Raw genomic sequence first — 57,192 nt, 5'->3', positions numbered from 1 at the left:
GACGAGCGTGCAGACCTGGTACAAAGCGCTTGCGGCCCTGGGCGTCGGTGACTGACGACCACACCGGGGTCTTGCCATCGGGGCCCCAGGCCAGTGCCTTGCAGCCTTCGGGGATCTGGCCGGCATTGATCAAGCCCACGGCGCGACTGGCGCAGGTGCTGGCCGTACCAAAGTTGTGGCCATGGCTGCTCAGCGCGTCGAAGGTCTTCTGTCCGATCGCCGGATTGGTCAGGCAGTCAGCCAGGGCCAGTTGGCCTTTCTCGACCACCAGCTGCTCCACCTCGGCGCAGCGCGCCGGCGACCAGTAGTCACCGACGACCAGCGGATACGGGCTGGTGTAACGGGTGATGCCCTTGCACACGGTCGGCAGGCCACGGGCCAAGCGATCCGCATAGACGACGTTCTCACCCTCGCCTTCCCACTTGCCCAGAAAGGCGAGCAAAGGCGCACTGGCCAGCACCAGGACACCGGTGGCGATCTTGATACGCAGGTTCACGACTTGCCCTTCCAGTCATGCAGCATCTGGCGATACTTGGGAACCAGCAGAAGGATCTGCAGCACCATGTAGAGCGCGGTCAGCATGTAAGCGACCGCCGACCAATCGACGGTTCCCGTTACACCTGTAGCGGCCACACCGATTGCGGGCGACGCCTTGGCCAAAGCAATGGCAGTGTCCTGGGCGACCTGATCCGCGCTCATCGCAGAACCCCTTTCTCAAAAATGGTTTGGCACGGGACGCAACGGGTAATGCCTTCCAACGCTCGGCGCGCTGCAGGTATTTCGTAGTCGCAGTCCATGCAGTCGATCAGGCTGGGTCCCGAAGGGCGTGGTCGGGCGAGCTGGGCCTGAATCGACCGCTCGCGCTCCAACTCCTCGATCTTCTTTGCGTCGTCGAGCCAATCGCCCATCAGCGCAGCCCCTCGATCTCGGCCGCAGCCAGGTACGGCACGCCGTTGACGCGGATGAAGTCCGGGCTGGTGACGTCAAACGGCACCTTGTGCTTGGACTTCTCGCCGCCCTTCGGGTCGACGCTCAGCAGGCTGGAAACCTTCAACTTGCAGCCAAAGGCCTCGATACGCAGCTCTTCATCGCCGGCCTTGGCAAAGAACACCGAGTCGAAGGGCTCCAACTGGCGAAAGCTGCCGGCAGTGCGGGCGGCCTCGATCAGCAGGTTGAAGTTGCTGGTGTCGAATTCGAATTCACCGCTGCACGACACATCGCCGTCGACGTGCCCGTTGGGCACGCCCCGGGATTGCGCCACGGCAGTGTTGTCGGTGATATCCAGGGTGCAGCTTTCGACATGGATCTGCATGTCGCCCAGGTTGATGTCGAAGTTTTTACCGCCAATACGGGACATACGGGATTACTCCGAATCGTCGTTGGAAAGGTCCAGGGCGATGTTCGCCGTGAGGTCTTTCGGGCAATTGAGGGGCTTGATCTTGATGTACACCTCAACCTTGGTTTTGGTGTGCCACACCAGCTGGATGTCGCCGTCTTTCGGGGACTCGATCTCGCCCGGGAACACCTGGCCGGCGAAGGTCGTGGACTTGGCCATCACGCGCAGCGGCTTCATGAAGGCGCTGATTGCGGCCGCCATGCTGTTGGGCGTGTTGTTCAAACGCCGATCGGCAACGCGCAGGATCAAGAGCGGGCGCACCTGGCGAGCAGCCTTGTCGGCCAAACGCAGGTACTCGACCACTTGGAAGTCGCTCGCCGGCGCATCGAGCATGTTGCCGTCGCCCCAGAACACGCCCGGGTAGTCGGGGTAGGTCTGCGAGACCGAGAAACGGGCTTTATCAAGCTCCGCGCGGATGGCCGATGGCAGCGGCACGCCGTCTTTGTCCTTGGGCACGCTGCCCAAGCCCAAAACGGCGCCGCTGGCCACACGCATGGGGCTGTCAGCGATGCTGACCGCAGCATTGGCCAGACGCCCAGCCAACACGCCCAGGTCATTGCCGTGCAGTTGCGGCACGACCAGAACACGCGGCGCAGCCAGGTCCTTGGTGATCGCCTTTTGCTGGGCCAGGTAGTCGGACCAAGTCTGTTCGGCAGCGATGCCGGCGGTGCTGGCCATCACGAACACACGACGGCCGTAGGTGTTGCTGATGGCGATCGCGGCGTCATGCATGGCTGATAATTCAACTGAAGCCTCCACCGGTTTGGTGATCACCACCGCCTCGACGGAAAAGCCCTGTTGCTGCGCCGCTTCCAGGGCGATAGTCCAGTTGCCATCTGCAGCGATCGGAGCCGCCAGGCACGCCCAGCGGTCGCCGCCATTGGCCTTGGCCGCCGCGATCTGGGTTTTCAGATCGCTGACAGGAAGGCCCAGCAGCGCATCCAGGTCGCTGTCGGTGTTGAGGGCGATCAGGCTGCCGACGCTCTTCGCGCCGGCGCCGATGAACAGGAAATAGCGCTCGATCTCGGTCACGGCACCCTGGCCGAGGTTGAGATTGTTAACGCTGACTTTGCCAAGTGCCATGCAGTGCCTCGTTATTTGGGGGAGTTGAGGATTTGTGCCAGCACCTGGTTAACCAGCAGGCTGGTGTCCCGATCGGTACTGACGCCGAGGAACTGGCGCTTTGGCAGGGTTATTTCCCAACTTTGCGCACCGGTGCCTTCGGCTTTTTCGTCGGACAGGATGCGTATCAGCAGGCCCGCCTTGGCGTAGTTCACGTGTTCCTGGATCCAGGCCACGGACGGCCGAGTTAGGCTCTTCTTGCCCTTCTGGCGCACTTTGAAACCGAGTCGACGCAAGCGCTTGGCCTGCTTATCCGTCGCGGCCAGGCCCTCGGGCACCTTGTTCCACCGGCGCATCTGCGCGGCTGTACGGCGCTCGCTCGCGCCGTGGTGTTGCTGCGCGGCGACCCAGCCGGTAAGGCCGTTACGCCATCCCAGCGTTGCGGAATCCGCGCTCACGCTGGTGACCTGGAGCAACTTGCCCAAGCCGGCTTCCATCTTCTTTTTGCCCTTGCCGTCGCCCTTGCGGGCCTCAAAGGCTGAACCGTCCAGATTGCGCTGCTCGCGGATCCGCTTGCGGCTCATGGTGCGCACGCGCTTGGTCACGTTGTTGAGCAACCGCCGGCGCAACTGCGGGGGCAGGCTCAACAGGGCCAGTTGTTCGCGAACGCCCAGGTGGCCCCGTACGTCCAGCTCGAAAGTGCTACGCGCCACCGCCGCGGACCTCGCCATGCTCAGCGGTCCATAGGTCGAACTCGACCAGGCCCCACGTTTTGCCGAAGGCCTCGACCTTGCCGTTGGGGTCTTCGGCCAGGTGCTGCGCCTCGACGAATTCCAGGGTCAGTTCCAGATCCGCTTCGTCCGAGGTGATCTGGTCGACGGCGAACGTCGGCGCCGGCAGATCGTCGTCCCGATCGGGATCGTTGGATTCCAGCCAGCCGCCGAGAAGCGCCATCAATAACGCCGGGTTACCGGCGAATCGCTCGATCACGACTACGGCGCGATAACGCATATCGCCCATGTGCAGACCCTGGGTGGTGTCTTTCCAGATCAGGTCCAGGTTGACCTGCTCGGCCCAGCTGTCGATCTGCTCGGGCAGCACCAGGTCGAGGCCAATCAGGTAGGTGGTAAGGGCACGCAGCTTGTTCATAGCAGCGCCGCCGTGATGCGGCCACGGCCCTGCAGCGAGCGCACGGCCTGTTGGCTGAATGCCAGGAAGGTTTCCGGGCGATCGGGCAGTTCCTTGCCCAGGTTTTCAGCGCTTTCGCGGCGAATGATCGTCGCGAACTGGGTCAGCAAACTGGCCTTGGCGCGGCAATACACGGCGCGCTTGTACGTCGCCGCTTGAAAGGTGCGCTCCGGCAGAATCCTGGTGTCTGCAGACTCAACGTTTGACACGCCAAGCCCCTGCCATCGCGCTTTTAACTTGGCCAGGTCGTTGTTGACCTCGGTCATTGCCGTGGTCAACTCAGCCGTCAGCAGTTCCACCAGGTATTCCGCCGGCAGGCGATAGCCCCGCTGGAACTCGGACACGGAGAAGTCAGGCCAAAAGCCGTCGTTCTCGATCGTCAATTCCACCAGCGTGTTGGGTTTACCTGAAAAGCTCATGCTGACCGCTCAAATAGGGCGGGGAGCCTGTTTTCAGTGGGACGGTCCATAAATGGGCGGCTCACTTCCACAGGTCCCCGCTGGGGGGGTAGTCGGTTATTCGGTGGCCGGGTTAGCGGCCGCTTGTTTTGCTAGGGCCCTGCGGACCTTTTCGATGCGGGTGTCGTTGCCGGCCTGTGCGTACAGCTCCGTTGAGCGCTCCAGGTGCTTGAGTGCGGTTTCCCACTGCTTGGCCTCCATGGCGCGTATGCCGATCAACTTGTGGTACTTGCTCGGGATCTGCTCCGTCAGTTGCCACTCACCGTCAACCAGCGGCAGCAGGTCAGAGAGGTAAGGCTCCGGGCTGCGATTGGCTTTGTATTCGGCGTAGGCCCACTCGCACACGGCGTCAGCGACAAAGGTCTGGATGTCGCGGCGCTTGAAGCGCTCCGGCATCTGCTGGCCCTGCTCGATCAGGACGTCGGCCAGCTCCAGGGCGTCTTCGAACTGGGCGGTGTCGAATAGCCAGACCAGCACCTGCACAGCAACGCGGTTTGGGAAGTTCAGCCCCGACTCGCAGTAGCGCTGTACGTATTCCTGGTACTTGGGCAGCAGCTCTTCGCGCTTGAGGGCCTGGCGTCCGGCCAAGCCGTTAATCGCACTGATGCGCGCCAGGTCCTGGTCCAAAGCGGCTTCCTGCAGCAGCAGATGTTTGCGCGCATTGGCGGGGCTGCTCAGCGCATCGCCCGGGGTGTAGGCCATGCCTGCAGTGGCGGCAATCGCCGCTACTGCAGTGCTGCCCAAGGCCAGGATGCGGCGCTTATGCGCCAGGGCCAGGCTCACGCCAGCAGCTCCACGTTTTCGGTCAGTGCGATCTTTTCCAACTGCTCGATCACATAACCTTCGTTGCGGCTGTTGTAGTCCTCGACGCGGGAGCGCTTCGGGTTCTCGACCGTCTGTTTGCGCCAGCTGGTGTCCTGGTAGTAGATCGACAGGTTGTCCCAACTGGTGACCAGCACCGCGTTAACCGGGAAGTTCGGCACGCTGAACGCCGGCAGACCGCCGTAGGTCGCAATGACCTGGGCGTTTTCGATGCGCTCTTTTTCGGTCGGCGTATCGCCCTGTTTGGTGTACAGCTTGGCCTTGTCAGAGGCGAGCAAGTCGGTGCCGATGATCGCAACCAGATCGCCGTCCTCGCGCAGGATCTCGTCCACCATCTGCTTGGTGTCATGCACCAGAGCGTCCAGGTTGGCGTAGTCACCACCGGTGCCCAACGTAACTTTGCCAGCGGCGGCGCCCTCTTTCAGCACCTGCTGCGGGGCCTGTTCGCGCAGTTGCTGCAGCCAGCCCTTGTTCACGTCTTGCAACTTGGGATTCGCCGCCAGGTCGGTCTGAGGTGCGGCGCGGGTGCCATGGAAGCCGATAACGATCCGGTCCTGGGCAATGCGCTTTTGCACTGCAGCGGAATAACGCTCTTTGAAGTCCGGAAACTTCGCCCAGGCGTCGATCTTGGCGTACGGCAGGCCCACGTCCGATTGGGTATCAGCCAGCTCATAGGTGCTGTTGTCCAACGCCGACGCGTCTTTGGCTTCACGATCGGTGGTCTTGGTGTTGGTGCGGCCGGTGACCGGGCCATTCACGCCGATGAAGACTTTCTCACCCTTGATCTCGCTGACCGGGGTGACGTTGATACGCTCCAGGAAGTCGGCTTTCGCGGTGATAGCGTCGTTTAGCTCCTGAGCAATCGTCGGGTCCACACTGAACATGCGGGTGGAATTTTCGATGCCGTACGCTTCGGCGATCGCTTCCTGCAGCTCGGCATACTGCTTGGCGCCACGGGCGCTTAACGGCTGGGCCATGTCAGAGCACCTTTTTCTTGGTGGTGGCTACAGGGCCAGGGTTGCGCGGCAACTGGCGACCGGCGGAGGTGTTCTGCAGCGCGGAGAATTTCGCCTGCAAATCCGTCAATGCTGCGAGGACAGCCTTGTTCGACGCGCCGCCTTTACGTCGGAATTCGCGCTCTTGCTCGGCGGTGGCCACGATGTCATCCACGGCTGTGCTGACGTCATCGATCAGGTCTTGATCGGGCTCAGGTGCATCGGCGGCGGCAGGCTCAATGACAGCTTGAAGGCCGGCAGCGACAACCAGCAGCTGCGCCACCAGGGCTGTCAAAGCCGTTGCTGTAGCTTCATCCATTGGGGGTTTGCTCTCTGTGTTGGGTGGAGTGGTTTCGGTGGGCAGCGCGTCAGCGGCGAAACGCTTGAAGAAGCTCGTCAGGGCGTTGATCAGTCCGGTTTCGGCGGAGGGTTGGCTGTCGTCCTGCAGGCGACCGAGTTCGACCGAGGCGGCGTAATAGGAGGTGCGGGTGTTCTGATGCGAGAAATACAGTTCCTGGGTGCCGACGCTGGCCGGTTGGTCAGTGACGCCCATGCCTGTCAGGTAGGCTTTACCTTTGCCACGGAAGTCCGGGGTGATCTCAATGCTGGTGAACAGCTTCTGGCCCTGGTCATTCAGGTACAGCAGTCGGTCGTTGGGCTTCAATTGCGCTTCCAACGCCACTTCGCCGGGCTCCAGGTCTTCGGCTTCTTCCACCAGACGCACCGCATAGACGGTGCCGTGGGAGCCTGGCCAGCGTTCGTGGTCGCACCAGATCACCGCCGTGTAGAACGACGGCTTGTAGGTCTCAGCGATATCGCGCAGTTCCTGGGGAAGGATCACGCGCCCATCAACGGTGGCTCCGCTGGTGGCGACACGTTTCCAGAACGATACAAGGGAACGGGGCATGGATTTGACTGCGCTCAATCACTGAATGAGCCGCCAAGATAGGGAGCCGTCAGCCCTCAAACAAACGGTTCAAATGCGCGTTTCTCCTATATTTGAAATATAGGCGGATCACGGAATTTAATCCCGCGTTTCCAGCGTTTTCGCCGCATAGACTGCGGCCCATGTACTACTCGACCGAAGTTAAAGAAGCCGCCAAACGTCTGTTTCTGCGCCGCTGTAAGGCCAAGGAAATTCAGGCGCAGCTCAACCTGCCCAACATCCGGATCGTTTATTACTGGATACGCCAGGGCGGATGGGAGGACATGCTGTCGGACGAAGAGCCGCTGACGGCCGTCGGCCGGCGGATCACCCTGCTCCTGGACAAAGTCGGCAGCCTGTCTAAAGACGACCTCAATGAACTGGACCGCCTGACCGTTGTTCGCGAACGCCTGCTGAAACAAGCGGCCAAGCCGGCACCGGCATCGAACGGCGACGACCTGGGCGAGCCCCAGGAACCGCGCAAGCGCTCGCGTGGCCAACGCTCCAGCCGTGGCGAAGGCGGTGAAAGGAAGAAGGAAAAGAAGGCCAAGAATGACATCAGCGGCCTGACCGAAGTCGACTTCCTGGATAAGTTCATCAGCAAGATGTACCGCTATCAGCAGGAGCTGTTTGCCGCCAAGCAAAACCCGCTGACCAGCCGGATCCGCAATATCCTCAAGAGCCGCCAGGTGGGCCTGACCTACTACTTCGCCGGCGAAGCGTTCATGGATGCGGTGCTGACTGGCGACAACCAGGTGTTCCTGTCGGCCAGCCGCTCGCAGTCGGAGATTTTCCGCAGCTACATCATCCAGTTCGCCAAACAGTGGTTCGACATCGAGCTGACCGGCAACCCGATCACGCTCAGCAACGGAGCCGAGCTGCGCTTCCTGTCGACCAACAGCAGCACCGCCCAGGGCTACCACGGCCATGTGTACGTGGATGAGTATTTCTGGATCCGCGACTTCGAAAAGCTCAGCACCGTGGCCAGCGCCATGGGTACCCACAAGAAGTGGCGCAAAACCTACTTCTCGACGCCCAGCGCTGTGTCGCACCAGGCATACCCGTTCTGGTCGGGAGAGGAGTTCCGCAACAGCAAACGCGGCAAGAAAGCCGGCGGCACCTGGCCCACCGAGGCGTCCTACACCCAGGGCGCGCTGTGCCCCGATGGTCAATGGCGCAAGACCATCACCATCCAGGATGCGATCGATGGCGGGTGCGATCTGTTCGACCTCGAGCAGCTGCAGCTGGAGTACGACGAAGACAAATTCCAGCAGCTGTTCTACTGCAAGTTCATCGATAGCAGCCAGAGCGCGTTCGGTCTCAAGGATCTGGAGCGTTGCTATTCCGACCTGTCGTTGTGGGAGGACTACAACCCGGAACTGGATCGGCCGTTCGGCAACAGTCCTGTCTGGCTGGGCTACGACCCAAGCCGCACCCGCGACGACGCCACCTGCGTGGTGGTCGCCCCACCGCTGGAACCCGGGGCGAAATTCCGCATCCTGGAAAAGCACAGCTGGCGCGGGCATTCGTTCAACTACCAGGCCGCCCAGGTCAAAAAGCTTACCGAACGCTTCAACGTGCAACACATCGGCATCGACATCACCGGTGTGGGCTATGGCGTGTTCGACCTGGTGCGCGACTTCTACCCCAAAGCCACGCCGATCCACTACAGCCTGGAGACCAAGAACCTACTGGTCCTCAAGGCCCAGGACACGATCCAGGGCAGCCGCATCGAGTGGGACGCCGGCTGGACCGACATCGCCCAGGCGTTCCTGACCATCAAGCGCGGCACCACCACCAGCGGCCAAGTCACCTACAGCGCTTCGCGCACCGACGCCACCGGCCACGCCGATATCGCCTGGTCGATCATGCACGCCCTGTTCAATGAACCCCTCAACACCAACAAGCGGCGCCGTAGCCGCTATGTCACGAGCGGAACCCATGCCCAAGCCACGACACAAAAAGCCCCAAACCAACCAACAGGCGCGACAGCCGCAGCCCATGCGGGCGTTCACCTTCGGGGAACCCGAACAGGTGCTGTCCGGCAACATCGGCGAGTACCTGGGGGTGTTTCTCAGCGACGACGGCGAGATCTACAAGCCGCCGGTGTCGCGGGCGGGCCTGGCCAAGCTGCTGCGCGCCAACGCGCACCACGGCGCCATTCCGAAGTTCAAACGCAACCTGCTGCTGCGTGAATTCATCCCGTCCGAGGGCTGCAGCACGCAGACCATGGGCCGGGCCAGTCTCGACTACATGGTGTTTGGAGAGGCGTATTTCTACCGCGACACCAACGCCTTCGGCGAAGTGCTGGAGATGCAGCACTTGCCGGCCATCAACATGCGCGTGAAGGTCGACGGAGGATTCAGGATGTTACTGCCCGACAGCAAGTATATGGACTTCGACCAGGACGAAGTCGAACACGTTCTGGACTACGACGTGGAACAAAACATCTACGGCGTACCCGACTACCTGGGCGGCCTGCAGGCGCTATTGCTCAATGAAGCCGCGACCCTCTTCCGCCGGCGCTACTACAGCAACGGTGCTCACGCGGGTTACATCTTCTACACCAACGACCCGGACCTGACCGAGGAAGACGAAGACAACCTGCGTGCCCAGATCAGCGCCAGCAAGGGCGTGGGCAACTTCCGCTCGATGTTCGTCAACATCCCCAACGGCAAGGAAAACGCGATCCAGATCATTCCCGTGGGCGACTTCCAGGCCAAGGACGAGCTGGAGAAAGTGAAGAACATCACCCGCAACGACGTGATCGCCGCCTGGCGAATGAACCCTGCCCTGGCCGGAATCATCCCGGAAAACAGCGGGGGTTTTGGGGATATCGAGAAGATCGATCGCGTGTACACCAGCAACGAGATCAGGCCGATCTGTCAGTTGTTCAACCAGTTGAACGACACGCTTCGGCGAGACAGGAAAATATCGTGGCAAGAAACCAAAACACCAGTCGATAACACTGGGCAAACGTCTTAAAGCAGCTATTTCCACTACGAAATGTGGCAAAATAGTGGCTATTGGCTGCCCTGGGGAGGGACACAATGAGAGTTGTATGCAAATGCGGGAACAAGGGCCGGATTGCTTCACGCGAAGAACTGTCGCGGGATTTTGCCAAGCTCTATTGCCAGTGCCTGGACGCAACGTGCGGGCACACGTGGGTAGCGAATTTGACGTTTTCGCACACGCTCAGCCCTTCCGCTCAATCCTACGAAAGAATGCTGTTTGATCGTTTAAGGGATATGCCCAGGGCAAAACAGCGGGAGCTATTCGACCAGCTGGGAGCGGCGTGACTCGACTAAAACGCCGACCGATACAGGCCGGCGACTAGGCTACGCCTGAAGGCAGGTGACGATTCAGCAGTAACGAATCAACTCGCTACCGACTCCTCTGGAACGGTGGCCAATGCCACGGTAAGGCGCCTTAGCTGCTGCCGGTCCTCTTCATTCAACTGCCGATACAAACCGATAAAACTACGTTCAATTTTGGAAAGGGCGAGCCATTCAAAATCGTGGGCTTCCACGCAGGCGCGTTCGTTGTTCGTGCGATCCAACATGCTAATTACTCCATGAAATGCATTGCTGAATCGACGTTATCGGGGCAGGGATTCGCTTTAGAACTGGGGAGGCCTGAATGCGATACAAGTTTTGTTACAAGTTAATTCGAGCTTTTTGCCACATCGTCAGCAATGGCTTGGACGAAGCGACGCACAGATTTTTGGTCATCGGACGGCATGCTTCGATATCGCTTTACCAGTACTTCTTCGTCCTCGGTCAGATCCCCTACAGGTTCGGGAGTCCGCACGCCTGTTATGACGTAGAGCACGTCCAGACCCACAGCATGCAAGGCTTTCAAATAGCCGGTATCAGGGCGGCGCTCATCACGCTCATAACTGCCTTGGGTGTTTCGGGTTACGCCGCCAATCTGCGCCATTTCTTCTTGTTTGAGGCCCAAACGACCTCGTTCTTCGCGCAAGCATTCGCCCGCACTTACATCTGGGAATTCTCCCGAGGACAAATTTCTCAAACTTTAGCCCCTTTACAGGACAAATAAACTGGTCATAATCAGCGCCGTACAAACACGAATCCACACGAACGCACACGAGCGAACACTATGCCCGCCACCCTTACACCCGAGCAAGCCCGGGAGGCTCTGGATCGCAAAGGGATGAGCATTGCGGAATTCTGCCGCACTCATTCACTGAATAAGAATTTGGTCAGCGACCTTTTGAACGGTCGTAAAAAAGGTCGCCGGGGGGAGGCACATCGCGCCGCCGTACTGCTCGGTATCAAAGACGGCGTGATCGCACAGTAATGGCCAGTGCACTGAGGGAACAGCAGAAGATGAAAAGTCGTGTTCTAAAGACGCGTAGGGAAGTGGTCAGCGCGATCATTTGCAGCTACTCAGGTGGCCGCGAATGTGCCGCTGCCCGGATCGGCCTGCCGCTCAAAAAGTTTGATAACCACGCTTATGAGAACAACAACTGCCGCCCATTGACCGATGCACAGATCTTCCAGTTGGAGCAGGTCACGGGCACTCAACATTTGCCCAACTATGTCGCAGCAATGTACGGCGGTATGTTCGTCCCAGTGGTCCATCCAGACAGACTGGACAACGTGGAGATGTACGCACGGGCCATGCAGAGTTCAGCCAAACAAGGAACGGTCGACCAAATCATTGCCCAGGCACTTGATGACGGGGTGATCACCGACGTTGAAGCCGAGCTGATCCAGAACGCCCATACCTTGCACATGGCCGCACGCACCGCCGAAGTGTATGCCGCGATCGATCTCTACCGCGCCAAATCGGGGAAAGCCAAATGACAACTCAAACCAATGCCCTGGACTATCAGGAATGCATGCAGAACGCCGCCCTGGCTTTCCTTGAGCGCCATCAAGCCGAACACCTGAGCGATCTGTCGGCACTGCTGAACCGTGCCATCAACCACCTGGTGAACAGCTTCGACGTAGCAGAATCGGTTGCAACCAAACTGGCTTCCCTTGCCCACGTTGAGTTAATGGAAATCGCTTTCCGTCAGCGTCTCATCTTGGACCACAGCACGGAGACCGTTGTGGTTATCCGCGATCCAGTCAAAGGGCACTGCTGGTCTGTGCCTGTCAGCCTGATCTATCAACGCGTCCTGAACACCCCGGACAACGTCCGTCTGCGCTCCGCGCACTCGTAACACCCAATCCAAACCAAACGCCGGCCCCACGTCTTGTGGGTTTGGGTGAACTGCGCCCGAAGTCGAGGTTTCACGATGGTAAACGCCGTAATTGTCACCACTCAACTGCCCCCGGCCGAGGCCGAAGCGTTGCTGGCCGCGCTGCGTGAACAGTACCGCTTGAGCCTCAATGAACATTGGTACGACGACCAATTCCGCTTTGTAGCGGACGGTCTTCGCCACGGCGCAATCCTCGCCCACGTTCCGGTAATGGCAGCACAAAAACGCCTAATGGCCGCGCTCTCTCACAGCTTAAAAGCAGCGAAATAATGTCAATGATGAATGAAGATATCCGCACCCAACTACTGCAGCGGCTGGAAGATGACTTCGGCCTGAAGCTACGTGTAGGCACGAATTACATGCGGGGCGGGGTTTGCCCGGCCTGCAACAAGAAAGAGCTGTATGCCCGCCACGACAAGCCCTGGCAGATCCGCTGCGGCCGGCCGGAGCGCTGCGGCCATATCGAGCACGTCAAAGAAATCTATGAAGACCTGTTTGAGGACTGGAGCAAGCGCGCGCCGGCTACTGACAACGATCCGACCATTACCGCACGCGCTTACTTGGAGTTTGCTCGTGGTTTGAATGCCGGAGCTATGACCGGTTGGTTCACCCAAGAGAACTACGTCAACCACGAGACAAACGAGTCTAGTGCCACGATTCGATTCCCCCTGCCGAACGGTGGTTACTGGGAACGCCTGATCGATCGCCCTTCCCGCTTCGGAAAGATGAAAGCCCGATTCAAGCCCAAATATAGCGCCCAGGGCGAGTTGTGGTGCCCGCCGAGCGTGGACCTGGCCAAGGTCAAAGAGCTGTGGATTGTCGAGGGCATCTTCGACGCCACCGCCCTGGTGCAAAACGACGTCGATGCGGTGTCGGCTATGTCCAGTGTGAACTTCCCATTGGAAGCGTTGAAACATTTGGTCGAGCAGCGCCCGGGCAACCTGCCCACTTTGGTCTGGGCCCTGGACAACGAGCCAACTGCTCGCGGCTACCTGCTGCGCTGGGTCAAACAGGCACGTGAAATGGGCTTCATCTGTAAGGCAGCGCTGATTCCCCAGCGGGATAAGAAAGTCGACTGGAACGACCTGCACCAGCGCTGGCAGTTCGAAGAAGAAGGTAAAGCGCGCAATGACAAGCGCAAGCGTGACCTGGATGCCGCGCGCCATGAGGGTGACTTGCTACTGGCCCCCTCGCCGAAAGAAAAGGCGCTGCTCATGTACACCTGGGAGGAAGGTTTCCCAGAGTTCGCTTTTGACTTCGGCAACCAAACCTACTGGGCCAAGTTCGATTTGTCGAAGCTCGAGGAAGAACAAAAGGCACTGGCAACCAGCGAAGACCATGAGGATCAACAGCTCAACGACAAGGCTGCACGCCGCAAGGTGCTGCAGAACGTCTGCAGCTTGAAGCTCTTGGCCAACTGCCGTTTTGAGGCGCTGTACAAGCAGGTGAACGACGTCACCAACGAGGCGTGGTTTTACTTCCAGGTGTTGGGGATCCACGACGACCATGGCGAGAATTACACGTTCACGCCGAAGCAAATCTCCTCAAGCAGCGAGTTTAAGACCCGCTTGATGTATTCGGGCGCGACCTGGCTGGGCACTCAGAAGCACCTGGACCAGATCATTATCCGTCAAACCGAACGCCTGAAAACCGTCGAGACCATCGACTTCCTGGGCTACAGCCGCGATCACAAGGCGTACATCTTCAACGACATCGCTATCCACGGCGGGTCTATTTACAAGGCCAACGACGAGGACTATTTCGAGTTTGGAAAGCAGCGGGTCAAATGCCTGATGAAGTCGGTAAAAATCAAAATGGCCTTGGACAGTAAGGGCTATCGCGAAGACTGGCTGCCGAACCTATGGACTGTCTTTGGCGAGAATGGGGTTCTCGCCCTCACGTATTGGTTTGGCTCGCTGTTTGCCGAGCAGATCCGGGCCGAACATGAGAGCTTTCCGTTCCTGGAAATGTCGGGTGAGCCCGATTCGGGCAAAACCACGCTGATCAAGTTCATCTGGAAGCTCTTCGGGCGGACCTACGAGGGTTTCGATCCGGCCAAAAGTTCGTTCTCAGGCTTGAGCCGAGCAATGGGCCAGGTGGCCAACCTGCCATTGGTGCTTCTTGAGGCCGACCGAAACACCAACGAGGACAATACCAAGGCCTTCGAGTGGGACCAGTTCAAGGACTTCTATGGCGGCGGCACCCTGCGTACCCGGGGCGTCAAGTCCAACAGCAACGATACCTACGAACCGCCGTTTCGCGCGTCCATCGTAATCGCTCAGAACGCCATCGTTACCGGCCACGAAGCGATCATCAGCCGTATCGTCCGCTTGCCGTTTCTCAAGCCGGTGATCACCGACAAGAGCCGCAAGGCTGCTGATGCAATTGTTCAGACCGAGCTGGAGCACGTCAGCCACTTCATGGTGAAGGCAATGCGCGCCGAGCCGCTGGTGCTCAAGCGCTTCGCGGAACTGTATCCCCAATACCGCGCCGAGCTTTGGGCCAGCCGTAATCTGGCATCCGATCGGGTCATCAAGAACCACAGCATGATGCTGGCCCTGCTGGACTGCCTACAGCTCGTCATCGCAATCCCGGACCACATGGTCCAGGCCTGCCGCAAATACCTTCTGAAAGCAGCCAACGAGCGCCAGGCGGCGATCAGCACCGATCCGAAGGAAGTGAACGAGTTTTGGCAGGTGTTTGATTACCTGGAATCGCTGCCCTCGGCCCCGATGGTCAACCACAGCAAAAAGCCTGGCTTGATCGCCATCAATCTTAACCAGTTCGCCGAGGTCGCCCTGGAGCACCGCCAGCGCATTCCGGACCTGGCAGTGCTGCGCCGACTGCTCAAAGACTGCCGTGCTCACCATTGCTTGGACACTCAGAAACGCGTGGAAAGCGCGATCCGTGCACGTCAGCAGGATATGGCGCCGACTGCTCACATCCCGTCGACCATGCGTTGCTTCATCTTTCGGGAGTGACCGCGATGCACATTCAATTGATTGTTGAGCGGGAACAGAACAACGCGGCCGAGGAGATCCGCCGGGTCAACGCGGTAATGGTTCAACTGGGCTACGAGGGCAAAACCGTATTTGCCGAAGCCTACGGCGCCGACGGCCTCGTCCAGATACTTGAGGTTCGGGCCACCGGTGGGCAGAGCGAGATTTTCGTTATGGACTGCACCCGGGAACAAGTGCAAGCCGTGCTGGAGTGGCAGTCCTGCAACGACGAAGGGGAGTTTGAAGACCTGGTTATTCACCTGGTGCGAAAGGCATGAGCCTAAGAACCGGACCGGACACCGGCTACGCCGGCAAATGAAGGGCACCGAGGAGTTACAGCTCCCCGGTACCAACCACCACTGAGGGCAACACCATGCAAGCACAGCACCAAAGCAGCAGCGATCCGAAGGCTATCACAGTGCCGGCGGAAGGGCTGCAGGCGGCGCGCCATCTGATGGCCATCCGCATCGTCGGTACCGCGCTTTTCGATTACCAGGTCAACAAGACGCCCGACGCCCGGGTCCGCCTCGAGGCAGTCACCACCATGGCCCACCTGCAAGGCGATCTCACTGCAGGTGAACGAGCATTTGTGTCCCAGTTGCTGGCCAACCAATAGCTCCAGCAGTCTGCGTCCCAACTTCTAACAATCATGCCCCGGCTGCAGCGCTAGACTGCCCGGGGTGCTTCAGCTTATAGAGGGCTAGCAATGAACTCCCGATCGGACAACGTCCTGGTATTCACCGACCTGCAGCGCATCACCGGCTACCAACGCCGGTCTGATGTTGAACGCTCGCTGATCGACCAGGGCGTTCGCCTGTTCCGCGGCCGAACTGGGCCATGGACAACACTGGACCTTATCAACCAAGCCGCAGGCATGAAGCCTGTCGCTGCAGAGCGGTACGACGCCGATATCTTATGAGGAAAGCAAGGAAGCGGAAGCACAATCCGCACATTCCCGCTCACATTGACCAGGCCGCTCTCCCAGCGGCCGTTTACTTTGATCAGCGAAACGAAGGGGTTTGGTACTCCCTTCATCGTGACGAGACGGGCACACAGCGCCGGCGCAACATTGCGCCTGCTAGCGTTTCGCTAGCAGAGCTACACCAAATCATGGACGAGGCGACCAACGTCGATCGGGGAACGCTCCGCTACGTCTGCACACAGTTCCACCTGAGCGACCGCTATAAAAAACTCGCTCCTAAAACCCACAACGACTACTGCTACTCACGCGATGTTCTGCTGAGTATTCCCACAAAATTGGGCAAGCCGCTCGGCGATCTGGCCGTGAAGAAATTCACCGCTGCCTTGGTGCAACGCATTGTCGATCGGATCGCCGACGAAGGTACGCCTTCAAAAGCGGCGCATGCTCTGCGTTATTTACGGCGCGTACTGCAGTGGGGACGCAACAGGGGATTCCTTGAGGTGAACCCGGCCTCGGGCGTCGAGGCGCCTATTGAGCGGAAGCAACGCAGATTGCCACGGTTGAACGTTATGGACGTCCTCATTGATCGCGCGACAGCGCGCGGACGCCTGGCGCGCAATGAGCCAGGCGGTTGCCCCGATTACCTGGCAAGCGTGATGGAGTTAGCCTACCTTTGTCGACTGCGCGGCATCGAGGTTGTGACACTCACGGACGCGAACGAATTGCAGGAGGGGATTCTGACCAATCGGCGCAAAGGCAGTCGGGACAATATTGTCCGATGGACGCCCCGACTGCGCAGCGTGTGGGAAGGTGCAAAAGCTCTACGCGCAAGGGTTTGGGAGCGCCGTAAAACGCCTATTCCAATGGCGGCGTCAAAACGATTTATCATCGTAGCCAGCCACGGCGGCCCCCTTCTTAAAACGAGCCTAGACACAGCGTGGCAACGCTTCATAACTTTAGCGATAGCAGACGGGGATATCGATCAGGAAGACCGTTTTGCCTTACACGATCTAAAGCGGCGGGGTATAACAGACACTGTAGGTACGCGGGCAGAAAAACAGGAAGCCAGCGGGCATCGTGATTCTAAAATGATGGATGTATACGACTATAGTCTTCCACTAGTCGCTCCTTCAGGCGATTAGAAAATGGACTATCTTAAGCACGGTCAGACTCCTGAAGTAGTCTGGTGAGTTCTCCTAACTCTTGGAAGCCAAATCACTAGCCTTTTGGAAAGGTTTAAACAACAAGGATATAAAATGAGAATAATTATTCAGCCTCATCAGAGCTCCGATGAAGATTTCGGCCCCGATCTATTTGGCCGCAAACCTTTTGGTGATGCTCTCGCAAACATAGTAAAAAATTCAATTGACCCGCTGGTCATCAGCCTTGATGGTAATTGGGGCGAGGGGAAGTCAACCTTTGTAAAGGCTTGGCAGAAGACCCTCGACAAAGAGGATGTACCTAATATATATATTGACGCTTTCGCATCAGATTACGTAGACGATGCTTTTATGGTCGTTGCAGGAGCCATAACTGAATATGTATCAACACATGCACCTGAAAAAAAATCTAGAGAGTTCGTTGACAAAGCTAAAAATGTTGGCGCACACGTTCTCTCGCTAAGTGCGAAAATTGGAATTCGAGCAATATCGGCCGGTGTAATAAAAGAAAGCGATCTTCAGGAATTTACAAAGATAGGAGATGACATATCTAAAGATATTAGCTCAAGCGCTGAAAAATACATTAAGGACAGATTGATAAATCATAAAGCGGAACGTCAATCCATCGAACACTTTAAATTATTCTTATCAACAATTCCTGCGAGCCTAAAGGTACCATCCGAAAGCCCACTGACCGTCATCATTGACGAACTGGATCGTTGCCGGCCGTCCTTTGCCGTAGAAATGCTGGAGAAAATAAAACACCTTTTCTCTGTTCCGAATGTCAACTTTCTATTAGTTATAAATAAAGCTCAGCTGCAAGAGTCTATAAAATCTACCTATGGCGTAAACATCAACGCCCATACTTATCTTCAAAAATTCATTACAATTGAAGCTACGCTACCGAAGAAGAGAGGTCGAGATGGCGATATAGATAAATATTGCCATTACTTAATAAAACAATATGATCTACCATCTAGTTCATGGTCGGAGTATCTCAGGGCTATTGGCACGCAGTTAAATTGTTCTCTGCGAGAGCTGGAAAGAGTTTTTTCAAACATTGCAATAATGCTAATGACGGAAAAGCCAGAGACGGAAGTACAGGAAGCATTAATTTCGTCAGTTTGCATGATGAAAGTCATGCGACCAGGAGTTTTCGAAAAGCTCGTAGAAGGTAAGGCAACCATTTTAGATGTCCAAGAGGCATTCAAATACTATCCGGACCCTAAAAGTGATAATTACGTAATGGAGCACGTTATAAAATGCTTCCATGCCTGCCTCATTTCTGAAGCAGAACTCGCCCTTCTTGACGACCAAGACGAGATCAAACGAATGGCTCGCTACTGGCGCAATAGATCTAAAGTCGTTGAACTCATGTCGCAAAGACTGAATAGTTTTTCAGCTAGATAAGCATTGATACCTGTCTGCCACTGGTCGAAAAATCTTATATTGACGATCAGTGCAGCTGTCTTCGCGCTGACTTGCAGGGCAGCCTCGAAGTCAAATTTTTTTTTCAAATCGCTGCCAATCCCACGTAACAAACCTCCTCATATGCTTTATTCCTTTGGGTTTCAGGGACATCACACGTAACAAGAAAATTGATAACCCATTGATTCTCATGTTTAAAGCAGCTTCCTTGTAATCAGTAGGTCCCGGGTTCGACTCCTGGTGCCGGCACCACATTAGGCTCCATTGCATTCCACCGAATGCTCTGGAAGCCCCGAAAACCCGCCCTTTGGCGGGTTTTTTCGTTCCAGGACCCTCCGTCGGGATCCAACAAAATCCCCCTTCCCCGAGGGTATGTTAGGGGTACTGCGATTTCCCGGTCAGGAGCGCGTACCCCCTATGCCACGTCTAGCGATCCCCCTCAGCGACCTGCAATGCCGCACGGCCAAAGCCCGCGAACGCGCCTACAAACTGTTCGACGGCCGAGGCATGTACCTTTTCGTCAAACCCAATGGCGTGAAGACCTGGCGCTTGAAGTACACCAAGCCCAGCGGCAAGGAAGGCACGCTCATCATCGGCAATTACCCCATCGTTACCCTTTCCGTCGCACGACGTAAGCGAGACGAAGCCAAGGCGTTGCTGCTCGACAACCTCGACCCAATGGAAGAAAAGAAGAAGGCCAAGATCGTAGCCCAACGGGCGGCACTGCTTTTCGAAACCGTTGCTCTGGAGTGGCACGCCGACATGTCCCGTCGCTGGACCGAAGGACACGCAAAAACCGTGATGAGCCGACTGCGCACCCACGTCTTCCCGCTGATCGGCCAACGCCCCATCGCCGAACTCGATACCCACGACCTGCTAGAGATCACCCAGCGCATCAAGGAACGCGGCACCATGGATGTGGCGTTAAGGGTACAGAACTACTTATCCACCATCATGCGCGGGGCCAAAAGGGCTCGGCAGATCACCATGAATCCTGCCCTCGATCTGGCAGGCTCGATTCACGCGCCGCGCACAGTCCATCGCCCGGCCCTCTCCCTCAACCGCCTACCCGAACTGCTGCACCGTATCGACAACTACAACGGCCGCGAACTGACGCGCCTCGCCGTCCTGTTGACGTTGCATGTATTCGTCCGCTCCAGCGAGCTGCGCTTCGCTCGATGGAGTGAGTTCGACCTCCAACGCGCCATGTGGGAAATCCCCGATACTCGCGCACCGATTGAAGGGGTACGCAACTCCACACGCGGGACCAAGATGAACGGCGACATTCAAATGGTTCCGTTATCGCCGCAGGTCATCGAAATACTGGAGCGCCTGCGCAGCCTCAGTCGCTTTTCAGAGTTGGTGCTACCGGGCGACCACAAGTACTGGAAGCCCATGTCCGAGAACACAGTGAACACCATGCTCCGCAACGTCGGCTATGACACCAGTAAGGACGTGTGCGGCCACGGCTTCAGGACCATGGCCTGTAGCGCCCTGCTTGAGTCCGGGTTATGGACCGACGCAGCCATCGAAAGACAAATGAGCCACAAGGAACGCAACCGCGTGCGCGCCGCGTATATCCACAAGGCCGAATTCCTCGAGCAGCGCAGGCTGATCATGGCGTGGTGGAGCAACTACATCGACGCCAACCGCCATGGGCATGTGACGCCCCACGAATTCGCTCACCCGGTCGGCGACAACATTACCGCCCTACAAAATAGCCGTGGCGCATCCAAACGTGGGTAAGCCAATAAGATCACCGCAGTCCGCCCTTCCACGCGGGTCCATCCAAGCGGGGCTGCAAAGCCGCCCTGCTTGGATGGACCTCATTTAAAAAATCTAAAGCCCACGCAAATTGTCTGTGGAAAACCATAGATTTCCACCGGTGGATAATTTCATCCACAGCCGCAGAGTTCCCGAAAATTCGAGCCTTGACCCAAATTATCCACAGGCGTAGAAAAGATCGGGCAAAGCGCTGTCGTTGACAGCAACCCAGGTAGCCAGAACCTTTAAGGCTACGCCACACCGTGGTGGTTCTCCCAAAGTGCGATTAGCGTCCGGCGGCTCGCACGGTCACAGCGATGTGATGGATGCCTACTTTTACCAGTGTGCCCACTGCGGCAACTTCCCCCTTTCATATCTGCCCTGCAGCAACCTATCCGTTTGGCCATTTCATTGCGCCAACCTGCGCCCGTCTCTTTCTCCCGGAAAGAGACGGGCGCTCCTACCGCCGCTGCAGCCCAACTCGTACAAGGCTTTGCGGCATTCCCCCTCGTGACAATCGGCGTGACAAACACCGAAAAGTCACCAGCAACAGCGATGCAGATGATGGTGCCGCAGCCCACGGAATGGACTGCACCTGACTGACAGTCAGGCACGCCCGGTCATCGCTTCACTGCCTTCACCTGACTCAAGATCTCGCGGCGTCGGTCTCGTCAGCCAATGCAGCCTCCACCCGCCCACCGGTAACGGTGTTCAGGAGGCCAGATCATGAGATGCCCAAGCGCCCGGTCGTAAGGAGCCGCAAGTCCCGCGTTAGTGGACAACCCTCACAGGTCGCAGGGGCCTTGATCCCTGATAACACTCAACATTCTTGGCGGGATGACGTGGGGAAAGTTTTAAAAGTTTTGGCTTCGAGAGGAGTTCGATCATGGCACTGGTGGGCAGGCGAGACGGACGCAATTTTGGCTACGGTCGGCAGTTGAGCTATGCCGGGCCAAAGGCCTTGAAAGATCTGTTTGGCGGCGGGCATTACGGCACGGTCAAAGCACACAGGGATCGCTGGCAGGCGTTTGTGCGCTGGTGTCGGTCGGAAGATGGATCCAGGTTTAACGATGCTCGTCAGATTGTTCGGCAGACTTTGCTGGATTACGCCAGACATCTGCGGCAAGTTGAACAAGGTGAGCTCGCCATCGCCACCGCGCAAAACCGATTGTCCAGCGTGAACCGAACCATGGCGGCCCTTCGAGGTGATCAATATGTGAAAGTGACGAGCCCGAGCAAGGCATTGAGGATGCAACGAACCGGTATTCGCCGCTCGGCACCTCAAGGCCAAGACCGCGAACTTGTGAAGCGGTTAGTCGACGCTCTCTGCGAGCACCAGATGCCACGTGCTGCTGCCATCGCTCAATTGGCTCGCGCCATTGGCATACGCTTGCATGAGGCCATCTTGGCTGACCTTCCACGGCTATGCCGGGAGGCTAAAGACCTCGGCAAGATCAGCATTCAGGACGGTACCAAAGGCGGCCGTGCCGGTATTTCAGCGTCTCGCTGGATTGCGGTAGATCAGCATGTTCGCGATGCGCTTGGATTTGCGGCGCAGGTTTCGCCAGTGGGTAGCCGAAACCTGATTGCACCAAATGAACGCTTTCTGAACGTTCTGCAGGACATCGTCCGCCCCTCGAGGGACATTCTCCATGCACACAACCTCAAAGGTTTTCATGAACTGCGAGCTGCTTACGCATGTGAGCGCTATGAGCGGATTACCCAGCACCGAGCGCCTATCAATGGCGGTCGATGCTGCGAGATAGATAGGTACCTTGATCGTAATGCCCGAAAGAAAATCAGCTATGAGCTGGGGCACGGTCGGATCGATGTGGTCGCTGCCTATATCGGTGGGTAGCATGAGTAAGCCATTCGATATGGAGCTGTTCCTGGCTGGCGTGCTGACCGGCTCGCACGCGACCTGGCAACGCCATTTGCACCAGGCGAAAATCATTCAGGCTGAAATCGCAGCACGCTGGCAGCGAGAAACACCTTGGGGTTGGCAGAGAAAGCATGTGGCTTGGTTTCTAGAACACCGACTGAGCCAACGGAGTGAGGCAACGCGGTATTACTACATGCTGACGATTCGACTGCTCGCTCGACGTCTAAAAACGTCATGGGTTTTCAATCTCTGAGTGGAGCCTGATCCAAATGGTCACGACCGATAACTATACGCGGCGGTCTTTGCTTCATCTGCACACTCCTCCTGCCTATACAGGAATTACGATGTTGCCGTTGACCAATTGAATCCGCCGCCAACTTCAGCCGTTTGGTAATAGGCGGAAACCAGCCAGAAACGGACATTGGTCAGCAATGCTAAGGCGGTCGTGGACCACTTCTAGCTGCCATGAGGCTATCTCAGAGGTTTAAAAGGCAAAAGGCAAGGATCGCTACTATGCTGATGTATCAGGCGGCAGCAAGTCTGAGCGCAGCTGGTAATCTCATGGCCATCGTCAGAAGCACTGGGCTGTCGCGCCCAGTGTTTCATTCGAGAAAAACGGTCTGCCTTGGGCAAATGGCTAGCCAACGGCTAGCATCGCCAACTCCAAGCTGTCCGGATGCCCTCAATCGACGCCGCCATCGGTTTCCAAGGTATCCCACAGCGTTCGCGCAGTGCGGCCGACATCGGAATATGTGTCGGTCATTAGTGCTTTGAGCTTCGCCGTCAGCAGGTCGTTGGGCATTCGATGAGGCTTAATCAGTCGCAACGCAGCCAGCCGATAGTCAGGATCGGCATCGGAAAACAGATCGCACAGTTGCGATATCTCTGCCTCGTCGAAGGCAATCTCCGAATCAAGCAATCTTGCAACCGACTCTGCATTGGGGAGTTTTCCCCTCATGGATGTGACCAGCTTCGATCGTGATATTGGAGACCGAGTGGCACGCTGGATCAGCCAGGACAGAGCTAAATCCTTCATATCGCGACGCATATCATTGAGTAGCTCGACCGCCCGCTCATCTGAAACCGGCCGAAGGTAGTTCATCGCCTCCAAAAGCGTCTCCCTCGGACTGTCTGGAACGGTGCCCGAGGACACGGGATAGGGCTCTTCATGGGCCAACCAATACTGGTACGCCGCTTCCAACATCGATTCAGGCACCGCGCCCCCACCTTTGACGTGCTTGAGCGTCAAACTCGCCGCCGCCACCGCGACGCGTGCATTGGACGCATGCATCGCCTTACCCACACCGTCAGCCACCTGCGGCCAGGTCGTGCTGGTTTTTGCGAGTGCTCCTATAAGATGTTCGAATCCGGAGGTGATCGGACCATCCAGACGATCAAGCAGGAGCTTTAAGCCGATCTCGCCTTGCTGGCGTGCGAGGTGGCAGGCAGTAAATACTCCCAGGCCAGTTGCCTTGGCGAGCAGATCGGCGAGCCGATCCGGGTCCGGAGGCTCGAGACTTTCAAGTAGTCTGGTCGCCGATATCGCTAACCATTGAGGCCGTTGCAGGGCGGCATGCTCAAGCTTGGCGCGGTCGAGCCCCAAGGAACCTGCCCGACTCCAGTCCAGTTCCGGGACATCGACTTCGACGGTGTGGGGAATAAACCAAGCTTCTGGATCTGCGTGTTCGTCTTTAATTTGTGCACGCACAGCCGCTGCCTCGAGCTGGAGCTGTCCAGGGTGAATTACCGAAAGTGCGATTATCCCACGCAGGACCTCACGCATCGGCTCACGGTCGACGGGCTTCATCGCCCACCAGATATCCGACGCGGGCGATTCGTTCCATCCAGTGATCTCGAACAGCGCGCTCAGTTGCAGCGTTGGGTCTAGTGCTGTCCCATTGCCAATGGATTCATTCTGAGTGGCCAGGGTGCTGAGAAATGCATCCATGGCTGTGGTATGCGCTTGCCTGTATTCGACGGCGGGGAACATCGCTGCGAGAGCGTCACCGCTCAGGTTATGCCGGACATGTGGCAGCTCCATACCCGCCTGATTTGCAAGCTTACTCAGCTTAATGCTGAAGCCGACGGTATCGAAGGCTTGGTCAGTAAACAGCTTAAGCAAGGCAGTAAGCTGATCGACCGAACGGTCTGCTAACCTGCGTCGCACTAAGGCTAGCGCCATGCTCTCGTGGAGCTCGTTTTCCGGGTTCCGCCTGAGCGACAAGCTACTGATTGACATCATTGAATTTATCGACGTCGATGGAGAGCTGCTTGCCAAAAACTCGTGCAGCTTGTTTTGGGCTGTATCGATATCGAACTCGGCCATCTCGACTTCACATGCCCACGCCACCCTTTGTGTCCAGGGTTGGGTTGAATGCAACCGTGCCCTAGATAGTGCGCCAATCACTGGCTCAAATCGCGTGACAAGTCGTGCCAAAAGCAATCCGAAACGGTAAGCCACCACCGTGTTATCGGCGTCAACTTGCGCAAATGACAACTGCACAAGACGCTGGACGGTATCGTCCAACACGCCGGCAGGGGTTGCTACCAACAATCCCAAGGCCCGCTCGAGTGCATGGCGATCCCCCTGCGCCACCCGCACCAGCAAAGCCTGCAGGACTTCCTCGCACATCTTGGCGCTGGCAAAGACCACCACCTCGCTCCAACGTTCGTAGTCATCCAGGCACGAAGATAACCAGCGCGCACGTTCGGTCGCCTCGTGGTTTGTCCATACGAACCTTGCTGCAGCGAACTCAGCAAAAGTTTTGTGAACGAACGTGATCAAGGTCGTCGCTCCGTGGCGCACTTGCTCTATCAGGCCTACCTGCTGCCAGTACTTCAAAGCGGCGTTGACGATGGACTTGGCCTTGAGCGGCATCACGCCCAGATCCGCGCGAAGATGAATGGCAGTTCGAGTCAGTAGATCAGAAGTCTTGGCGAGTGGGTCAGCAATCAGTTCCCAGCCAACGATGTCAAAGACCCGGGCCAACACGGCTGAATCAGGTTGATCATCCAGCGCTTTGCGGGTGTTTGGCTCAGCATCGATGACCTCGAAGAGGTTTTGATATAGCTCAGTCTTGGACGTGCCCAAGGTGCCACCGCGTGCTAGCAAGGACGCGGCCATGCCTAACAGTTGTGGACTTTGCGAAATCACGGCCTTCGCCGCGTTACCTTCCAATTGCTCGGTCGCCAAAGCAAAGGCCCAGTCAGAATCCTCCGCCGCGCGCTTGGGGGAGGCGGCCTGTAACAACTTGGCTAAGTTCTCCGCTCCTCGCTCGGCATCTGGAGCGATCAGTTCGTAGTGTCTCCACTCCGATAGTTCCCCAGTCTGGTACCCAATTGGGCGAGTCGTTACGATAATTCGGACGCGCGGATTACCTGCGCTAAACTGTCGGATGCGTGTTGCCACCAGCTCTTGGTGTGCATCGCATTCGTCTAGCCCATCGCATAGCAAAACCCAGTCGGCAAGCGAACTGTCGCGAACCTGTTGGAACGGGACTCCTGATCCATCCAAGCCCAACTGCAAAACGCTTTCATCGAAGCTGTTGCCCGCGGCGAGTCGAGCAGCAATATCCCGCAAGCGAACCTTGAGGACCGGTAGTCCATCGCGCGCATATAGACAAGCGAGCCGAGTCATGAGCGTGCTCTTGCCCATGCCCGGTCCTCCGATCACGACGGCGCGTGTGTAGAACCGACCGACCCATTCGGCTTCTAGAGTCTTTTGTTTGTTCCACCTCGAACGCGAGGCGCCGGAAGCAGCATGATAGTGTGCCAAGGCCGCGACTGGATCAGTGGGCTCTGGCTCGCCCGGATCCGCCACACCGGCTTTGAGAGGCAACCAAGCCTTGTCCATCGAAAGCGAGTTTTTAACACCGAGCAAAGAAAAGTGCTGGTTAGAATCAGCGACCCAGCAACTGACCCGGGGGGCGACACTTGCCGGTGTTGCGGCTGCACTCGCTTGCACCCCCATCCCCATCAGCATTTGAGCCAAGCCAGCTTGTTCCCAGCGGCCGCGTCGTTCTGTGATTACATGCGCGTCTTGTAACAGTCGGAACCAAATGCTATCTGCATCGGAGGCGCTGGCGAAGCTGCTTGCCAGGCGGGCCCGAGCCATCATCACCGAGACATGATCTGCATCCGATGCATGCACAACGTGAATACGGAGGCAGGCACACACCTCGTTCACAGGCAGCGCGGCATCGGTTAGTCGTCTGAGCCATTCCAGACCGATATCGCTTAGGTTGTCGGTGCGCCCTTCACCAAGACGTCGGTTATCTCTGGCCAAGTCCGTCCAGATGGTCTTACTCGTGTCGGGCGAAACGATGAGGACGCCGTACTGGATCGTGCCTGCGTCAAGACCAACCGCCAGTGCTCGCATGGCCTCCCACAAATTCTCGCCACGACTCAAACCGCGCTTGACCTGCGCTTCGAGAACTTCGCCGTTTCTCAACTCAATCCGGATATCGTCACCCGGACCGCCAGTCTCGGCCCAGATCGCGGTTGGGATATCCTCAATCAAGCCGTCAAGCCACCCGAGCGATGCGCCAAGCAACAAGTGACTCCCAGCGATCGCCGTGACAGCAGCCTGAAAGTTCATCCCGGACGCCGTCGCAGCGCCGCCGGCATTGCGACGTGTCCGATTCTTGGAGTTTTTTTTCTTTGGCTTGGTCGCCATGTATTTTCCTGTCGAGGATCTTCGGGGGCGCACGACGTACTCAAGCCATGATGCATCATGGAAGAACACGTTGGTGCGCGTCATTCGTAGCACGTAAAAACCGCCGATACGCTGGGTGTGCGCAGGCGCTGGTATATGTCCGTGATCGGGGGGCGTGAGTTTCCTTCGAATGGCTCTTTCCGCAACTCTAGCTGGGCACTGGCCTCTGGTAGCCGCTAATCTTTGGGGAGGCGAACATCTGCATCCTAGCCCCCCTCTTCCAGAAGCTCGTCGTCCGGATGCATCTGGCCGCTTGGCAGAAGATTTAGTTTAGCCATCTCGGCTAGGCAGACGGCGATGTAGGCTAGCTCCTGAGTCAGCTCATCTGCCCGCCTGCGCAGGAGTCTCAGGCGCGCCTCAGCGTCCTTTTTCACGTCCTCTGGAGCCTGAGCGAGCTTGGCAAGCTTCGCCACCCACTGATCGATCTTATTGTTCACTTCAACCAGAAACACCTTACAAGCAATGTTCTTCTTGAGAGGGAAAAGCTGGCATTCAAGTAAGCGAATCGCATCGTAGACTCTGACCACTTCCTTACTGGTTTTTGAATGAACGAAATTCAGGCTCCCCTCATCAAATGCGTGGTGTTCCTGGTTCTGACCCGCCCAGTTCACCAGATCATTTTTGATCAGGTTGAAGTGGACAGGATCGTAAGCGAGCAGCGGCTCGATAAGTGAGAAAGTTCTCTCCAGACTGACCTGCAGATATACGTTCTTTTTTAACTGAGACTTGCCGAACTGAGCTGTGATCGCCACGGCATTATCCAGACAGTACTCGATCACGATCGACTCGAACCAGATCCGGCAATAAATCAATGCCTGCCTCACGTCATAGACGCGCAACGCCTCATGCACCTTGCCTTGAAATCCACCTGAGTGATCGACCGCCACGATGCCTCTGTTCGTGTAGCTCAAGACGCAACTTGTGTGCTGATCAGCCTGAGGGTGCCGATCAGCGATGATGCAGAAGCGCTCCCAGAACAGACGGTCATGTGTTGTCACGACCATCTGAGTACGCCGAAGGTAAGGGTCAGAGAAAAACAGGTCGATGATGTTCGAGCGATGGTCGCTGTCGATCGCGTTCACGACGTCGTCGAACACAATCAGCGGGAGCATATTTTTCTCTGCCATTGCCAGCAGAAGCGAAAGGCCGAGCACGCGAAGGTGCCCTTCGCTCAATACCGAGAAAGCGTCCTGCACTGTGCCGTTCGCAGCGTTGATCTTGATTCGATAGCTGTCGTTGATCTTCTCGAAGCGGATAGCATCAATACGCTCATGCTCATCGTCATGATCGTTGATGGCTTTGTAGTACTCAGCCGCCTTCGTCTCGATCCCGGTGATACGTGTCTTCTCAAGGTGAAGTTTGTACTCCAGCAGATCTTGATAGAGGTTGCCGTACTCATCCTGCAATTGACGAATGAGGGTATTGAATCGAGCCGTATCGGCGTCATCACGTTTTAAAATATTTCGTCGATCAATGAGTCGCGCGATCTTTTCGCCTGCAGTCTCAATCAGTTTTTTGCAGGTTTTTTTGGCACCAAATAGATCTTTGATTGCATCTTGCGTCTGTTGTAGTACCTCGACCGCTCTGCCCAGACGGGAGACAGCCTCCGAAGTTTGCGCGAACACTTCGCTCTTCAGTGTACAAGCCTGCAGGTAGGTCTCGATTTCGGCGGTCTCTTCTCTAACAAGCGAGACGAAGTGACTTAGCACGGACACCGCACGCGCTCCTCGGTCGGTGGACGCCTGGAAGTTGGCCAGTTCGCTTTTGAGGTCGTTTAGGTGAAGACGGCAAGGGACATCCAACCGGGTGTTCTTTTCGATTCCCGCAAGCCCGTTGGCAATTTCTCTGACGATTTGAAGAATCCTCTCGTCATTACGCTGGTTAGCGGCCCTTAAACGCTCCAGTCGGCCTAAGGTATGAAGCTCTCGCTTTGCCTTTTCAAAGGGGTTCTCCACAACGCGTTGCAACGGAGTAGAACATGCTGGACAGGTGTCACTGCCTTCCACTTGACCCAGGTCTTGGATGGCCAAGTAAATGGCTTCGTAGTTCACGTCCTTGGCACTTTTTAAAAACAAGGCTTCGATCATCGACTTTCGGGCAAGGAGGTAGCGGGCGGCACGCGCCGCACGCTTAATTCGTTCGAAAGAATCAACGACCGGAGCTTCTGCAAGCTTGAGTTGCTCTGACTTACGGATCTTGTGCTCGATCTCGCTCTTCAGCCGCAAAAATCTAATCCGAACAGCAGATTGCTGATCCGACTGCAAACCGAGCGTCTCGCATACTTGGTCATTGATCTCAGTTATGCGGTTGAAATGATCCTGGCGCTCGGCAAGGAGGCCTTTCCGGTCTAATTCAACTTCGGTCAACGCTTCGGCCTGGTCTGGCTTCAAGTACAGGGTGAGATTGAAGCTCTCCGGTTTCACGAACCGTCCAATGATCTCTTGGAACTCTTCGAGGCCGAAGAGGCTGGCCACTACGTCGCTTTCAGCGCTCCCCGTATCCTTAGAGCCAAGCAACGAGAACTCTTGCAGACGGTTGCGATCAATGAAGCAAGCTGACCAAGCTAGGCTCTTAGTCACGGCTTTTCTGTCCCGGCCCACCAACGACAGCGTCGGTTTTGCACTATCCCTAGCAATATAGGCCTTTACCTTCGTTTTCCGGCGATCTGCCTCTTTGATATGCCCGGTCGTGCCATACTCAATCGCCTCACAAAGCGAAGACTTCCCCCCTCCATTAGGTGCGTAGAAGATGTTCTTCATTTTGCTAAAACGCAGAAAGCTTCCCCTGTCATCCGCAGACAACTCGCCAAAGCCTCTGAAATTTTTGACCTGCAAATCCAGTAAAGGACTGAGGCCTGAGGGTGCCACCCAGTCCAGTTCTGGCCTAGACTCCAGCCCCCTTTTGAACAATGCACCGATACGCTGAAAATTAGTGTTCAGCAGTTGGTCAGCGTTCGACGCGAGATAGGACTTGATGTGATCAGAATAGCGTCCGCGATCCTGGCTCGCCTTGGCCATGCACCAGAGAAGGGCCAGATAGCCATCCGATTTGCCATCCAAGTGGCTTTTGGCAAAGCTCAATAGATACTGACTCATGCGCCTTCCCTCCCTGAAGTTTTTTTTCATCCTAACCGGAGTGCAGGGCATTTCGCCATCTGACAGACACCTGCAGTAGCGCAGCTCAGCCGCTCCACTGGCTAATTTTGGCCGTTTCCTGTCTTTTGTCCGTTGAAATACAGCTCAAATTTCATACTTGGGGAGTAATCCGAATACGGTTAGGCATAGCTGAAAAACAGGTGCACAAAATATATTCGACCACTGCCGGGATCAAGGGTATTCAAAGGGGTAATCCGATTTGAATAGCTAAATAAAATTCATATAAATCATATGTATATAAGATATATTCGACTCTTGGTGCCGCACCATACGCAACATCAAAAAAGGCTCACCGAAAGGTGGGCCTTTTTTGTGCGCGCTGCCCAGCTCCCGCGGACGATCACCTCGGCCTGGCGCGTTTTTTTCGGTATAACCCTGTTCATCTCTGCGTGGTGAACGGCCCCCCATGAACGCCCTGAAATTAGTTGCTCTGCTGGTGATTTTCCCGCTGGTGCTCGCTGCCCTGGGTGGTTGGGAGCGTCAGCGGGCTGACGAAACCACCACCGCGATGATCGATTACCACATCAATGTGGATATCGCTAAGCAGCAACTTCAAGCCCTGGCGGCAAAGGACCCGGCGGCCAAGGTCAAGCTGGTAGACGAAACAATCGGTGTGCAACTGGCACTCTCCCGCCTGGCAAAAATCGAAACCGAACTGCCCATTGCTCATCGCGTGAACCGTGTGATGCGTGGGCTGGCGCCGTGGGTGATGGGCCTGGGGCTGTTGGCGGCAGGGGTTGGCGTGGCCGCTTTGGCGGGTACGTATTGGGCGGGGCGGCGGGCACGGCGGTCGCGGCAGAGGTTGTTGCAGGTGTTCTCTCTGGGCAGCCGCTTGTTGCCCTATGTGCTGGTGAGCCATGGGGTGGCGATGGCGGCGGCGGTCGCGTTGGTGCTGAGTTTTGAAGGCTTGGCGATGTGGCATATCGGTCGGCTGGGCAGCGGCGAAGTCAAGCTGATGGCGGTGCTGGGGGTGGTCGCGGCGTTCTGTCTGTATTCGATCTGGCAGTTGCTTAAACAGCTGCGCCACATGCTGGGGATGTTCACGCCCGAGCCGCTGGAGATGTACGGCCAGGTGGTCAGCCCCGAGCAGGCGCCGGGGTTGTGGCGGCATGTAAACGAGTTGGCAGGTTCACTGGGCGCGCTGCCGCCGGACCATATTGTGGTGAGCCTGGCCCAGGGTTTTTACGTGACCTCCAGCGACGCCGTTGTGCAACCGGCGGACATTGCGCTGCAGGGGCGCACCTTGCATGTGCCGCTGCTGTACCTGGGCCTGTTGAGCCGTGAGGAAATCGGCGCGGTGATCGGCCACGAGCTGGCGCACTTTGCGGGGCAAGACACGGCGTACAGCCTGCGCTTTTTGCCGATCTACGATGGGGTCAATCGCAGCCTCGAAGCGCTGTGGAACGCGTTGCTGGCCAGCGACTTTATCCAGGGACGGTTGATGCGGCCGTCGTTCATGTTCGGCGTGTTTTTCATGCAGCGCTTTGACCAGGCGGTGAACCACTGGAGCCGTGAGCGCGAATTACTCGCGGATGCCGCCGGCGCGCGGTTGGTGGGCAATGCCGCGGCCGCCTCGGCGTTGTTGCGGGTGGCGGTGTTGCAGCCGCACATTGAGGACTCACTGCTGGCGTTGTGCGACGCGGCGTCAGCGACGGACCTGCCCGATGCGGTTTTCGGCGCCTTGCGCGGGTGTGAGCTGCAACTGCCGCCCGAAACCCTGGAGATTCAGCAAGCGCACCCGACCGATTCCCACCCGTCCAATGGCGAACGCCTACAGGCATTGGGTGTGTCATTGGACGATGCAGTGCGCAGCGCCACGCGCGAGGTGGACCGTGACGCGGCGAATGCGCAAATCGACGCCTGTTTCAGCGCACCAAGGGCATTACGCGAACAACTGTCCGGCGACTTGATTGAGGTGGCGGTGGTGGAGAACGCCGAGCACACCCATCTGCTGGAAACCATGGTCGCATCGGCCCAGGGCGAGCATGCGTTGCACGAGGGCGGGCGCCGAGGCGCTGTGCTGATGGCGGTGCTGTCGATCCCGTTCGTGCTGCTCGGGCTGTGGGTCATGGCCCAGCCTTGGCTTGCGCCGGAGCGCATGAAGGGCACGCCGTTGTCCGCCCTCGGCGCCGGTGCGGCCATCGGTAGCATCGCGCTGATCTTTCTATGGCTGGGCGTGCGTCGGTTCAAACGCGCCCCGCAAATTGCGTTGCGCCTGACGCCGGAACATTTTGTGTTTGCCAACCTGGCGCAGCCGTTGCCCATCGAGCACATCGACAGCGTCACGTTGCAATTTATGCAAGGCATCTGGGTGACGGTGGATCTGACGCCGGAAGCGCCATTGCCCGAGTTGCGCAAAACCGCGTTCGGCGTGCCTGGTGCACGGGTCAACAAGAAGAAGCGCCAGGTGCTTTTGCAGATGGCACAGCTGTGCATCGACAACAAAAAGATCGAGCCTTACGACGGCCTGGTGCTGATGACTGACTACGTCAACGCGTCGCTGGCGCGCAAGATTTTGCAGCACCGCGAGGACTGATCGGCGCCCATAAAAAAACCCCGAACCAGTCGGGGTTTTTTATCGCCTGGCATCAGGCACGACGTGCGATCACTTAGAAAACGTTGATCGGGTAGTCGGCGAACAGACGCAGTTCATTACCGCCAACGTTGTAGTTGCTGGCGTTGTTGGACACGCGCAACCACGAGGCACGGGCGCGCAGGCTCAGGTCTTTGGCCGGGCCGCTCTGGACCACGTATTTGAACTGGTTCCAGATTTCACGCTCGGTGCCATCGCCACGGCCAGAGCCATCGTCGATGTTGGTACCGCGCACGTAAGCGACGTTGTAGGTCAGGCCCGGCACGCCGAAGGTGGTGAAGTCGATGCCGTAGCCCGCTTGCCACGAACGCTCGTCCTTGCCGTTGAAGTCGGACCAGTACGAGTTGGCCAGCAGGATGGTGTTGCCGCCATCGCCGATGCCGGTGTCGCGGGTATTGTCGCGGTAGCCGCCATACAGGTAGCCGGTGTCGCCGGTGCTGCGCTGGTGGGCCAGAGTGAAGCTGTGTGCGCCCACTGCCCAGGTGGCACCCAGGCTCCAGATCTTGTTGTCGCGCGCGTCGGCATCGCCGCGCTGCTCGGCGAAGCTCTTGTCCAGCTTGGTTTTGTAGCCGTTGAAGTCAAAGGTCAGCGACTGTTTTTCCGGCAGGGCCAGTACGTAGTTGACGTTGACGTATTGCTTCTTCAGCACGTCTTCCATGTCGGAAGCGTACAGCGCAGCGGACAGGCTTTCGGTGAACTTGTAGCTGCCGCCCAGGTAGCTGATGTTTTTCAGGTTGCCGCTGTCGGTGCCTTCGGCGGCTTTTTGGGCTTCCTTGGTGAAGCGACCAGCGTCCAGCTGCAGGCCTTCGATCTCTTTGGAAACGATCGAGGTACCGGTGTAGGTTTCCGACAACAGGCGCGAGTTGTCGTACTGCAGCACAGGGACGGCCGGCATTTGATCGCCGTACTTGAGCACGGTGTTGGACACACGGAACTTCACTGCCGCGCCGCCCTTGGCCAGGTCGTCGGCTGCCGCGCCGCTGTCACCTTGCTTGAAGAAGTTGATACCGCCCGCACCGCTGCGACCTTTACCACCATCCAGGCGGATAGCGTATTGGCCGATCACGTCCACACCTACACCGACGGTGCCTTGGGTGAAGCCGGACTCGAATTTGCCGATGAAGCCCTGGCCCCATTCGGCTTTGTCTTGCTTGCCGTTTTTATAGTCGCGGCTGATATAGGCGTTACGTGCGGCGATGTTCAGGTGGCTGTCTTCAACGAAACCCTTGGATTGCTCCTGGTCGTTTGCCATGGCTGCCGATGCGCTCAAAATCCCCAGAGCGATCAGACTCATCCGTTGCTTCAACATTTTTTTGTATTCCTTATTTCTGGTTGAGTACGCGCTGTGACACCAGGGCTCCGTGTCGCTTTTCTGGTGTCGACTTTATCCGGAAAAAAGAAGGCCCGCGGACGACTGAACATGCCGCGGGCCTTTTCTTATTGGATGAGTCATGGCTGTTAGCCACAGGCGTTGGGCGCAATCCTAGTCGCGCGTTGAACTATGTGTCAATTTCGTGAATCGTCTGTATTTAGGCGATTTAATTCTAAGCAATGGCTGAGAGCCTTTCTGGCCTTGAGCGACATTGGCCTACAGGATGCCAAGCTCGAAAAGGATTGCTCGGGTTCCGTCAGAAGGGCTGGGATGTGCGGGCGGCGCTGAGGTACTTACAGTTTCTAAAAAGCGACACACCCGTCAAATATGTGGGAGGGGGCTTGCTCCCGATTGCGGTGGATCAGCTACTGAAAACTTGGCTGACAGACCGCAATCGGAGCCCCTCCCACAGGTGTTAGCTGCGTTGCCTAGTTTTTCAACACGTCACACAACGCATGCAGTTCATCCTCGCTGAACAACCCCACCGGGTAGCGTTCACTCATCACGCTGCGTAAATCGGGCTGCTGCCTGATCTGCCGCGAGCCGTGTTCCTTCAACCAGAGCCCCAGCGCCTGGATCGCGTCGCCGTCGACCCGCAAAGGGTGGAACGTACGGGTATTCATCAGGTTGATATCGGCGTTCATTTCAGCGCTCTCTCCTACTGCTTGAGCGGCTAACTTACTCAAGGTTTATGACAGAACCGCGCAGTCATGCCCCTGAACCACTGTGAGCATCACCGATACAAGAGCTATGCCAATGTCCCGTATTCGCAGGCATACAGCCGCAAAAAAGCCCGCGACCGTGCTGGGCCGCGGGCTTGCTTTAGGCGCTGAAACCGAGTAGCGCCCGGTTACACGAAAGGCGCTGTTACAACTGCACTCAGTTTCTGTGCGGGGCCGGCTGTTGTTGGGTCAGGCAGTGGATATTGCCGCCACCCAGTAACAATTCACGCCCCGGCACCATCACCACTTCATGCTGTGGGAACAGCCTCTGCAGGATGGCCTTGGCCTCGCTGTCCAACGGGTCGTCGAAACTTGGCGCGATGATGCCGCCATTGGCGATCAGGAAGTTCACATAGGAACCCGCCAGGCGCACGCTCGGGTTGCGCTCTTGGGAGCCGTCCACCGGGTCGACGCCGGCACACTCTTGCTCAGTGGCATACAGCGGCCCAGGGATCGGCATTTTATGCACAGTGAATGGGCGGCCCTGTGCATCGGTGCTGCTTTGCAGGACATCCATGGCCGCATGGCAACGTGCGTAGTTCGGGTCCTGCGGGTCGTCAGTCCAGGCCAGCAGCACTTCGCCGGGACGCACGTAGCAGCAGAAGTTATCCACATGACCGTCGGTTTCGTCATTGAACAGGCCATCGGGCAGCCAGATGATCTTGTCCACCGCCAGGTTGTCGCTCAACACCGCTTCGATGCTGGCACGATCCAGATGCGGGTTGCGATTGCGGTTTAGCAGGCATTCTTCGGTGGTGATCAGGGTGCCTTCGCCGTCGACGTGAATCGAGCCGCCCTCCAGCACAAAGCCTTCGGTGCGGTAGCGCGGCGCGCGTTCGATTTCGAGGATCTTGCCGCCCACCTGCGAGTCACGGTTCCACGGCGCGTACAGGCCGCCATCAAACCCGCCCCAGGCATTGAAATCCCAGTTCACGCCGCGCACTTCGCCGCTGTTGTTGATCACGAAGGTCGGGCCGGTGTCACGCACCCAGGCGTCATCGCTGGACATTTCCACCACCCGGATATTCGGCACGTCCAAGCGCGCACGGGCGTTCTCGTATTGGCCGGCGGAAACCGCCACGGTCACCGGCTCGAAGCGCGCAATGGCCTTGGCCACGGCCACATGGGCCGCCTGCGCCGGCTTGCCGCCCAGGCGCCAGTTGTCCGGGCGCTCGGGCCAGATCATCCAGGTTTGCGTTTGTGGCGCCCATTCGGCAGGCATATAAAAGCCATCGGCGCGGGGGGTGCTGTGCAGGGTGGTCATGGCGATCAAGACTCCGAATGGGGTAAAGGCCGACTTTATAACGGATAAAAATCGGCTTTAAAAGCGATCAACGAGCATGATCGATAAATATGACAAGCAATAACCGATAACAATCGATTAATTACAGTTGTTCATCCAGCACCTTCGACAGCATGTCGACAAAGAAGTCCACGCTGCGTTTAGAGGTAACCATCGGCGGCTTGATCTTGAGGATGTTCAGATAATCGCCGGTGGGCTGCATGAAGATTCCCAACTCACGCAGGCGCTCGCACAGCAGCGTGGTCTCTTCGGTGGCCGGTTCCAGGATTTGCCGGTCGCGTACCAGCTCCAGGCCCAGATAGAAGCCGGACCCGTGCACCGCGCCCACCAGCGGGTGACGCTCGATCAGTGCTTGCAACCGAGCCTTGAAATGCCCGCCAACCACTTGGGCGTTTTCCCACAGCTTTTCTTCTTCCATGACATCCAGCACCGCCATGCCGATCCGGCAACTGACCGGGCTGCCCCCCGATGACGAGAAGAAATACCCCTCGGCCTCCAAGGCTTCGGCGATTTCACGCCGGGTAATCACCGCACCCAACGGCTGGCCGTTGCCCATGCCCTTGGCCATGGTAATGATGTCGGGCACTACGCCTTGTTCTTCAAAACCCCAGAAGAAGTGCCCCATGCGGCCATACCCCACCTGCACTTCATCGGCGATACACACACCGCCCTGGGCGCGGACCCGTTCATACACCTGATGCAAATAGCCTGGCGGCAGGGAGATCCCCCCCGCGTTGCCATACACCGGCTCACAGATGAACCCCGCCAATTGGCGCTTGCTCGCAGCCACTTTCGCCAGGTTGTGTTCCACGCTTCGTACGTAGTCCGGTGCACTGTCCGGCCCCCGAAACTCGCCGCGATAGGTATTCGGCGCGGTCACCGGATGCACCCAGTCCGGGCGACTGCTCAGCGCCTGGGGGTTGTCGGCAATCGAGGTGGACACCGCATCCGCCGCCACCGACCAACCGTGGTATGCCTCCAGCACGCTGAGCATGTCGCGCCCGCCGCTGTAGGCCCAGGCCAGGCGGATGGCCAGGTCATTGGCCTCGGTGCCGCTGTTGACCAGAAACACGCGGTCCATGCCCTTGGGTGCCAGCGCCAGCAAGCGCTCGGAGAACTCGGCAATCGCGGCATAGTGAAACCGCGAGTTAGTGTTCAGCAGCGACCACTGCCGCGCCGCCACCGCGGCCATGCGCGGGTGGCCATGGCCCAGCACCGCCACGTTGTTGAGCATGTCCAGGTAGGAACGGCCCTGCATGTCGATCAGGTGATTGCGCCAGCCGCGCTCGATGCGCGGTGGGTCGACGTAATAGTGCTTCTGTGACCGGGCGAAGCTGGCGTCGCGGCGCGCGAGCAGGACGTCGGCGTCCAGCTCCGGCTCTGCGTCACAGGCCAGGCCGAGCAATGCCGAAGGTGATGGGCACAGTGCCTGCCAGGCCTGCGCCCGGGAAGGCGTGCAAAACAGCGGCGGTTCCAGGTCTGCACGGCACAGTTGCACGGTCAGCGGTGCCTGGACCTCACCCAGGGCTTGCCCTTTTACCAGCAGCGAACCGGGCTTCAATACCGTCTTCACGCCGCGCAAACGCACGCTCAACTCAACGCCTTGCACGCACACAAGGCCATCGGCGTCCTGGCGCAACGTGCCGGCGAAGGGCGCTTCCAAGGTCGTCCCATGGGGCACATGCAACTCGACGTGAAGAGGGAAACTTTCCGGCTCGGCGGCGCTGTCCGGGCAGGTGCGCGACAGCCGGTATTGGCCATAACGACTGGCCGCCAGCCCATGCACTGCCGCCGCCTCGTCCAATAACCGATGGTCGATACCGGGCGTCTCCCAATTGCCCGCTTCGAAATGCGGGCTGAGCACCCCCAGGTCGATCAGCGCGAATTCTCGCCCCACCAGCCCCGGCAACAAGGGCACGAAGCCTTCATCGGCAATCGGCGCGAGTGCCTCGCCCACGCAGCGCAAAATCGCCGCCTCCATCAGCTCGAACGGCACCGATGTCGCCACATGGAAAATTTCCCACTCATGGTCGGCGTTTTTCAACAGATAGGCATTGTCCGGGTCCAGACGTTGCTGTTGTTCGCTGCTCAGCACCAGCACCGCTGCGCGGGCGACAATCAGCGGCCACAGCACCTGCAACTCTTCGCGTTGCAAGGGGGTAATGGCGTGGCACGCCTGAATCGCCGGCAAGATGGCAAAGGGGTCACCTTCGGCATGGTGCAGCAGGGCCGCACAGGTCACCGACAGGTCGGCAATGCGCCACGTGCGCACCAGGTCGCCAAAATCGATAACGCCCTGCCACTGCCACCGCCGCTGAGCATCGCGCTGCCACACCACGTTGTCGTCGGTGATGTCCATGTGCACCGCTTGCCACGGCAGGCGATCCGCCAAAGGGCCTACGCGCGCCTCAACCTGCTCGGCCACCTGCTCCAGCGCAGCGCGGTGGGGCAGGTTTTGCAGGGTGGCCAATAAGTGGGTGATCAGTTCCGGGGCGTGGCGCGGGTCCCATTGCAGGGTGCGGTCCAGGCCAGGGTGTTCAAAATCGGCCAATGCCTGGCTCATACGGCCGCAGAGGTCGCCGAACGCAGCGATCACATCACGCCCCAGATGAGGCAGATGAGTCAGTGGCTGACCGTCGATATAGTCCAACAACCGCAGGTGCAGGGTTTGGCCGCCGACGCTCAGTGTCAGTAGCTCCTCACCGCTCAGGGCCTTGATGACCTTGGGCACGCGCACGCCGTGCACCGCATTGAGCGCCGCGTGCTGGGCCTGCAACTCTGCAGCGGCATAATCGCCACGGCAGATTTTCAGAACAAAGCGGCCTTGAATGCTGTCAAGTTTGTAATTGAGATCTTGCTGGCTGCCCAATGACTGCAAAGTGCCACTAAGGCCGTAGTGCCGCGCAAGCAGTTGAGCGGCCTGATCGGGGCCTAGCTGAGGGCTGGGTAGGCTTGCACGGTGGATCAGCGTGGCGAGCAGCATTGTGACGACCTCGGTTTTTTTAGACGTCTATATCGCCATTGTTCAGGGGCGTTAGGCAACCCCCACTTACATGGTTCTTGCAGAGCTGGGCTCCACGACTCAAGCTATGCCCCATTCGCTTCAAGTACGTCTAAGGAAAAGGCCCTCCGACATGCGCATTCTCATCACCGGTGGCGCCGGTTTTATTGGCTCTGCCCTAATCCGCCACCTGATCCAACATACCGAGCACGAAGTGCTTAACCTGGACAAACTCACCTACGCCGGCAACCTGGAGTCGCTGGTCAGCGTCGCCGCCGATAGCCGTTATGAGTTCGTCAAGGCCGATATCATCGATCAGGCGGCCGTCAGCGCGGTGCTTGCGCGCTTTGAGCCACAGGCCATCATGCACTTGGCCGCCGAGTCCCACGTCGACCGTTCGATTGACGGCCCGTCGGACTTTATCCAGACCAATATTGTCGGCACCTACAGCCTGCTTGAGGCCACGCGCGCTTATTGGCTTACGTTGGCAGAGCCGGCCAAGAGCGCCTTCCGCTTCCATCACATCTCCACCGACGAGGTGTATGGCGACCTGCACGGCGTGGATGATCTGTTCACCGAAACCACGCCCTACGCCCCCAGCTCACCCTATTCGGCGAGCAAGGCCGCGTCCGACCACCTGGTGCGTGCCTGGCAACGCACCTATGGCCTGCCGGTGCTGCTGACCAACTGCTCGAACAACTACGGGCCGTTCCACTTCCCCGAAAAACTGATCCCGCTGGTGATCCTCAACGCCCTCGCGGGCAAGCCATTGCCGGTCTACGGTGATGGTTTGCAGGTACGTGACTGGCTGTTCGTCGAGGACCACGCCCGCGCGCTGCTTAAAGTGGTCACCGAAGGTGTCGTCGGCGAAACCTACAACATCGGCGGCCACAACGAGCAAAAGAACATCGACGTAGTACGTAGCATCTGCGGCCTGCTGGAAGAGCTGGCGCCGCAGCGGCCGGCCGGTGTCGAAAAATTCAGCGACCTGATCACCTTCGTCAAGGATCGTCCCGGCCACGATCAGCGTTATGCGATCGATGCCAGCAAGATCGAACGTGAATTGGGCTGGGTCCCGCAAGAGACCTTCGAAACCGGCCTGCGCAAGACCGTGCAGTGGTATCTGGATAACCTGGAATGGTGCCGCAGGGTCCAGGACGGCAGTTATCAGGGCGAACGTTTGGGCAACACCGATATGAAGGATTTGATTGCATGATGAAGGGAATCGTATTGGCGGGCGGCTCCGGCACCCGTTTGCACCCCATTACCCTGGGTGTGTCCAAGCAACTGCTGCCGGTGTATGACAAGCCGATGATCTATTACCCGATTTCGGTGCTGATGCTCGCCGGAATCAAGGACATCCTGGTGATCTCCACGCCGCTGGACCTGCCGCAATATCGCAACCTGCTGGGTGATGGCAGCCAGTTTGGCGTGCGTTTCAGCTATGCCGAACAGCCGACGCCGGATGGTCTGGCGCAGGCGTTTATCATTGGCGAAGAATTTATCGGTGATGATCCGGTGTGCCTGATCCTGGGCGATAACATCTTCCACGGTCAGCATTTTGGCGAGCAGTTGTTGGGCGCGGCCAAGCGGCCTTCGGGGGCTACGGTTTTCGGCTATTGGGTCAAGGACCCGGAGCGCTTCGGTGTGATCGACTTCGACAGCGAAGGCCGCGCCCTGTCGATTGAAGAAAAACCGGCCCAGCCCAAGTCCAGCTATGCCGTGACCGGCCTGTATTTCTACGACAACGACGTGATCCAGATCGCCAAGGCGGTCAAGCCCTCACCTCGTGGCGAGCTGGAAATCACCGATATCAACAATGCTTATCTCAAGCGCGGCGACCTGCATGTAGAACGCTTCGGCCGTGGCTTTGCCTGGCTCGATACCGGCACCCACGACAGCCTGCTGGAAGCTTCGCAGTACGTGCAGACCATCGAGCATCGCCAGGGCCTGAAAGTCGCCTGCCTCGAAGAAATCGCCTATGAAAATAGCTGGATCGACCGCGACCACCTGCTGGAACGTGCCAAATACTTCGGCAAAACCGGTTATGGCCAATACCTGTACGCGCTGGCTGGAGACAAACAGTGAACGTCGTTGAAACCTCACTGCCCGGCGTGCTGATCCTGGAACCCAAAGTGTTCGGGGATGAGCGTGGGTTTTTCTACGAGAGCTTCAACGCCCGTGCATTTGAAGCCGCGACCGGGCTCAAACGCGACTTCGTGCAGGACAACCATTCGCGCTCGCAAAAAGGCGTACTGCGCGGGCTGCATTACCAACTGGAACACACCCAGGGCAAATTGGTGCGGGTCATCGCCGGGGAAGTGCTGGACGTGGCTGTGGACATACGCCGCCGTTCACCTCACTTCGGCCAGTGGGTAGGCGTGCGCCTGTCGGCGCAGAACAACCGCCAGCTCTGGGTGCCGGAAGGCTTCGCGCATGGGTTTGTGGTGCTGAGCGACGCCGCCGAGTTCCTGTACAAAACCACCGACTACTATCAGCCGAGCGCCGAGCGCTGCATCCTTTGGAATGACCCGGCGCTGGCCATCGACTGGCAGCTCACCGAGACACCGCAACTGTCGGCGAAAGACCAAGCCGGCAAATTGCTGAAGGAAGCCGACCTTTTCCCATGACGCCCCCTTTGAAGATCCTCATCACCGGCCGGCACGGCCAAGTCTCCCGGGCGCTGCAACAGCAGCTCCAAGGCGTGGGCGAGTTGATCGTGCTGGGTAGCGACCAACTCGACCTGGCCGACGCCGACCAGATCCGCCGGCAGATACGCACCCACCGCCCCGACCTGATCATCAACGCTGCCGCGCACACGGCGGTCGACCAAGCCGAAAGCGAACCAGACGCCGCTTTCGCCATCAACGCCATCGCCCCTGGTGTATTGGCTGAAGAGGCCAAGGCCCTGGGCATCCCGCTGATCCATTACTCCACCGACTACGTGTTCGACGGCAGCAAACCCGCGCCCTACACCGAAGCCGACACACCCAACCCCTTGGGGGTCTATGGGCAAAGCAAACTGGCGGGTGAGCAGGCGATTGCGGCGGTGGGGGGCGAATATCTGATTCTGCGCACCAGTTGGGTCTATTCCAACCACGGTAAAAACTTCCTGCTGACCATGCAGCGCCTGCTGCAGGAAAAACCGCAAATGCGCATCGTCGCCGACCAGATCGGCGCGCCGACCTGGGCCGGGACCATTGCCGCCAGCACCCGTGCGTTGATCGAACGTTGGCGGGCCGGCGAGGCCGGCGAATGGGGCGTTTATCACCTGAGCGCCCAGGGTGAAACCTCATGGTTCGGTTTCGCCCAGGCGATTGGCGAGCATTTACGCACCGAGGGCAAGGCCTGCGCCGAACTGCAAGCGATCCCCTCCAGCGCTTACCCAACGCCGGCCCGGCGCCCACTGAACTCACGCCTCGATTGCAGCCGCCTGCAACAGCAATGGCACGTCAGCCAGCCGCAGTGGCAAGACGCATTGCGCGAGTGTCTTACACAACAGCACTAGGCATAATGCGCCTGTACCCCCAGGCGCACGACTCCCATGACTCCATCCCTTGCGCGAAGACCCCGCTGGCGCAGCCTTGCTCTGTTGGCGCTGTGCCTGGCACCGCTGTTGTGGCCGCTGGAGCATTTGGCCGAGCGCTACTACCGCAGCGAACTGGCCGGGCAAAACCGCCAGACTCTCGACCTGTACGTGGCCAACCTGCTGGGCACACTGCATCGCTATGAAGTGCTGCCGCAGATCCTCGGTGACTTGCCCGCCCTGCGCACCGCCCTGGATGCGCCGCACGTCAGCACCCACCTGGCCAACGCCAACCAGTTGCTCAAGGACGTTGCCGCCCAGGCCGGGGTAGAAGTGATGTACCTGATGGACACCACCGGCAAGACCCTCGCCGCCTCCAACTGGGATAAACAGGACAGCTTCGTCGGGCGCAACTTCTCGTTCCGCCCGTACTTCAGCGAAGCCATGGCCGGGCGCCTGGGGCGGTTTTTCGGCCTGGGCACCACGTCGGCCAAACGCGGCTACTTCTTCGCCGCCGCCGTGCGCGAGGGTGACACGATCATCGGCGTGCTGGTGGTCAAGGTCGACCTGGACCACACCGAAAGCCTGTGGGGCAATACCCCGGAACAACTGCTGGTCACCGACCACAACGGCGTAGTGATCCTCACCTCGCGCCCACAATGGCGCTTTCGCGCCACCCGGCCGCTGACCGCCGAAGAGCGCCAGGCCATCATTGCGATCCAGCCCTACCCAACCCGCGACCCGCAGCCGCTGAACCTGAGCGGCACCGCCTGGCTGCGCCAATCCACCGCCATCGCCGAGACCGGCTGGAACGTGGAGATCCTGGCGCCGCAATCCTTGATCAGCCGCCCCGTGCGCACCGTGGTTGCCGTGGGCGGCGCGACACTGTTGGTGTTGATGTTGCTGCTGGGCCTGCTGATGCAGCGCCGTCGCCACTACCTGGAACGCATCGCCTTCGAAGCCAAGGCCCGGCGCGAGTTGGAAATGCGCGTGGCCGAGCGAACCAGCGACCTCGAAGGCCTGAACCGGCGGCTCAAACAGGAAGTGCTGGAGCGCGAACACGCCCAGCAAGAATTGGTGCGCGCCCAGGATGACCTGGTACAGGCCGGCAAACTGTCGGCGCTGGGCACCATGTCGGCGAGCATCAGCCACGAACTCAACCAGCCCCTGGCGGCGATTCGCAGTTATGCGGAAAACGCCGAGATCCTGCTCGACCATGAACGCACCGCCGATGCGCGGGGCAATCTCAAGCTGATCAGCGAATTGACCGGGCGCATGGCCTCGATCATCGCTCACCTGCGTGCCTTTGCCCGTCGCGACCGGCACGCACCGGAGAGTGTGGCGCTGCAACCAGCGCTGGACGATGCGCTGGCGTTGCTGGCCAAGCGCCGGCGGTCGATGGAAGTGGAACTGATCCGCGATCTGCCGGAGGCGACCTTATGGGTGCAAGCCGGCGAAACCCGCTTGCGCCAGGTGCTGGGCAACCTGCTGGCCAACGCCCTCGATGCGCTCACCGAAAAAGGCCCGCCACGCAAACTGTGGCTGAGTGCCGAAACCACCGCACAGGGCGTCAACCTGTACATTCGCGACAACGGCCCAGGCTTTTGCATGGAAGCGCTGGGCCGCGCCAGCGAGCCGTTCTACACCACCAAGACGCGCACCCAGGGCCTGGGGCTGGGCCTGGCGATCTGTGAAACGCTGATGCGTGCGTTTGGCGGTGAATTGCTGTTCGCCAACCACAAGGAAGGCGGTGCGCTATTAACGTTGAAATTGCGTGCCGGCTCGCCGGGCGTGAGTCTGCAACCGTCCGAGGACCGCAGTGTATGAGTATCGATAACCAGATTCAGGTGGTATTGATCGACGACGATCCGCACCTGCGTCAGGCGTTGTGCCAAACCCTGGACCTGGCCGGGCTGAAAGTCCTGCCTCTGGGTGAAGCCAGCGGCCTTACCGCACGCCTGACGCGGGATTGGCCGGGCGTCGTGGTCAGCGATATCCGCATGCCCGGCATGGACGGCCTGGAGTTGCTCGCCGAACTGCACGGCCAGGACCCGGACCTGCCGGTGCTGCTGATCACCGGCCACGGCGACGTGCCGCTGGCGGTGCAGGCCATGCGCGCGGGCGCTTATGACTTTCTCGAAAAACCCTTTGCCAGCGACGCGCTGCTCGACAGCGTGCGCCGCGCACTGGCCCTGCGCCGCCTGGTGCTGGACAACCGCAGTCTGCGCCTGGCCTTGAGCGACCGTCAGCAACTGAGCACGCGCCTGGTGGGGCACTCGCCGCAAATGCTGCGCCTGCGCGAACAGATCGGTGCGTTGGCGGCGACCAAGGCCGATGTGTTGATCCTGGGTGAGACCGGCGCCGGCAAAGAAGTGGTGGCCCGTGCGCTGCATGACCTGTCGAGCCGCCGCAGCGGGCCGTTTGTGGCGATCAACGCTGGGGCCTTGGCCGAGTCGGTGGTGGAAAGCGAACTGTTCGGTCATGAGCCCGGCGCGTTTACCGGTGCGCAGAAACGCCGCATCGGCAAATTCGAATTCGCCAACGGCGGCACGCTGTTCCTGGATGAAATCGAAAGCATGAGCCTGGACGTGCAGGTCAAGCTGCTACGCCTGTTGCAGGAGCGCGTGGTGGAGCGATTGGGCGGCAATCAGCTGATTGCGCTGGATATCCGCATCATCGCCGCCACCAAGGAAGACCTGCGCCAGGCGGCGGACCAGGGCCGTTTCCGTGCCGACCTGTATTACCGCCTCAACGTCGCCCCGCTGCGCATCCCTCCCCTGCGCGAGCGTGGCGAAGACGCGTTGATGCTATTCCAGCACTTCGCCGACGAAGCCAGCAGCCGTCACGGCCTGCCGCTGCACGAGTTGCAGCCAGGCCAGCGCGCCTTGTTGTTGCGCCATAGCTGGCCGGGCAACGTGCGCGAACTGCAAAACGCCGCCGAGCGCTTCGCCCTGGGCCTGGAACTGGCATTGGACAGCACGCCGGACAACCCCGCCAGCGGCGCGCTCACGTCCACCCCGGGCGGCTTGAGCGAACAGGTCGAGCAGTTCGAAAAAAGCCTGATCGCCGCCGAGCTGACCCGCCCCCACAGCTCCATGCGCAGCCTCGCCGAAGCCCTCGGCGTGCCGCGTAAAACCTTGCACGACAAACTGCGCAAGCACGGCCTCAACTTCGCCAACCAAAGCGCTGACGACGAATGACCCCGCCCACCCACCACGAGGCCGCCATGAGCCGCGACAGCCGTTACCTGGAATCCATCCTCCACCACGACATCCCCCTCACCCGGGAAATGGGCTTGAAGGTGCTCGACTGGCAACACGGGCAACTGCAACTGCACTTGCCCCTTGAGGCCAATATCAACCACAAGAGCACCATGTTCGGCGGCAGCCTGTACTGCGGCGCCGTGCTGGCGGGCTGGGGCTGGCTGCACCTGCAACTGCGCGAGGAAGGGATTGAAGACGGGCATATCGTGATTCAAGAGGGGCAGATCAGTTACCCGCTGCCGGTGACGCAGGACGCTACGGCTATTTGCGCCGCGCCGGAAGAGAAGGTGTGGAAGCGTTTCTTGGCGACCTACAAGCGCTATGGCCGGGCGCGGTTGACGTTGGACACGTGGATCGTGAATGAGGGCAGTGACCAAAGAGCGGTAGCCTTCACGGGCCAATACGTCCTGCACCGCTAGCAGCCAAACACAAAACAAATGTGGGAGGGAGCAAGCCCCCTCCCACATTTTGATCTGCGCAGGTCTTAAGAACGGGCCAGGGTCAACAACCGCTCACGCCATGCCGCCTTGGCCGGCAACGCCAGAAAGAACGGGTTCAACAGCGACGCCCGCGCCGGGTAGCTGAACGGCTCGCCGCTCAGCTCCAGCACCTCGCCGCCAGCACCTTCCAGCACACCCTGGGCCGCGGCGGTGTCCCATTGCGACGTCGGCGCCAGCCGTGGGTAGCAATCGGCGCTGCCCTCGGCCAGCAGGCAGAACTTCAATGAACTGCCGATATTCGTCAACTTCAACTCACCCAACCCCGCACTCAACCCACTCAACAGGTTTTCTTGCTCAGGGCTGGTGTGTCGGCGGCTGGCAACCACGGTAAACGCCTCACCGGCCGCCGGTGCCTCGCGCACCTGGATCTGCCGAGGCGCTTCGTTCACATCGGAGCGCCATGCGCCCAACCCCGCGCCACCGAAATAGCAACGGCCATTGGTAGGCATCGACACCACACCGAACACCACACGCCCGTTTTCGATCAGGGCGATATTGACGGTGAACTCTTCACTGCCGCTGATGAACTCCTTGGTACCGTCCAAAGGGTCCACCAGCCACCAGCGCGTCCAACCGGCGCGCACGCTCTGGTCGATATCGGCGTCTTCTTCAGACAGTACCGGGATGCTCGGGTCCAGCGCGGTCAGGCCCGCGAGAATCAGGTGGTGAGCCGCCAGGTCTGCGGCCGTCACCGGCGAATCGTCAGCCTTGGAGGTCACGGCCACATCAGCGCGCCAGTACGGCAGGATGGCTTCACCGGCCTGGCGCGCCAACTCGATCACGGGGGCGATAAACGGGTGGCCTAAAAACAGTTCGCTCATGCGCCAAACACTCCACGCTGGGTCAACAGGTCTCGTACCAGATACAGCGCCGCCAGGGCGCGGCCTTCACTGAATTGCTCGTTTTGCGCCAACTGCGACAGCTCGCGCAGGTTGACCCTGTCCACGCGCATCGGCTCAGGCTCATCGCCCTCCAAGCGCTCCTCATAGAGATCGGTGGCCAATACCACCTGGATTTTCTGGCTCATGTAACCGGGCGACAGCGACAGTTCGGTAATGTGCTCCAACTGCCGCGCGCCATAGCCGGCCTCTTCCTTGAGTTCGCGGTCTGCCGCCGCCAGCACATCCTCGCCGGGTTCGATCAACCCCTTGGGCAACGACAACTCATATTCGTCGGTACCGCCGCAGTATTCTTCCACCAGCAACGCATGGTCTGCGTCAATCATCGCCACGATCATCACCGCGCCGTAACCGGCACCGCGACCCACCAGGCGCTCGTAGGTGCGTTCAACGCCGTTGGAAAAGCGCAATTGCACTTCCTCCACGCGGAACAAACGGCTACTGGCGACTATTTCGCGGGCGAGGACGGTGGGTTTCTGGCGCATAAGCGGCTCCTTGGCGTGATCGGGGTACTATACCGTGGCTTTTCCGATTGTCTGTGTCGGATATCTTTACTTATATGAGAACGCCCCATGCCCTCTTTGCCCTGGCAAACCATCGACACCGTCCTGCTGGACATGGACGGCACCTTGCTCGACCTGCACTACGACAACCACTTCTGGATGGAACACCTGCCCCAGCGTTATGCCGAACTGCACGGTGTGAGCCGGGCCATGGCCGAGATGGAGCTGCTGCCACTGTTCGAGCGTAACGCCGGACAGTTGCAATGGTATTGCCTGGATTTCTGGAGTGCCGAGCTGAAGATCCCGGTGCGCGAGCTCAAGCTGGAAACCGCTCACTTGATCGCCCTGCGCCCGGATGCCGATACCTTCCTGGCGGCGATCAAACAGGCCGGCAAGCGCGTGATCATGATCACCAACGCCCACCGCGATTCGTTGTCGCTCAAGCTTGAGCGCATCGAACTGGCGCCGTATTTCGAGCGGCTGATCAGCTCCCATGACTACGGTTTTGCCAAGGAAAACCCACAATTCTGGGATGCGCTGCAAGCCGACACCGGCTTCAACCCCTCGCGCAGTCTGTTTATCGACGACACGTTGCCGATTTTGCGCAGTGCGCGGGATTTTGGCGTGGGGCATTTGCTGGCGGTGAAAGAGCCGGACAGCAAAAAGGGGCCGAAGGACACGGCGGAGTTTGCGGCGGTCGATGATTACCGGGACCTGATTGCCGGGCTCTGAACCTATGTGGAAGGGAGCTTGCTCCCTCCCACATTTTGCCCTGCGTTGTTACTCAGGAATGCGCAGCGTCTGCCCTGGGTAGATTTTGTCCGGATGCGACAACAGCGGCTTGTTGGCCTCGAAGATTTTGTTGTACTGGTTGGCGTTGCCATACACCGTCAGGGAAATCGCGCTCAGGGTGTCGCCCTTTTTCACCACGACGAAACGGGCAGCGGCAACGGCCGGGCCGGTTACGGTGATCTGGTCATCCACACTGGCCACACCGGCAATATTGCCCAGCGCCAGCAGAATCTTCTCTTTCTCTTCCTGGCTGGCGACTTTACCGGTCACGGTCACCTTGTCGCCCTCCACCGTGGTCTGTACATCCGGATTACCCAGACCCACTTTGGCTACGTGCTCCTTCAACTGCTCACTGGCATTCGCATTGCCCGGCGTCAACAGGTCGATCAACTTCTCGCCGGCTTCCTTAACAAAACTAAAAAGACTCATGGTGCACTCTCCTTGGTATTTAAGTTCCAGATGCCCAAGACTAGACCAGCCTTACACAATTGGGTTCCAGACCGACCAAAGACCCAAACGCGCTAGAATCCCCCCGCCATTGGAATAAGCCCTGGAGCGAAGATGGACATCAAACAGCTGAAATTCCTCATCGCCCTCGACGAAACCCGTCACTTTGGCCAGGCGGCGGCGCGTTGCCATATCACTCAGCCGACCCTGTCGATGCGCCTGCGCAGCCTTGAAGAAGAGCTGGACTTGCCGTTGGTCAATCGCGGCCAGCGTTTTGAAGGCTTTACCGCCCCCGGCGAACGCGTGCTGGCCTGGGCACGCACCGTGCTGGCGGCGTATGACGGTTTGCAAGCCGAAGCGGCGGCCTGCCGGGGCAATCTGGTGGGTACGTTGCGCCTGGGCGTGGTGCCGCTGTCGAGCTTTGATCCGTTGGCGTTGATGCAACAGTTGCATAAAGAGCACCCGAGCCTGCGCTTCGAGCTGTCGGCCTTAAGCTCGGAACAGATCCTTGAGCAATTGGCGAGCAATCGCCTGGACCTGGGCGTGTCATACCTGGAGCGCCTGGATAACGAGCGCTTCGACTCGCTGGCCCTGGGCGAAACGCGCATGGGCCTGCTCTACGATCAACGTTTTTTCAGCTTCGGCGACAAGCCGTTGAGCTGGGAAGCACTGATCGAACTGCCCCTGGGCATGCTCACCAGCGGCATGCATTTTCGCCAGTCCATCGACCACAACTTCCACAGCCGAGGGCTCAACCCCCAACCGCTGCTGCAAACCGATGCCGTCCATCAGTTGTTACAAGCCGTACACGGTGGACTGTGCTGCGCCGTGATGCCGCTGGACGGAGGCCTGGAAGCGCTCACCGAGCACCTGCGCCTGCAACCCATCGAAGACGCCCACACCCTCGCCCGGCTGGGGCTGATCATGCGGCGCGGCGCGCCACGTTCGGCGTTGGCCGAGGCCTGTTTCGCGCTGTATCAGAAATCGCAGATCGAGCCTTGATCGACGTCATCTATCGGTAGATCAGTACTGGCAATTAGACGCGACGCTTTGTCGCGCCTAGTCTAAACACTGATCAATCCGCCGGTGGTATTGCCTCATGAACGCCAAGCGCCCAGTCTGCGCGGCGCCCGCTCTCGAAACGCCCGCGCCCGCCGCCAGCCAGAGCTACCAGTACTGCACACTCGAACACACAGACGTCGCCAGCACTGCGTTGGCGGAAGAAGTGGCGTTGGCGATTGCCTACAACGACATCAGCCAGGCGGTCATGTTGGTAACACCGACCGATCTGGAAGACTTTATCGTTGGTTTCAGTATCGGCAGCGGCATTATCGCCGACGTTAGCGAGATTTATGACCTGAAACTCAGCGGTTCGGGCTCTGCCCAGTACGCCCATGTACAGATTTCCAGCCGCGCATTCTGGAACCTCAAACAGCAACGTCGCCAGTTGGCCGGCACCAGCGGCTGCGGCCTGTGCGGCGTCGAAGCCGTAGAGCAGGCTCTGCCGGATTTGAAGGTCTTGCCCGGTGCACCGTTACCGCCTGCGGCATGGCTTGATGGCCTGCGCCAGCGCATCAGCGCCTTCCAGCCCTTGGGCCAGTACAGCGGCGCGGTACATGCGGCGGTGTTTATGGACAGCCAGGGCCAGTTGCTGCTGGGCCGCGAAGACATCGGTCGGCATAACGCGCTGGATAAGTTGATCGGCGCGCTGATCCGCCAACAGATCCCGACCGAAGGCGGCCTGGCGATCGTCACCAGCCGTTGCAGCCTCGAGCTGATCCAGAAAGTCCTGCGCGCGGGCATCCAGACCCTGGTCAGCCTGTCGTCGCCCACCGGCCTGGCCCTGCAATGGGCTCGCCGACACAACCTCAATCTCATCCACCTGCCGCAAAAAAGTGCGCCGCGGGTCTACAGCCCTGCGATGGAGAACCAGCCGTGAGCAATCATCATCAAGCCGACCAAACCCCGACCCCGCGCTACAAGCCTTACAAAGGCCCGGCCGGCGGCTGGGGTGCCCTGATCAGCGTGGCACAGGCCTGGCTGACCAGCGATAACGCACTGAAAAACCTGCGCATGATGCTCAAGACCAACCAGAACGGCGGCTTTGACTGCCCCGGTTGTGCCTGGGGCGATTCGCCGGAAAGCGGCATGGTCAAGTTCTGCGAAAACGGCGCCAAGGCGGTCAACTGGGAAGCCACCAAGCGCCGTGTGGACGCCGCGTTTTTCGCCAAGCACAGCGTGACCGCGCTGCTGGAGCAGAGCGATTACTGGCTCGAATACCAGGGCCGCCTGACCGAGCCGATGCGCTACGACGCCCAAACCGATCACTACACGCCCATCAGCTGGGAAGCGGCGTTCGCCCTGATCGGTCAACACCTCAATGCGTTGCCAAGCCCGGACATGGCCGAGTTCTATACCTCGGGCCGCGCCAGCAACGAGGCGGCCTACTTGTATCAGTTGTTCGTGCGCGCCTATGGCACCAACAACTTCCCGGATTGCTCGAACATGTGCCACGAAGCCAGCGGCGTGGCCCTGGCCCAGAGCGTGGGGGTGGGCAAAGGCACCGTGACCTTTGATGACTTCGAACATGCCGACGCGATCTTCGTCTGGGGCCAGAACCCCGGCACCAACCACCCGCGCATGCTCGAACCGCTGCGCGAAGCGGTCAAGCGCGGCGCCCAGGTGGTGTGCATCAACCCACTCAAAGAGCGTGGCCTGGAACGCTTCCAGCACCCGCAACACCCGCTGGAAATGCTCACCAACGGCGACAGGCCGACCAACACCGCCTATTTTCGTCCGGCGTTGGGCGGCGATATGGCCATCCTGCGCGGCATGGCCAAGTTCCTGCTGCTGTGGGAACGCCAGGCCCAGGCCGAAGGCAAGGAAGCCGTGTTCGACCACAACTTCCTCAACGAACACACCGCCAACGTGCTGGATTACCTGGCCAAGATCGACGACACCTCGTGGGATGAAATCGTTGAGCAATCCGGCCTGCCGCTGGTGGAGATCGAGCAGGCGGCGCGCATGTACGCCAAGGGCAAGAACGTGATCATGTGCTGGGCGATGGGTATCACCCAGCATCGCCACTCGGTACCGACCATCCAGGAAATCGCCAACCTGATGCTGTTGCGCGGCAACATCGGCCGCCCAGGCGCCGGCCTGTGCCCGGTGCGCGGCCACAGTAACGTGCAGGGCGACCGCACGATGGGCATCAACGAACGTCCGCCGGTGGCGTTCCTCGACGCTCTGGAGCGTCGTTTCCAGTTCCAGGTACCGCGCAGCAACGGGCACAACGTGGTGGAAGCCATCCACGCCATGCTGGAAGGGCGTTCCAAAGTGTTTATCGGCCTGGGCGGCAACTTTGCCCAAGCCACGCCGGACAGCACCCGCACCTTCGAAGCACTGCGCAATTGCGACCTGACCGTGCAAATAAGCACCAAGCTCAACCGCAGCCACCTGACCCACGGTAAAGACGCACTGATTCTGCCGTGCCTGGGCCGCACCGATATCGACATCCAGGCCGACGGCGCGCAAGCGGTCACAGTGGAGGACTCGTTCAGCATGGTTCACGGCTCCAATGGCCAACTGCAACCGCTGTCCAAGCTGATGAAGTCCGAGCCCGCCATCCTCGCCGGCATCGCCGCCGCCACCCTGGGCAGCAAACCGGTGGACTGGAACTGGCTGGTGGCCGACTACGGGCGCATCCGCGATCTGATCGCCGATACCATCCCAGGCTTCAAGGACTTCAACGAAAAAATCAAACATCCGGGCGGGTTCTATCTGGGCAACTCCGCCGGCGCACGCCGTTGGAACACGCCCTCGGGCCGCGCCAACTTCCGCCCGAACATCCTGCCCAAGGACCTGATCCACGAGCGCACCCACGCCACAGGGCGCGTGCCGGACCTGATCATGCAGTCGATGCGCTCCCACGATCAGTACAACACCACCATTTATGGCCTGGACGACCGTTACCGTGGGGTCAAAGGCCAGCGCGATGTGTTGTTCGTCAACGAAGCCGACATTATCCGCCTGGGCTTCAAGCCTGGGCAGAAGGCCGACATCGTGTCGCTGTGGGAGGATGGCCGCGAGCGCCGCGTCAAGGGCTTTACCTTGCTGGCATTTGATATTCCGGCGGGGCAGGCAGCGGCGTATTACCCGGAAGTGAACCCACTGGTGCCGCTCGAAAGCACAGGCGATGGCAGCCATACGCCAACCTCAAAATTTGTGGCGATACGCCTGGAAGCGGCGAGCGAGAGCGGTTTGATCCTGTCGCGTTCGGCCTGACCGATCAATTCGGACACAAAAAAAGGCCGCTTTTGTAAAAAAGCGGCCGTTCCGAAGTAGCTAATGACTCGCAAAAATCACTTAAGTTCCGTAGTTAAAACAGTAACTTAGAGAATTGTGTACAACTCGTGCTACTGGTCGGATTTCTATTGTCACAATGTCAATACAGCCTCAGGATCGCGCCGTCATCCCCTTGAGGTTTCCCTGAATGAAGTTCTCCTCGATTCTCTTGTTGTCCCTTGGCCTGGTCAGTGGCGCAGCCATGGCCGGTGGCACCACCGAAGCCGGTGTAGGCGGCGCATTGGGCGGGGTTCTAGGTTCTGTGGTCGGCCAGCAGTTGGGCGGCAACACCGGTTCGACGATCGGCGCAGCCATCGGCGGCGCGGGCGGTAGCGCGGTCGGCGCCGACAAACGCAGCCGTGGCGAAGCAGCCATTGGCGGCGCATTGGGCGCAGCCGGCGGCAACGTCGTGGGCCGCAGTGTCGGCGGCAGCACCGGTGCACTGATCGGCTCCGCAGCTGGTGGTGGCGCGGGTGGTGCGCTGGGCAACTATATGGGTAACAAGAGCGATGACGACGACCGCCGTTATCGTGGGCGCGACGACCGTCGCTACTACCGCGATGGCCACCCAGGCCGTGGCCATGCCTATGGGCATCGCAAGAACAAGCATCGTTATCGCGACTGATAAACACGCGGCCTGACGAATCACTGAAGAACTAAATGTGGGAGGGGGCTTGCTCCCGATAGGGGCGGATCAGTCATAGCATCCTTGACTGACCGACCTATATCGGGAGCAAGCCCCCTTCCACATTGTGCTTGCCGCGTTTGGGGGATCGGCTACACCGCCAACCGCTGCAACGCCTCGCGCAACGTCCCCGCTATCGTCACTGGCTGGTTAGTCTGGCGCTCCACAAACACGTGCACAAAACGCCCCGCCGCACAGGCTTGCTCTTCGCCTGCCTTGAACACCGCCAATTCATACTGCACTGAGCTGTTGCCCAACTTGCCCACCCGCAGGCCGATTTCAATGCGCTCGGGAAAGGCGATTGACGCAAAGTAATCGCACGCCGAACTCACCACAAACCCCACCACCTCACCGTCATGAATATCCAGCCCGCCCTGCTCGATCAGGTAGGTATTCACCGCCGTGTCAAAAAAACTGTAATAGGTGACGTTGTTTACATGGCCGTACACGTCGTTGTCGTGCCAACGCGTAATGACCGGCTGGAAGTGAAGGTAATCGGCACGTTGCGGCACGGAGTCAGGCATGGGCACCTCTGGTCAAAGGGAAGTTACAGGTCATTCAAATGGGCCTCGGCCCACTCGCGCACCTCGGCGTAGGGGTAGTCCTCCAGCGCAGCAAAACCCGAAATGCCTCGCGCCTTTAACCGGGTGAACAGCGGCACACTGATACCACCCAGAAAACGCGTCAACCGTTCAGCGCCGGGCAGTTGGCCGGTGTGTGCATGATGCCTGTGGATAAAATCACCGCACAGCCCCATGAAATTTTTATCCACAAGCGGCGGCAGGCTCGGCGGCGCCGGTAGATGCGCGACGTGCCCCCGGCATACCGAGCAATGCCCGCAGCGCTGCGGTGCGTTTTCATCGCCGAAATACCGCGCCAGCCGCTGCCCCAGGCAGTGTTGAGTGGCAAACAGCTCGAGCATGGCGTGAATTCGCGCCACCTCCGTCACCTCGTGCTGCTTGAAGCCTGTGTATAACTCGGCGCTCAATAACTGGGGGTCAAAGTCGGTATTCAGCAGGCTGTAGACCTCGGTCATCTGCTTGCTTTCCAGCTCGATCAGGCCCTGCTCCTGGAAGTAATCCAGCGCCTTCACCACGCGGCTGCGCTCGGCGTTGTGTTGCTGGTACAGCGCATCGAAATCCACCGTCGCCCAGGTTTTCGCACGCTTGCACACTTGGATAATCGCTGCGACAAACTGCTGCCGCTCACCGGAAAATCGTGCCAGCAACGCCTCGGGTTCGATCAGGTACTTGAAGCGATATTCAGCATAAAACGCATAGCGCGGCGCGATCACGCCCTTGAGCTCCAGTTGCACCAGCAGCGTCTTGAGTGGCAGCTCGCGGATATTGCTGTGATCCGACAGCGAGCGCAGCAGGAACTCCCACTGCCCCTCGCCGCGCGCCGCCTGCAAGTCTTCGAGCACGCGCCGGATGCCCTCCTGCTCTGGCGTATCGCCATAGACGAAGTTCTCCAGCACATTGAGGCTGTCGCGGTTGGCCAGCACCAGGCAGTCCGAAGGCTGCCCATCGCGCCCGGCGCGGCCGATTTCCTGGCTGTAGTTCTCAATGGATTTGGGCAGGTCGAAGTGCACCACATTGCGGATGTCACTCTTGTCGATGCCCATGCCAAACGCGATGGTGGCAACGATGCAATTGCAGCGCCCGCCCATGAAGCGCTGCTGGATACTCTCTCGTTTGTCGTGGAGCAAACCTGCGTGATAGGCCTCGGCCTGGATACCGTTGCGGTTCAGGTGCTCGGCGATCTGCTCGGCGGTTTTTTGCAGGGTGACGTAGACAATGCTCGGCTGGTTGGCCCGCTCACTCATCCATTGCACCAAGCGTCGGCGTTTGTCCGCACCGCTGACCGGCTCGACCAATAGATTCAGGTTCGGCCGATAGAACCCTGTGGTTACCACATCGTGCGGCGCGATGGCGAACTTGGCCTGCATATCGGCGATCACCTTGGGCGTGGCTGTAGCCGTCAGCAGCAGCGCTTGTGGGATCTTGAACTGACGTTGGTAGTCCGGCAGTTTCAGGTAGTCCGGACGGAAGTTGTGGCCCCATTCGGAAATACAGTGCGCCTCATCCACCACCAACAACGAAATCCGCACGCTTTGCAGGAAGTTACGAAAGCGCTCGTTTTTCAGGCGCTCCACTGAAATCATCAGGATTTTCAACTCGCCCGAACGTGCACGCGCCATGACGTCGTTGGCCTGCCCGCGGCTCTGGGCCGAATCGATACTGCCCGCCGAGATACCGTGGCGCTGCAAAAAACCCAACTGGTCCTGCATCAGTGCCAACAGCGGCGACACCACCAACGTCAGGTGCGGCAGCAGGACCGCCGATAGCTGGTAACAAAGGGACTTGCCTGAGCCGGTAGGAAATATCGCGGCCGCCGAACGACCGGCCAGCACGGCGCTGACCGTTTCTTGCTGGCCCAAACGAAACTGTGGATAACCAAAGACCTGCTGGAGGGTGTCGTGCATAGGCTGTCACTCCATTGACCGGTGAACGTGGCTTGAAAACGTAGCCCAGTCAGCTCAGCGGATCGAGAAAGGTCGCATGGAAAAAAGAGACAGGATGATACACAGGATGTAGCTAGGAACACCGCAAACCAAATGTGGGAGGGGGCTTACCCCCTCCCACACTTTCAGAACTGCGCCATGGCTGAATCAGCGGTTCCGCACCCGCTCAATCGCCGTGTCATACACCGGATTGGCCTTCTGCTCTTTGGCCAATTGGTAATGACGCAACGCATCCGCAAACTGCCCCGCCGCTTCGTAGATGCGCGCGATGTTGTAGTAGGCGCCGGCACGTACGGTGGCCGCATTGGCACCCGTCGCCAGGGCGATGGCCTTGCGGTTGGCCCAGATCGACTCAGCAGTGTTACCGGCCTTCTGATAGGCCAGGCCGAGGTTGCCGTAGGCCTTGCCAAAACCATTGTCCAGATCGATAGCCTGACGGAACAGGTCAATCGCCTGGTCCAGGTTACCCGCTTGGTAGGCCGCTTCACCCTGCACATTCAGACGCTTCGCATCAGCTTGTGCGGACGAGCTGACAGCTACTGCGGTGACCGCAACGCTGTCATCCAGCAATGGTTTTACTTCGTTCAGTACGTCCTTGGCATCGACCTTCACACCGCT

At 59.0% G+C, this 57,192-nt stretch carries 54 protein-coding genes (2 of these 54 running past the window's edge); 29 read left to right on the top strand and 25 right to left on the bottom strand.

The window, feature by feature from the left end:
- From KSS96_RS02355 to KSS96_RS02305, 11 genes are all read right to left on the bottom strand, one after another.
- A protein-coding gene (locus tag KSS96_RS02355) for a lysozyme (RefSeq protein WP_217855667.1) crosses the window boundary here: on the bottom strand, window positions 1-496 show its 5' portion. It extends 38 nt beyond the left edge of the window; only the first 496 of its 534 coding nucleotides appear in the window; its start codon is at window positions 494-496; the stop codon falls past the left edge of the window.
- A complete protein-coding gene (locus KSS96_RS02350) occupies window positions 493-699 on the bottom strand; it encodes a hypothetical protein (protein ID WP_217855665.1) in 207 nt (68 codons plus the stop codon). The genes KSS96_RS02355 and KSS96_RS02350 overlap by 4 nt, the downstream gene beginning before the upstream one ends.
- Window positions 696-908, bottom strand: a complete 213-nt coding sequence (locus KSS96_RS02345) for a TraR/DksA C4-type zinc finger protein (protein WP_217855663.1) — start codon at window positions 906-908, stop codon at window positions 696-698. The genes KSS96_RS02350 and KSS96_RS02345 overlap by 4 nt, the downstream gene beginning before the upstream one ends.
- A complete protein-coding gene (locus KSS96_RS02340) occupies window positions 908-1,357 on the bottom strand; it encodes a phage protein (RefSeq protein ID WP_217855661.1) in 450 nt (149 codons plus the stop codon). Before KSS96_RS02340 ends, KSS96_RS02345 begins: the two co-directional genes overlap by 1 nt.
- A gap of 6 nt (window positions 1,358-1,363) precedes the next feature.
- Window positions 1,364-2,479, bottom strand: coding sequence for a DUF2586 domain-containing protein (locus KSS96_RS02335; RefSeq protein ID WP_217855659.1), 1,116 nt, complete (start codon window positions 2,477-2,479; stop codon window positions 1,364-1,366).
- Window positions 2,480-2,490: 11 nt separating this feature from the next.
- Window positions 2,491-3,189 (bottom strand): phage virion morphogenesis protein, encoded by a 699-nt coding sequence (locus tag KSS96_RS02330; RefSeq protein ID WP_439653344.1) that lies wholly within the window; start codon window positions 3,187-3,189, stop codon window positions 2,491-2,493.
- Entirely contained in the window at window positions 3,161-3,607 is a 447-nt protein-coding gene (locus KSS96_RS02325; RefSeq protein WP_217855657.1) for a phage tail protein, read from the bottom strand. Before KSS96_RS02325 ends, KSS96_RS02330 begins: the two co-directional genes overlap by 29 nt.
- Window positions 3,604-4,065, bottom strand: a complete 462-nt coding sequence (locus KSS96_RS02320; protein WP_217855655.1) for a head completion/stabilization protein — start codon at window positions 4,063-4,065, stop codon at window positions 3,604-3,606. Before KSS96_RS02320 ends, KSS96_RS02325 begins: the two co-directional genes overlap by 4 nt.
- 96 nt (window positions 4,066-4,161) lie before the next feature.
- The gene (gene gpM, locus KSS96_RS02315; RefSeq protein ID WP_217855653.1) at window positions 4,162-4,887 is read right to left on the bottom strand and encodes a phage terminase small subunit; all 726 of its coding nucleotides are present in this window, start codon (window positions 4,885-4,887) and stop codon (window positions 4,162-4,164) included.
- Window positions 4,884-5,903 (bottom strand): phage major capsid protein, P2 family, encoded by a 1,020-nt coding sequence (locus KSS96_RS02310; RefSeq protein WP_217855651.1) that lies wholly within the window; start codon window positions 5,901-5,903, stop codon window positions 4,884-4,886. Before KSS96_RS02310 ends, gpM begins: the two co-directional genes overlap by 4 nt.
- Window position 5,904: 1 nt before the next feature.
- On the bottom strand, window positions 5,905-6,828 hold the full coding sequence (locus KSS96_RS02305; RefSeq protein ID WP_217855649.1) for a GPO family capsid scaffolding protein: 924 nt from the start codon (window positions 6,826-6,828) through the stop codon (window positions 5,905-5,907).
- A gap of 161 nt (window positions 6,829-6,989) precedes the next feature.
- Here KSS96_RS02305 and KSS96_RS02300 point away from each other — a divergent pair, with 161 nt between their 5' ends.
- The 3 genes from KSS96_RS02300 (at window position 6,990) to KSS96_RS02290 (ending at window position 10,145) form a co-directional block, all read left to right on the top strand.
- The gene (locus KSS96_RS02300; RefSeq protein WP_217855647.1) at window positions 6,990-9,041 is read left to right on the top strand and encodes a terminase large subunit domain-containing protein; all 2,052 of its coding nucleotides are present in this window, start codon (window positions 6,990-6,992) and stop codon (window positions 9,039-9,041) included.
- Window positions 8,953-9,831, top strand: coding sequence for a phage portal protein (locus tag KSS96_RS02295; protein ID WP_217856437.1), 879 nt, complete (start codon window positions 8,953-8,955; stop codon window positions 9,829-9,831). The genes KSS96_RS02300 and KSS96_RS02295 overlap by 89 nt, the downstream gene beginning before the upstream one ends.
- Window positions 9,832-9,896: 65 nt before the next feature.
- A complete protein-coding gene (locus tag KSS96_RS02290; RefSeq protein ID WP_071483122.1) occupies window positions 9,897-10,145 on the top strand; it encodes an ogr/Delta-like zinc finger family protein in 249 nt (82 codons plus the stop codon).
- Between the two features lie 77 nt (window positions 10,146-10,222).
- Here KSS96_RS02290 and KSS96_RS02285 read toward each other — a convergent pair whose 3' ends face one another.
- The gene (locus KSS96_RS02285; protein ID WP_217855645.1) at window positions 10,223-10,408 is read right to left on the bottom strand and encodes a hypothetical protein; all 186 of its coding nucleotides are present in this window, start codon (window positions 10,406-10,408) and stop codon (window positions 10,223-10,225) included.
- A 101-nt stretch (window positions 10,409-10,509) separates the two neighbouring features.
- Window positions 10,510-10,806 carry a helix-turn-helix domain-containing protein gene (locus KSS96_RS02280; RefSeq protein ID WP_439653343.1) on the bottom strand — a complete coding sequence of 99 codons (297 nt, stop codon included), beginning with the start codon at window positions 10,804-10,806 and terminating at the stop codon, window positions 10,510-10,512.
- A gap of 159 nt (window positions 10,807-10,965) precedes the next feature.
- On the opposite strand from KSS96_RS02280, the gene KSS96_RS02275 reads away from it, so the two are divergent.
- The 13 genes from KSS96_RS02275 (at window position 10,966) to KSS96_RS02220 (ending at window position 22,484) form a co-directional block, all read left to right on the top strand.
- Complete coding sequence (locus KSS96_RS02275; RefSeq protein ID WP_112192977.1) at window positions 10,966-11,166, top strand: DNA-binding protein; 201 nt, start codon at window positions 10,966-10,968, stop codon at window positions 11,164-11,166.
- 29 nt (window positions 11,167-11,195) lie between these two features.
- Entirely contained in the window at window positions 11,196-11,675 is a 480-nt protein-coding gene (locus KSS96_RS02270; protein ID WP_304650867.1) for a YmfL family putative regulatory protein, read from the top strand.
- Window positions 11,672-12,037 carry a hypothetical protein gene (locus tag KSS96_RS02265; protein ID WP_095014317.1) on the top strand — a complete coding sequence of 122 codons (366 nt, stop codon included), beginning with the start codon at window positions 11,672-11,674 and terminating at the stop codon, window positions 12,035-12,037. Before KSS96_RS02270 ends, KSS96_RS02265 begins: the two co-directional genes overlap by 4 nt.
- 75 nt (window positions 12,038-12,112) lie before the next feature.
- Window positions 12,113-12,346, top strand: a complete 234-nt coding sequence (locus tag KSS96_RS27915; protein ID WP_095014316.1) for a hypothetical protein — start codon at window positions 12,113-12,115, stop codon at window positions 12,344-12,346.
- Between the two features lie 8 nt (window positions 12,347-12,354).
- Entirely contained in the window at window positions 12,355-15,057 is a 2,703-nt protein-coding gene (locus KSS96_RS02260; protein ID WP_439653350.1) for a toprim domain-containing protein, read from the top strand.
- A 5-nt stretch (window positions 15,058-15,062) separates the two neighbouring features.
- A complete protein-coding gene (locus KSS96_RS02255) occupies window positions 15,063-15,353 on the top strand; it encodes a hypothetical protein (RefSeq protein ID WP_217855639.1) in 291 nt (96 codons plus the stop codon).
- Window positions 15,354-15,448: 95 nt separating this feature from the next.
- Window positions 15,449-15,691 carry a hypothetical protein gene (locus KSS96_RS02250; RefSeq protein ID WP_217855637.1) on the top strand — a complete coding sequence of 81 codons (243 nt, stop codon included), beginning with the start codon at window positions 15,449-15,451 and terminating at the stop codon, window positions 15,689-15,691.
- A gap of 90 nt (window positions 15,692-15,781) precedes the next feature.
- Window positions 15,782-15,994 (top strand): hypothetical protein, encoded by a 213-nt coding sequence (locus tag KSS96_RS02245; protein WP_217855635.1) that lies wholly within the window; start codon window positions 15,782-15,784, stop codon window positions 15,992-15,994.
- A complete protein-coding gene (locus KSS96_RS02240) occupies window positions 15,991-17,139 on the top strand; it encodes a site-specific integrase (RefSeq protein WP_217855633.1) in 1,149 nt (382 codons plus the stop codon). Before KSS96_RS02245 ends, KSS96_RS02240 begins: the two co-directional genes overlap by 4 nt.
- Window positions 17,140-17,253: 114 nt before the next feature.
- Window positions 17,254-18,567, top strand: coding sequence for a KAP family P-loop NTPase fold protein (locus KSS96_RS02235; RefSeq protein WP_217855631.1), 1,314 nt, complete (start codon window positions 17,254-17,256; stop codon window positions 18,565-18,567).
- Window positions 18,568-19,002: 435 nt separating this feature from the next.
- Complete coding sequence (locus KSS96_RS02230; protein ID WP_217855630.1) at window positions 19,003-20,331, top strand: tyrosine-type recombinase/integrase; 1,329 nt, start codon at window positions 19,003-19,005, stop codon at window positions 20,329-20,331.
- A gap of 904 nt (window positions 20,332-21,235) precedes the next feature.
- Window positions 21,236-22,207 carry an integrase domain-containing protein gene (locus KSS96_RS02225; RefSeq protein ID WP_217855628.1) on the top strand — a complete coding sequence of 324 codons (972 nt, stop codon included), beginning with the start codon at window positions 21,236-21,238 and terminating at the stop codon, window positions 22,205-22,207.
- Window position 22,208: 1 nt separating this feature from the next.
- Window positions 22,209-22,484 (top strand): hypothetical protein, encoded by a 276-nt coding sequence (locus KSS96_RS02220; RefSeq protein ID WP_217855626.1) that lies wholly within the window; start codon window positions 22,209-22,211, stop codon window positions 22,482-22,484.
- Between the two features lie 429 nt (window positions 22,485-22,913).
- On the opposite strand, the gene KSS96_RS02215 is transcribed toward KSS96_RS02220, so the two are convergent.
- Entirely contained in the window at window positions 22,914-26,990 is a 4,077-nt protein-coding gene (locus tag KSS96_RS02215; RefSeq protein WP_217855624.1) for an NACHT domain-containing protein, read from the bottom strand.
- Window positions 26,991-27,151: 161 nt separating this feature from the next.
- A complete protein-coding gene (locus tag KSS96_RS02210) occupies window positions 27,152-30,040 on the bottom strand; it encodes an AAA family ATPase (RefSeq protein ID WP_217855622.1) in 2,889 nt (962 codons plus the stop codon).
- Between the two features lie 466 nt (window positions 30,041-30,506).
- Here KSS96_RS02210 and KSS96_RS02205 point away from each other — a divergent pair, with 466 nt between their 5' ends.
- Window positions 30,507-32,636, top strand: a complete 2,130-nt coding sequence (locus tag KSS96_RS02205; protein ID WP_137220364.1) for a M48 family metallopeptidase — start codon at window positions 30,507-30,509, stop codon at window positions 32,634-32,636.
- 73 nt (window positions 32,637-32,709) lie between these two features.
- Here the strand turns inward: KSS96_RS02205 and KSS96_RS02200 are convergent, their stop codons facing one another.
- The 4 genes from KSS96_RS02200 to KSS96_RS02185 all read right to left on the bottom strand — a co-directional run bounded on the left by KSS96_RS02200 (window position 32,710) and on the right by KSS96_RS02185 (window position 39,073).
- Window positions 32,710-34,002 carry an OprD family porin gene (locus KSS96_RS02200; RefSeq protein WP_017526018.1) on the bottom strand — a complete coding sequence of 431 codons (1,293 nt, stop codon included), beginning with the start codon at window positions 34,000-34,002 and terminating at the stop codon, window positions 32,710-32,712.
- Between the two features lie 491 nt (window positions 34,003-34,493).
- Complete coding sequence (locus KSS96_RS02195; protein ID WP_017526019.1) at window positions 34,494-34,709, bottom strand: hypothetical protein; 216 nt, start codon at window positions 34,707-34,709, stop codon at window positions 34,494-34,496.
- A 235-nt stretch (window positions 34,710-34,944) separates the two neighbouring features.
- A complete protein-coding gene (gene aguA, locus KSS96_RS02190; protein WP_068936915.1) occupies window positions 34,945-36,051 on the bottom strand; it encodes an agmatine deiminase in 1,107 nt (368 codons plus the stop codon).
- Between the two features lie 121 nt (window positions 36,052-36,172).
- Window positions 36,173-39,073 (bottom strand): aminotransferase, encoded by a 2,901-nt coding sequence (locus tag KSS96_RS02185; protein ID WP_065876646.1) that lies wholly within the window; start codon window positions 39,071-39,073, stop codon window positions 36,173-36,175.
- Between the two features lie 151 nt (window positions 39,074-39,224).
- Here KSS96_RS02185 and rfbB point away from each other — a divergent pair, with 151 nt between their 5' ends.
- From rfbB to KSS96_RS02150, 7 genes are read left to right on the top strand one after another with little or no spacing between them, the layout of a single operon-like run.
- Window positions 39,225-40,307, top strand: a complete 1,083-nt coding sequence (rfbB, locus tag KSS96_RS02180; RefSeq protein ID WP_017526022.1) for a dTDP-glucose 4,6-dehydratase — start codon at window positions 39,225-39,227, stop codon at window positions 40,305-40,307.
- Window positions 40,304-41,179 carry a glucose-1-phosphate thymidylyltransferase RfbA gene (rfbA, locus tag KSS96_RS02175; protein ID WP_017526023.1) on the top strand — a complete coding sequence of 292 codons (876 nt, stop codon included), beginning with the start codon at window positions 40,304-40,306 and terminating at the stop codon, window positions 41,177-41,179. Before rfbB ends, rfbA begins: the two co-directional genes overlap by 4 nt.
- On the top strand, window positions 41,176-41,721 hold the full coding sequence (gene rfbC / locus KSS96_RS02170) for a dTDP-4-dehydrorhamnose 3,5-epimerase (protein ID WP_017526024.1): 546 nt from the start codon (window positions 41,176-41,178) through the stop codon (window positions 41,719-41,721). The genes rfbA and rfbC overlap by 4 nt, the downstream gene beginning before the upstream one ends.
- Entirely contained in the window at window positions 41,718-42,599 is an 882-nt protein-coding gene (gene rfbD, locus KSS96_RS02165) for a dTDP-4-dehydrorhamnose reductase (RefSeq protein WP_065876645.1), read from the top strand. The genes rfbC and rfbD overlap by 4 nt, the downstream gene beginning before the upstream one ends.
- 36 nt (window positions 42,600-42,635) lie before the next feature.
- A complete protein-coding gene (locus KSS96_RS02160) occupies window positions 42,636-44,444 on the top strand; it encodes a sensor histidine kinase (RefSeq protein ID WP_017526026.1) in 1,809 nt (602 codons plus the stop codon).
- A complete protein-coding gene (locus tag KSS96_RS02155) occupies window positions 44,441-45,817 on the top strand; it encodes a sigma-54-dependent transcriptional regulator (protein WP_017526027.1) in 1,377 nt (458 codons plus the stop codon). Before KSS96_RS02160 ends, KSS96_RS02155 begins: the two co-directional genes overlap by 4 nt.
- Window positions 45,818-45,843: 26 nt before the next feature.
- On the top strand, window positions 45,844-46,299 hold the full coding sequence (locus KSS96_RS02150) for a thioesterase domain-containing protein (protein WP_065876659.1): 456 nt from the start codon (window positions 45,844-45,846) through the stop codon (window positions 46,297-46,299).
- Window positions 46,300-46,364: 65 nt separating this feature from the next.
- Here the strand turns inward: KSS96_RS02150 and cysQ are convergent, their stop codons facing one another.
- Both cysQ and nudE read right to left on the bottom strand, forming a co-directional pair.
- On the bottom strand, window positions 46,365-47,201 hold the full coding sequence (gene cysQ, locus KSS96_RS02145) for a 3'(2'),5'-bisphosphate nucleotidase CysQ (RefSeq protein ID WP_065876643.1): 837 nt from the start codon (window positions 47,199-47,201) through the stop codon (window positions 46,365-46,367).
- Complete coding sequence (gene nudE / locus KSS96_RS02140; RefSeq protein ID WP_065876642.1) at window positions 47,198-47,764, bottom strand: ADP compounds hydrolase NudE; 567 nt, start codon at window positions 47,762-47,764, stop codon at window positions 47,198-47,200. Before nudE ends, cysQ begins: the two co-directional genes overlap by 4 nt.
- Window positions 47,765-47,851: 87 nt before the next feature.
- Here nudE and yrfG point away from each other — a divergent pair, with 87 nt between their 5' ends.
- The gene (yrfG, locus tag KSS96_RS02135; protein ID WP_017526031.1) at window positions 47,852-48,514 is read left to right on the top strand and encodes a GMP/IMP nucleotidase; all 663 of its coding nucleotides are present in this window, start codon (window positions 47,852-47,854) and stop codon (window positions 48,512-48,514) included.
- Between the two features lie 48 nt (window positions 48,515-48,562).
- Here yrfG and lysM read toward each other — a convergent pair whose 3' ends face one another.
- Window positions 48,563-49,003: a peptidoglycan-binding protein LysM gene (gene lysM / locus KSS96_RS02130; protein ID WP_065876641.1), complete on the bottom strand. Its 441-nt coding sequence runs from the start codon at window positions 49,001-49,003 to the stop codon at window positions 48,563-48,565.
- 132 nt (window positions 49,004-49,135) lie between these two features.
- Between lysM and KSS96_RS02125 the strand changes: the two genes are divergently transcribed.
- The 4 genes from KSS96_RS02125 to KSS96_RS02110 all read left to right on the top strand — a co-directional run bounded on the left by KSS96_RS02125 (window position 49,136) and on the right by KSS96_RS02110 (window position 53,990).
- Window positions 49,136-50,023: a LysR family transcriptional regulator gene (locus KSS96_RS02125; RefSeq protein ID WP_116079694.1), complete on the top strand. Its 888-nt coding sequence runs from the start codon at window positions 49,136-49,138 to the stop codon at window positions 50,021-50,023.
- Between the two features lie 97 nt (window positions 50,024-50,120).
- The gene (fdhD, locus tag KSS96_RS02120) at window positions 50,121-50,960 is read left to right on the top strand and encodes a formate dehydrogenase accessory sulfurtransferase FdhD (protein ID WP_065876640.1); all 840 of its coding nucleotides are present in this window, start codon (window positions 50,121-50,123) and stop codon (window positions 50,958-50,960) included.
- Window positions 50,957-53,305, top strand: coding sequence for an FdhF/YdeP family oxidoreductase (locus KSS96_RS02115; protein WP_065876639.1), 2,349 nt, complete (start codon window positions 50,957-50,959; stop codon window positions 53,303-53,305). Before fdhD ends, KSS96_RS02115 begins: the two co-directional genes overlap by 4 nt.
- Before the next feature lie 208 nt (window positions 53,306-53,513).
- The gene (locus tag KSS96_RS02110; protein WP_017526036.1) at window positions 53,514-53,990 is read left to right on the top strand and encodes a glycine zipper domain-containing protein; all 477 of its coding nucleotides are present in this window, start codon (window positions 53,514-53,516) and stop codon (window positions 53,988-53,990) included.
- 152 nt (window positions 53,991-54,142) lie between these two features.
- On the opposite strand, the gene KSS96_RS02105 is transcribed toward KSS96_RS02110, so the two are convergent.
- From KSS96_RS02105 to KSS96_RS02095, 3 genes are all read right to left on the bottom strand, one after another.
- Entirely contained in the window at window positions 54,143-54,574 is a 432-nt protein-coding gene (locus tag KSS96_RS02105) for an acyl-CoA thioesterase (RefSeq protein ID WP_017526037.1), read from the bottom strand.
- A 23-nt stretch (window positions 54,575-54,597) separates the two neighbouring features.
- Window positions 54,598-56,535: a RecQ family ATP-dependent DNA helicase gene (locus KSS96_RS02100; protein ID WP_217855619.1), complete on the bottom strand. Its 1,938-nt coding sequence runs from the start codon at window positions 56,533-56,535 to the stop codon at window positions 54,598-54,600.
- Window positions 56,536-56,721: 186 nt separating this feature from the next.
- Window positions 56,722-57,192, bottom strand: the 3' portion of a protein-coding gene (locus tag KSS96_RS02095; protein ID WP_065876635.1) for a tetratricopeptide repeat protein. The gene runs 705 nt beyond the window's last position; only the last 471 of its 1,176 coding nucleotides appear in the window; its start codon lies beyond the right edge, outside the window — the gene reads right to left on this strand; its stop codon occupies window positions 56,722-56,724.

The organism is Pseudomonas asgharzadehiana, assembly GCF_019139815.1.
GTDB lineage: Bacteria > Pseudomonadota > Gammaproteobacteria > Pseudomonadales > Pseudomonadaceae > Aquipseudomonas > Aquipseudomonas asgharzadehiana.
This window is presented reverse-complemented; position numbering and strand designations above follow the sequence as displayed.

Coding starts and splice junctions, on each gene's coding strand:
- KSS96_RS02335 (WP_217855659.1), bottom strand. CDS start 2,479: ATGGCACTTGGCAAAGTCAGCGTTAACAATCTCAACCTCGGCCAGGGT.
- KSS96_RS02310 (WP_217855651.1), bottom strand. CDS start 5,903: ATGGCCCAGCCGTTAAGCGCCCGTGGCGCCAAGCAGTATGCCGAGCTG.
- KSS96_RS02275 (WP_112192977.1), top strand. CDS start 10,966: ATGCCCGCCACCCTTACACCCGAGCAAGCCCGGGAGGCTCTGGATCGC.
- KSS96_RS02185 (WP_065876646.1), bottom strand. CDS start 39,073: ATGCTGCTCGCCACGCTGATCCACCGTGCAAGCCTACCCAGCCCTCAG.
- lysM (WP_065876641.1), bottom strand. CDS start 49,003: ATGAGTCTTTTTAGTTTTGTTAAGGAAGCCGGCGAGAAGTTGATCGAC.
- rfbD (WP_065876645.1), top strand. CDS start 41,718: ATGACGCCCCCTTTGAAGATCCTCATCACCGGCCGGCACGGCCAAGTC.
- KSS96_RS02285 (WP_217855645.1), bottom strand. CDS start 10,408: ATGTTGGATCGCACGAACAACGAACGCGCCTGCGTGGAAGCCCACGAT.
- KSS96_RS02290 (WP_071483122.1), top strand. CDS start 9,897: ATGAGAGTTGTATGCAAATGCGGGAACAAGGGCCGGATTGCTTCACGC.
- KSS96_RS02155 (WP_017526027.1), top strand. CDS start 44,441: ATGAGTATCGATAACCAGATTCAGGTGGTATTGATCGACGACGATCCG.
- KSS96_RS02330 (WP_439653344.1), bottom strand. CDS start 3,189: ATGGCGAGGTCCGCGGCGGTGGCGCGTAGCACTTTCGAGCTGGACGTA.
- rfbB (WP_017526022.1), top strand. CDS start 39,225: ATGCGCATTCTCATCACCGGTGGCGCCGGTTTTATTGGCTCTGCCCTA.
- KSS96_RS02205 (WP_137220364.1), top strand. CDS start 30,507: ATGAACGCCCTGAAATTAGTTGCTCTGCTGGTGATTTTCCCGCTGGTG.
- KSS96_RS02265 (WP_095014317.1), top strand. CDS start 11,672: ATGACAACTCAAACCAATGCCCTGGACTATCAGGAATGCATGCAGAAC.
- KSS96_RS02200 (WP_017526018.1), bottom strand. CDS start 34,002: ATGTTGAAGCAACGGATGAGTCTGATCGCTCTGGGGATTTTGAGCGCA.
- KSS96_RS02305 (WP_217855649.1), bottom strand. CDS start 6,828: ATGCCCCGTTCCCTTGTATCGTTCTGGAAACGTGTCGCCACCAGCGGA.
- KSS96_RS02220 (WP_217855626.1), top strand. CDS start 22,209: ATGAGTAAGCCATTCGATATGGAGCTGTTCCTGGCTGGCGTGCTGACC.
- KSS96_RS02320 (WP_217855655.1), bottom strand. CDS start 4,065: ATGAGCTTTTCAGGTAAACCCAACACGCTGGTGGAATTGACGATCGAG.
- KSS96_RS02325 (WP_217855657.1), bottom strand. CDS start 3,607: ATGAACAAGCTGCGTGCCCTTACCACCTACCTGATTGGCCTCGACCTG.
- KSS96_RS02100 (WP_217855619.1), bottom strand. CDS start 56,535: ATGCACGACACCCTCCAGCAGGTCTTTGGTTATCCACAGTTTCGTTTG.
- KSS96_RS02125 (WP_116079694.1), top strand. CDS start 49,136: ATGGACATCAAACAGCTGAAATTCCTCATCGCCCTCGACGAAACCCGT.
- yrfG (WP_017526031.1), top strand. CDS start 47,852: ATGCCCTCTTTGCCCTGGCAAACCATCGACACCGTCCTGCTGGACATG.
- KSS96_RS02250 (WP_217855637.1), top strand. CDS start 15,449: ATGCAAGCACAGCACCAAAGCAGCAGCGATCCGAAGGCTATCACAGTG.
- KSS96_RS02225 (WP_217855628.1), top strand. CDS start 21,236: ATGGCACTGGTGGGCAGGCGAGACGGACGCAATTTTGGCTACGGTCGG.
- KSS96_RS02230 (WP_217855630.1), top strand. CDS start 19,003: ATGCCACGTCTAGCGATCCCCCTCAGCGACCTGCAATGCCGCACGGCC.
- KSS96_RS02150 (WP_065876659.1), top strand. CDS start 45,844: ATGAGCCGCGACAGCCGTTACCTGGAATCCATCCTCCACCACGACATC.
- KSS96_RS02300 (WP_217855647.1), top strand. CDS start 6,990: ATGTACTACTCGACCGAAGTTAAAGAAGCCGCCAAACGTCTGTTTCTG.
- KSS96_RS27915 (WP_095014316.1), top strand. CDS start 12,113: ATGGTAAACGCCGTAATTGTCACCACTCAACTGCCCCCGGCCGAGGCC.
- KSS96_RS02110 (WP_017526036.1), top strand. CDS start 53,514: ATGAAGTTCTCCTCGATTCTCTTGTTGTCCCTTGGCCTGGTCAGTGGC.
- aguA (WP_068936915.1), bottom strand. CDS start 36,051: ATGACCACCCTGCACAGCACCCCCCGCGCCGATGGCTTTTATATGCCT.
- KSS96_RS02210 (WP_217855622.1), bottom strand. CDS start 30,040: ATGAGTCAGTATCTATTGAGCTTTGCCAAAAGCCACTTGGATGGCAAA.
- KSS96_RS02160 (WP_017526026.1), top strand. CDS start 42,636: ATGACTCCATCCCTTGCGCGAAGACCCCGCTGGCGCAGCCTTGCTCTG.
- cysQ (WP_065876643.1), bottom strand. CDS start 47,201: ATGAGCGAACTGTTTTTAGGCCACCCGTTTATCGCCCCCGTGATCGAG.
- KSS96_RS02105 (WP_017526037.1), bottom strand. CDS start 54,574: ATGCCTGACTCCGTGCCGCAACGTGCCGATTACCTTCACTTCCAGCCG.
- KSS96_RS02350 (WP_217855665.1), bottom strand. CDS start 699: ATGAGCGCGGATCAGGTCGCCCAGGACACTGCCATTGCTTTGGCCAAG.
- KSS96_RS02195 (WP_017526019.1), bottom strand. CDS start 34,709: ATGAACGCCGATATCAACCTGATGAATACCCGTACGTTCCACCCTTTG.
- fdhD (WP_065876640.1), top strand. CDS start 50,121: ATGAACGCCAAGCGCCCAGTCTGCGCGGCGCCCGCTCTCGAAACGCCC.
- KSS96_RS02255 (WP_217855639.1), top strand. CDS start 15,063: ATGCACATTCAATTGATTGTTGAGCGGGAACAGAACAACGCGGCCGAG.
- KSS96_RS02260 (WP_439653350.1), top strand. CDS start 12,355: ATGAATGAAGATATCCGCACCCAACTACTGCAGCGGCTGGAAGATGAC.
- rfbA (WP_017526023.1), top strand. CDS start 40,304: ATGATGAAGGGAATCGTATTGGCGGGCGGCTCCGGCACCCGTTTGCAC.
- nudE (WP_065876642.1), bottom strand. CDS start 47,764: ATGCGCCAGAAACCCACCGTCCTCGCCCGCGAAATAGTCGCCAGTAGC.
- KSS96_RS02215 (WP_217855624.1), bottom strand. CDS start 26,990: ATGACGCGCACCAACGTGTTCTTCCATGATGCATCATGGCTTGAGTAC.
- KSS96_RS02345 (WP_217855663.1), bottom strand. CDS start 908: ATGGGCGATTGGCTCGACGACGCAAAGAAGATCGAGGAGTTGGAGCGC.
- KSS96_RS02270 (WP_304650867.1), top strand. CDS start 11,196: ATGAAAAGTCGTGTTCTAAAGACGCGTAGGGAAGTGGTCAGCGCGATC.
- KSS96_RS02235 (WP_217855631.1), top strand. CDS start 17,254: ATGAGAATAATTATTCAGCCTCATCAGAGCTCCGATGAAGATTTCGGC.
- KSS96_RS02240 (WP_217855633.1), top strand. CDS start 15,991: ATGAGGAAAGCAAGGAAGCGGAAGCACAATCCGCACATTCCCGCTCAC.
- KSS96_RS02340 (WP_217855661.1), bottom strand. CDS start 1,357: ATGTCCCGTATTGGCGGTAAAAACTTCGACATCAACCTGGGCGACATG.
- KSS96_RS02245 (WP_217855635.1), top strand. CDS start 15,782: ATGAACTCCCGATCGGACAACGTCCTGGTATTCACCGACCTGCAGCGC.